34 protein-coding genes (2 of these 34 cut by a window edge) are annotated in these 57671 nt (G+C 73.9%); 21 read left to right on the top strand and 13 right to left on the bottom strand.

Features of this window, described 5'->3' with window-relative positions; all coding sequences use genetic code 11:
* The 5 genes in view from AB0M95_RS11000 to AB0M95_RS10980 are tightly spaced (at most 23 nt apart) and all read left to right on the top strand, a layout consistent with a single transcriptional unit that may run on beyond the window.
* Positions 1-201 carry the 3' portion of a hypothetical protein gene (locus AB0M95_RS11000; protein ID WP_363762058.1) on the top strand. 180 nt of this gene lie to the left of the window's left edge, so only the last 201 of its 381 coding nucleotides appear in the window; its start codon lies off the left edge, out of view; the stop codon is at positions 199-201.
* Positions 198-845, top strand: coding sequence for a TetR/AcrR family transcriptional regulator (locus AB0M95_RS10995; RefSeq protein ID WP_363762056.1), 648 nt, complete (start codon positions 198-200; stop codon positions 843-845). Before AB0M95_RS11000 ends, AB0M95_RS10995 begins: the two co-directional genes overlap by 4 nt.
* A complete protein-coding gene (locus AB0M95_RS10990) occupies positions 842-991 on the top strand; it encodes a hypothetical protein (protein WP_363762054.1) in 150 nt (49 codons plus the stop codon). Before AB0M95_RS10995 ends, AB0M95_RS10990 begins: the two co-directional genes overlap by 4 nt.
* The gene (locus AB0M95_RS10985; RefSeq protein ID WP_363762053.1) at positions 988-1929 is read left to right on the top strand and encodes an alpha/beta hydrolase; all 942 of its coding nucleotides are present in this window, start codon (positions 988-990) and stop codon (positions 1927-1929) included. The genes AB0M95_RS10990 and AB0M95_RS10985 overlap by 4 nt, the downstream gene beginning before the upstream one ends.
* Positions 1930-1952: 23 nt before the next feature.
* Positions 1953-2978 carry an alpha/beta hydrolase gene (locus AB0M95_RS10980; RefSeq protein WP_363762051.1) on the top strand — a complete coding sequence of 342 codons (1026 nt, stop codon included), beginning with the start codon at positions 1953-1955 and terminating at the stop codon, positions 2976-2978.
* Between the two features lie 80 nt (positions 2979-3058).
* Here AB0M95_RS10980 and AB0M95_RS10975 read toward each other — a convergent pair whose 3' ends face one another.
* Positions 3059-3853, bottom strand: a complete 795-nt coding sequence (locus AB0M95_RS10975; protein WP_363762214.1) for an SAM-dependent methyltransferase — start codon at positions 3851-3853, stop codon at positions 3059-3061.
* An 817-nt stretch (positions 3854-4670) separates the two neighbouring features.
* Here AB0M95_RS10975 and AB0M95_RS10970 point away from each other — a divergent pair.
* From AB0M95_RS10970 to AB0M95_RS10960, 3 genes are all read left to right on the top strand, one after another.
* The gene (locus AB0M95_RS10970) at positions 4671-5561 is read left to right on the top strand and encodes an SCO3242 family prenyltransferase (protein WP_363762049.1); all 891 of its coding nucleotides are present in this window, start codon (positions 4671-4673) and stop codon (positions 5559-5561) included.
* Between the two features lie 107 nt (positions 5562-5668).
* Positions 5669-6838 (top strand): metabolite traffic protein EboE, encoded by a 1170-nt coding sequence (gene eboE, locus AB0M95_RS10965; RefSeq protein WP_363762047.1) that lies wholly within the window; start codon positions 5669-5671, stop codon positions 6836-6838.
* Positions 6835-8220: a nucleotide pyrophosphatase/phosphodiesterase family protein gene (locus tag AB0M95_RS10960; protein WP_363762045.1), complete on the top strand. Its 1386-nt coding sequence runs from the start codon at positions 6835-6837 to the stop codon at positions 8218-8220. The genes eboE and AB0M95_RS10960 overlap by 4 nt, the downstream gene beginning before the upstream one ends.
* 176 nt (positions 8221-8396) lie before the next feature.
* Here the strand turns inward: AB0M95_RS10960 and AB0M95_RS10955 are convergent, their stop codons facing one another.
* Entirely contained in the window at positions 8397-9563 is a 1167-nt protein-coding gene (locus AB0M95_RS10955; protein ID WP_363762043.1) for a Gfo/Idh/MocA family oxidoreductase, read from the bottom strand.
* A gap of 166 nt (positions 9564-9729) precedes the next feature.
* Between AB0M95_RS10955 and AB0M95_RS10950 the strand changes: the two genes are divergently transcribed.
* The 6 genes from AB0M95_RS10950 to AB0M95_RS10925 all read left to right on the top strand — a co-directional run bounded on the left by AB0M95_RS10950 (position 9730) and on the right by AB0M95_RS10925 (position 18947).
* Complete coding sequence (locus AB0M95_RS10950) at positions 9730-10914, top strand: ROK family protein (protein ID WP_363762212.1); 1185 nt, start codon at positions 9730-9732, stop codon at positions 10912-10914.
* 161 nt (positions 10915-11075) lie between these two features.
* On the top strand, positions 11076-12500 hold the full coding sequence (locus tag AB0M95_RS10945) for a DNRLRE domain-containing protein (protein WP_363762041.1): 1425 nt from the start codon (positions 11076-11078) through the stop codon (positions 12498-12500).
* Between the two features lie 121 nt (positions 12501-12621).
* A complete protein-coding gene (locus AB0M95_RS10940) occupies positions 12622-13650 on the top strand; it encodes a hypothetical protein (RefSeq protein ID WP_363762039.1) in 1029 nt (342 codons plus the stop codon).
* Between the two features lie 118 nt (positions 13651-13768).
* On the top strand, positions 13769-15547 hold the full coding sequence (locus AB0M95_RS10935; RefSeq protein ID WP_363762037.1) for an ABC transporter ATP-binding protein: 1779 nt from the start codon (positions 13769-13771) through the stop codon (positions 15545-15547).
* The gene (locus AB0M95_RS10930; RefSeq protein ID WP_363762035.1) at positions 15544-17655 is read left to right on the top strand and encodes an ABC transporter ATP-binding protein; all 2112 of its coding nucleotides are present in this window, start codon (positions 15544-15546) and stop codon (positions 17653-17655) included. Before AB0M95_RS10935 ends, AB0M95_RS10930 begins: the two co-directional genes overlap by 4 nt.
* Before the next feature lie 218 nt (positions 17656-17873).
* Positions 17874-18947 (top strand): iron-siderophore ABC transporter substrate-binding protein, encoded by a 1074-nt coding sequence (locus AB0M95_RS10925; RefSeq protein ID WP_363762033.1) that lies wholly within the window; start codon positions 17874-17876, stop codon positions 18945-18947.
* Between the two features lie 133 nt (positions 18948-19080).
* Here the strand turns inward: AB0M95_RS10925 and AB0M95_RS10920 are convergent, their stop codons facing one another.
* Positions 19081-19290: an MbtH family protein gene (locus AB0M95_RS10920; RefSeq protein WP_363762031.1), complete on the bottom strand. Its 210-nt coding sequence runs from the start codon at positions 19288-19290 to the stop codon at positions 19081-19083.
* A gap of 189 nt (positions 19291-19479) precedes the next feature.
* On the bottom strand, positions 19480-40221 hold the full coding sequence (locus tag AB0M95_RS10915; RefSeq protein WP_363762029.1) for an amino acid adenylation domain-containing protein: 20742 nt from the start codon (positions 40219-40221) through the stop codon (positions 19480-19482).
* 162 nt (positions 40222-40383) lie between these two features.
* Between AB0M95_RS10915 and AB0M95_RS10910 the strand changes: the two genes are divergently transcribed.
* Genes AB0M95_RS10910 through AB0M95_RS10900 form a run of 3 tightly spaced genes read left to right on the top strand, consistent with a single transcriptional unit; the run spans position 40384 to position 43363 of the window.
* Positions 40384-41409: an iron chelate uptake ABC transporter family permease subunit gene (locus AB0M95_RS10910; RefSeq protein WP_363762027.1), complete on the top strand. Its 1026-nt coding sequence runs from the start codon at positions 40384-40386 to the stop codon at positions 41407-41409.
* A 3-nt stretch (positions 41410-41412) separates the two neighbouring features.
* Complete coding sequence (locus AB0M95_RS10905) at positions 41413-42543, top strand: iron chelate uptake ABC transporter family permease subunit (RefSeq protein WP_363762025.1); 1131 nt, start codon at positions 41413-41415, stop codon at positions 42541-42543.
* 1 nt (position 42544) lies between these two features.
* Positions 42545-43363, top strand: coding sequence for an ABC transporter ATP-binding protein (locus AB0M95_RS10900; protein WP_363762023.1), 819 nt, complete (start codon positions 42545-42547; stop codon positions 43361-43363).
* 115 nt (positions 43364-43478) lie between these two features.
* Here the strand turns inward: AB0M95_RS10900 and AB0M95_RS10895 are convergent, their stop codons facing one another.
* Positions 43479-44462 carry a methionyl-tRNA formyltransferase gene (locus AB0M95_RS10895; RefSeq protein WP_363762021.1) on the bottom strand — a complete coding sequence of 328 codons (984 nt, stop codon included), beginning with the start codon at positions 44460-44462 and terminating at the stop codon, positions 43479-43481.
* Between the two features lie 111 nt (positions 44463-44573).
* Between AB0M95_RS10895 and AB0M95_RS10890 the strand changes: the two genes are divergently transcribed.
* Both AB0M95_RS10890 and AB0M95_RS10885 read left to right on the top strand, forming a co-directional pair.
* Entirely contained in the window at positions 44574-45920 is a 1347-nt protein-coding gene (locus AB0M95_RS10890) for a SidA/IucD/PvdA family monooxygenase (RefSeq protein WP_363762019.1), read from the top strand.
* A gap of 112 nt (positions 45921-46032) precedes the next feature.
* Positions 46033-46947: a siderophore-interacting protein gene (locus AB0M95_RS10885; RefSeq protein WP_363762017.1), complete on the top strand. Its 915-nt coding sequence runs from the start codon at positions 46033-46035 to the stop codon at positions 46945-46947.
* 108 nt (positions 46948-47055) lie between these two features.
* Here AB0M95_RS10885 and AB0M95_RS10880 read toward each other — a convergent pair whose 3' ends face one another.
* Complete coding sequence (locus AB0M95_RS10880) at positions 47056-51021, bottom strand: SbcC/MukB-like Walker B domain-containing protein (RefSeq protein WP_363762015.1); 3966 nt, start codon at positions 51019-51021, stop codon at positions 47056-47058.
* Positions 51022-51148: 127 nt separating this feature from the next.
* Between AB0M95_RS10880 and AB0M95_RS10875 the strand changes: the two genes are divergently transcribed.
* A complete protein-coding gene (locus AB0M95_RS10875; protein ID WP_363762013.1) occupies positions 51149-51502 on the top strand; it encodes a hypothetical protein in 354 nt (117 codons plus the stop codon).
* Between the two features lie 43 nt (positions 51503-51545).
* On the opposite strand, the gene AB0M95_RS10870 is transcribed toward AB0M95_RS10875, so the two are convergent.
* The 7 genes from AB0M95_RS10870 to AB0M95_RS10840 all read right to left on the bottom strand — a co-directional run bounded on the left by AB0M95_RS10870 (position 51546) and on the right by AB0M95_RS10840 (position 57270).
* Entirely contained in the window at positions 51546-51851 is a 306-nt protein-coding gene (locus tag AB0M95_RS10870) for a MazG-like family protein (RefSeq protein WP_363762011.1), read from the bottom strand.
* A gap of 81 nt (positions 51852-51932) precedes the next feature.
* Positions 51933-52445, bottom strand: a complete 513-nt coding sequence (locus AB0M95_RS10865) for a hypothetical protein (RefSeq protein ID WP_363762009.1) — start codon at positions 52443-52445, stop codon at positions 51933-51935.
* Complete coding sequence (locus AB0M95_RS10860) at positions 52430-53377, bottom strand: nucleoside 2-deoxyribosyltransferase (protein ID WP_363762007.1); 948 nt, start codon at positions 53375-53377, stop codon at positions 52430-52432. Before AB0M95_RS10860 ends, AB0M95_RS10865 begins: the two co-directional genes overlap by 16 nt.
* Positions 53378-53401: 24 nt before the next feature.
* Positions 53402-54223 carry a carbohydrate kinase family protein gene (locus tag AB0M95_RS10855; protein WP_363762005.1) on the bottom strand — a complete coding sequence of 274 codons (822 nt, stop codon included), beginning with the start codon at positions 54221-54223 and terminating at the stop codon, positions 53402-53404.
* The gene (locus AB0M95_RS10850) at positions 54220-55065 is read right to left on the bottom strand and encodes a hypothetical protein (RefSeq protein ID WP_363762003.1); all 846 of its coding nucleotides are present in this window, start codon (positions 55063-55065) and stop codon (positions 54220-54222) included. The genes AB0M95_RS10855 and AB0M95_RS10850 overlap by 4 nt, the downstream gene beginning before the upstream one ends.
* Entirely contained in the window at positions 55062-55730 is a 669-nt protein-coding gene (locus tag AB0M95_RS10845; RefSeq protein ID WP_363762001.1) for a hypothetical protein, read from the bottom strand. Before AB0M95_RS10845 ends, AB0M95_RS10850 begins: the two co-directional genes overlap by 4 nt.
* Before the next feature lie 25 nt (positions 55731-55755).
* Positions 55756-57270: a radical SAM protein gene (locus AB0M95_RS10840; RefSeq protein ID WP_363761999.1), complete on the bottom strand. Its 1515-nt coding sequence runs from the start codon at positions 57268-57270 to the stop codon at positions 55756-55758.
* A 206-nt stretch (positions 57271-57476) separates the two neighbouring features.
* On the opposite strand from AB0M95_RS10840, the gene AB0M95_RS10835 reads away from it, so the two are divergent.
* Positions 57477-57671, top strand: the 5' end (the start) of a protein-coding gene (locus AB0M95_RS10835) for a hypothetical protein (RefSeq protein ID WP_363761997.1). 1191 nt of this gene lie beyond the right edge of the window; 195 of the gene's 1386 nt are visible here — the first part of the coding sequence; the start codon lies at positions 57477-57479; its stop codon lies off the right edge, out of view.

The following is a 57671-nucleotide window of genomic DNA, read 5'->3' as shown; positions in this document are numbered from 1 at the left end:
CCCGGGTGCGACACCGACGCCGGTGAGCTGCTGGGGCTGTGCCGCCGCGAGCTGGCGTCGTTCAAGGTGCCCGTCGCGGTCGAGTTCGTCGCCGAGCTCCCCCGCTCCGGCCTGGACAAGGTCCTGCGCCGCGAGCTGCGCCGGCGCGAACGCGACCGGCACCGTCCGCACTGCGAGAACTCAGAGGAAGGGGCACTGTGAGCGCCACCGGGCAGGGCGTGGGCAAGGCGTCCCGCACTCCGCGAGCCGAGCGGACCCGCGCGAGGCTGCTGGAGGCGGCCGAGCAGGTGTTCGCCCAGCTCGGGTACCACGACGCGTCCATCGTCAAGATCACGGAGGCGGCCGGGGTCGGGCAGGGCACCTTCTACCTGTACTTCTCCGGCAAGCTGCAGATCTTCGACGAGCTCGTCGACGACCTCAACCGCAGGGTGCGCCACGCCATGAGCGAGGCGTCCGCCACCGGACGCGACCGCATCGAGGCCGAGCGCCTGGGTTTCGAGGCGTTCTTCCGCTTCACCGCGGAGCATCCGGCGCTCTACCGCATCATCCGCCAGGCGGAGTTCGTGTCCCCGGCCGCGCTGCGCCGCCACTACACCCGGATCGTCGAGGGCTACGCGGAGGGACTGCGGCGCGCCGGCGCCGCCGGGGAGATCGCGGAGGGCATCGACCCCGTGGTGGCGGCGTGGGCACTGATGGGCGTCGGCGAGCTCGTCGGCATGCGCTGGGTGCTCTGGGACGACACCGCCGCCGTCCCGCCTCCCGTGTTCGACGAGGTCATGCGCTTCGTGCGACGCGCGCTCGGCGCCCTCGACGTACCCCGAGACGGGCAAGGAGAACCGGAATGACGACCACGAGCACGGGCCGGAAGGTGCTGGTCACCGGTGGCGGGGCGGGGATCGGCGCAGGGATCGGCGCAGGGATCGGCGCGGGGGTCGCCCGCGCGTTCGCCGCCGGGCGCCGCACCCTGGACGGCGGGTGGATCGCGCGATGAGCTACCGGACCACCGACGTCGAGGTCCGCGGCGGGCGACTCCGCGCCGGAGTCTGGGAGTCCGCCGATCTCCCCCCGGACGCCCCCGCCGAGCACACCGTGTACGCCCTGCACGGGGTCACGTCCTCGCACCTGGCCTGGGCGCTGGTCGCCGAACGGCTGGTGACGACGGTCCCGCGCACCCGGCTCGTGGCGCCCGACCTGCGCGGCCGGGGCCGCAGCGCCGGCCTGCCGGGACCGTGGGGCATGCGGCGGCACGCCGACGACCTGCACGCCCTGGTGGGGACGTTCGGCCGGGCCGACGTCACGGCCGGCCACTCGATGGGCGGCTTCGCCGTCATGGTCGCCGCGCACCGGCACCCGGGCACGCTCGGCGACCTGGTGCTCGTCGACGGAGGGGTGCCGTTGCCCCGCCCCGAGGGCGTGCCCATCGAGACCCTCCTGCGGGCGAGCCTGGGGCCCGCGGCCGAGCGGCTGGCCATGACCTTCGACGGCCACGACGCCTACCGTCGGTTCTGGCGGGCGCACCCCGCCCTCGCGGGCGCGTGGTCGCCGGCGGTCGAGGCCTACGTCGACTACGACCTGGCGCCGGGCCCGGACGGGTGGCACAGCTCGTCACGGTTCGACGCCGTGGCCGAGGACTCCGCGCAGCTCGGCGGCGGCGATGTGGAAGCGTCGTGGGACGCCACGACCGTCATGCCCACGTTCCTCCGCTCGCCACTCGGGCTGCTCGCCGAGCCCCCGGGCCTGTACCCGCCCGAGGCCCTGGACGGCTTCGCCGCCGCCCATCCGGGGTTCCGGTGGGACGACGTGGAGGGCACCAACCACTACACGGTGCTCCTCGGGCCGAGGGGCGCCGAGCGCGTGGCCGGCGCCATCGCCGGCCGCTTCGACGGCTCCGCCGTCCGACGCCGGCCCGACCGGCGAGACCCCGAATGATCCCTGTTCCTTGGAGCCCAGCGATGAGTCCCACCATCTCCGCCGAACGGGTCACCACCTCGCGGCTGACCCTCAACGTCCTGTCGGTGCCCGGGAGCTCGGGCGAACCCGTGCTGTTCGTGCACGGCAACGTCTCGTCGAGCGCGTTCTGGCGGTCGGCGATGGCTGCCACGGCCGGCGGGTTCCGGCCGTTCGCGGTCGACCTGCGCGGCTTCGGCGACTCCGACGCCCTGCCGGTCGACGCCTCCCGCGGCGTACGCGACTACTCCGACGACGTGCTGTCCCTCCTCGACGTGCTGGGCCCCGCCCATCTCGTCGGCTGGAGCCTCGGCGGCGGGGTGGTGCTCCAGGCGCTGCGTGACCGCGCCGCGGCCGTCAGGAGCGTCACGCTGGTCAACCCCGTGTCGCCGTACGGTTTCGGCGGCACGCAGGGGGCAGAGGGGGCGCTCACCCACCCGGACGGCACGGGCTCGGGTGGCGGGGCGGCCAACCCCGAGTTCGTGGCGGCGCTCCGGGCGGGCGACCGGTCCGCGGACTCGCCGGTGTCCCCTCGCACGGTGCTGCGGACGGCGTACGTCGTGCCGGGCACCGACTTCGGCGGCGAGGAGGACGCGTTCGTGGAGTCGATGCTGTCCACCCTCCTCGGCGAGGACAACTATCCCGGCGACTCGGTCCCCTCCGGGGCCTGGCCCGGCATCGCGCCGGGCGGGCGGGGAGTGCTCAATTCGCTGGCCCCGACGCACTTCCGCGTCGACGACCTGCACACGATCGACCCCAAGCCGCCGATCCTGTGGATCCGGGGCGCGGACGACGTGATCGTCTCCGACACCTCGTTCTTCGACCTCGCCCACCTGGGGGCGATCGGCGCGGTACCCGGCTGGGACGGCACGCCGGCCCAGCCCATGGTCACCCAGACCCGGGCTGTCCTGGAGCGCTACGGCCCCTACGAGGAGGTCGTGTTCGAGGGCTGCGGGCACAGCCCGCACATCGAGAAGCCGGCCGAGTTCGGCCGGGCCCTTCTGGCGCACCTCGGGAAGAGCCGCCTCTGAGCGCGCGGGGCCGGCCCGCGGGGGCGCGAACGCGGGCCGGTCAGCGCGGCACGCCGGCGGCTCCGGCATGCCGATGAGAATCAGGGCTTTCGGGCGACGCCGCCCCACGCGTCGACATCGACCACCGCGACGGAGGGATCGATCTCCGGCCGCCACTGGGCGATCGGCACCACGCCCGGCTCCAGCAGCTCCAGCCCGTCGAAGAAGCCGGCGAGCTCGGCCGGCGTCCGCAGGTGGTAGGGCACGGCGCCGGTGTCGTTGTACTGCTGGGTCGCCTCCAGGTTGGCCACGCTGGTGTCGGCGCTGTCGTTGAAGGCCAGGTGGCTGCCGGGCGGCAGCCCGTCCATCAGCCGCCGCACGAGGGCGTGCGCCTCGGCGGTGCCGGCGATGTGCCCGGTGATCTGCATCAGGATGAGGCCGACCGGCCGGTCGAGGTCCAGGGTGCGGGAGGCGGCCTTCAGGATCGCCTCCGGGTCGTGCAGGTCGGCGTCGATGAAGCTGGTGACGCCCTGCGGGGCGCTGGCGAGCAGCGCGTTGGCGTGCACCAGCACCAGCGGGTCGTTGTCGACGTACACCACCCGTGCGTCCGGGGCCACCCGCTGGGCGACCTCGTGGGTGTTGTCCACGGTGGGCAGGCCCGTCCCGACGTCCAGGAACTGGCGGATCCCGGCCTCACCGGCCAGATACCGCACGGCCCGGCTGAGGAAGTGCCGAGAGGCCTGGGCCAGCTCGGCGATGCCGGGGAAGACCTGCGCGAACTGGTCGCCCGCCTCCCGGTCGACGGGATAGTTGTCCCGGCCGCCCAGCCAGTAGTTCCAGATGCGGGCGGAGTGCGGCACCGAGGTGTCGATCTTCTGATGCTCCGGGGCGGGCATCGCGGCGTCGTCCGTCACGGAAGGTCACTCCTGGTCGGCTCGTCCTGGTTCACGAGCACCAACGTAGATCATGAAGGGATGTCGAGCCAGGCGATCGGAGCGTCTCACCATTTCGGACGCTAATTCCGGGTTCCGGCCGCCTCGCTCACGACATCAGGTCACGCCCGTAGGCCAGCAGCGTCTCTGATTGGCTTAGCGATCCTGTGCGTTACACAGAATCAAGGCACAACGAGCTGCCCGGTATTCACCGATCGTCTTCGTGCCCTGGTGCCGGCAACCGGAGCCGCCGGCCCGTCGAGCACGTCCCTCCGGACGCTGACCGGCCAAGCGTGCACAGCCTGGACCGGGGAGGGTGCCCGACGTCGCCTGGGCGCCGGGCGTGCGGGTAACAGTATGCCACGACCTAACTACGATTCGCTAATCGAATCGGAAAGCCTGGCAGCGGATCCCAGTCCAGCTCGGGCCGGCGCGTGAAGCCCTCGGCGAGGTACACCCGCCGCGCGGAGGTCATTGCGGGCTGATCATGGCGGCATTCAACCAGCCGCGATCGGGGCAAGGGCCGCGGGGTCCCGCGCCACGGGGACGCCGTCCCGCGCACCGACCGTATGGGCGCCACCCGGCGGAGACCGCGGGACGTTCCTCACCAGTAGGGACAGACACCACCACAGGGGTAGAGAGCCGGACACAGGCATTGACCATGGAGCAATACCGTCGTAACAATATGGACGTCTCGCGCTCAGCGGTGGTGGCACGTCGATGAGCCGAATGTTCCGCCCCTGACGCGTTCGGCGCGCGCGTCCCCACGAAGGGACCACCAGTGACCGACCGTGAACCCCGGGGCGGGTTACCCGACGCGCGGACCCTGGCCGAGCTGGTACGGGCCCCCGCCGCGCTGACCGTCCCCGGCGACGTGCTGGCGGGCGCGGCGGCGTCCGGCTGGCCGTACGGCGGCCGGTCCGCCGGGCTCGTGGCGAGCTCCGTCTGCCTGTACTGGGCGGGGATGGCCCTCAACGACTACGCCGACCGCGAGATCGACAAGGAGGAACGGCCCGGGCGGCCGATCCCCTCCGGGCGGGTGACCCCCGGGTTCGCGCTGGGCACGGCGGCGGGGCTGACCGCCGCGGGCGTCGCCGCCGCGGGCCTCGCGGGCGGACGCTCGGCGCTGAAGGTCGCGGTCCCGCTCGCCGGGGCCGTCTGGGCGTACGACATGGCACTGAAGAACACGCCCGCCGGGCCGGTCGCGATGGCCGCCGCGCGCACGCTGAACGTCCTGCTCGGCGCGGGCGGCAGGCGGGCCGCGCTGCCGCAGGCGCTGACGGTCGGCGCGCACACCCTGAGCCTCACCGTGCTGTCGCGCGGCGAGGTGCACGGCACCCGCAAGGAGGTGCCGCTGGCCGGGCTCGCCGGGACGGCCGCCATCGCCGGGGTGGCGGCGCTCGCCGGACGGCGAGGCGTGCCGGCGCCCGCGCGGGCCGCCGCCGCCGCGCTCGCCACCGTCTACGGCGCGGCGGTCGGCGGGCCGCAGTCGTCCGCCGTGCAGCAGCCGACGCCGGGGCGCGTGCGCAAGGCGGTCGGCGCCGGGATCCTCGGCCTGATCCCCTTGCAGGCGGCGCTCGTGGCCCGCAACGGCTCGATGGCCGCCGCCGCCGGCGTGCTCGCGGCGTTCCCGCTGGCCCGCCGGTTGTCCAGGAAGGTGTCACCGACGTAAGCCGTACCGGTCGCGGGACCCGCTTCCGGGCCCTCGCGGCCGGCACGCGCCTGGGCAGGCAAGTGAGTCCTCGCGGACGGCTCCGGACCCCGCGGGAAAGGTGAGAGATGCGGTTCCTGCACCGCGACGGCACGGTCGTGCACGTCGCCTACTGCACCAACGTCCATCCGGCCGAGGACCTGGACGGGGTGCTCGCCCAGCTCGCCCGCTTCGGCGAGCCCGTACGGGAACGGCTCGGCGCCGGCCGCCTCGGGCTGGGCTTATGGCTGGCCCGCGACGTCGCCTCCGCGCTCGCCTCCGATCCGGCCGCGGTGGACCGGCTGCGCGCCGAGCTGGACGCGCGCGGCCTGGAGGTGGTCACCCTCAACGCGTTCCCGTACAAGGGGTTCCACGACCCCGTCGTGAAGCGCGCGGTGTACTCCCCCGACTGGAGCGAGCGGCCCCGCCTGCGCTACACGCTGGACGTGGCCTCCGTGCTCGCCCGGCTGCTGCCCGGCGACGCCCGGCGCGGCAGCGTCTCGACCCTGCCGCTGGCCTGGCGCGACCCGTGGGACCACGACCGGGCGGAGGCCGCCCGCCGCCACCTCGCCGAACTGGCGGACGGGCTGGCGAAGCTGTCCGCCGAGACCGGCCGCGTCGTGCGGGTCGCGATGGAACCCGAGCCCGGCTGCGTCGTCGAGACCACCGGCCAGGCCGCCGCGCTGCTCGCCGCCGCCGACCACGAGTGGATCGGCGTCTGCCTGGACGTGTGCCACCTGGCGGTGGCGTTCGAGGACCCGCGCGAGGCCCTGGCCCGGCTCGGCGCGGCCGGCCTGCCGGTGGTGAAGACGCAGGCGTCGGCCGCGCTGCACGTGGACGACCCGGCGGACCCGGCGACCCGCGCGGAGCTGGCCCGCTTCGACGAGCGGCGCTTCCTGCACCAGACCCGCGAGAACGGCCCTGGCGGGGTGCTGGCCACCGACGACCTCGACGAGGCGCTGGCCGGCGGCCTGCCGGAGCACGGCCCGTGGCGGGTGCACTTCCACCTGCCGCTGCACGCCGCGCCGGAGCCCCCACTGGCGAGCACGTCCGCCGTCCTGGGGGACACGCTGGACGCGCTGCTGGGCGGACCGGCCGCGCTCACCGACCACGTCGAGGTCGAGACCTACACCTGGCAGGTGCTGCCCGAGGGCAGCCGCCCCACGGGCGACGACGGCCTCGTCCAGGGCCTCGCCGCGGAACTTGACTGGACACGGGCCCGCCTGCTGGCGCTCGGACTTGAGGAGATCAACGCATGACCAGGCAACTCGTCGTCCTCGACGTCGTCGGCGTCACGCCGCGGCTGCTGGCGGACATGCCCAACCTGCGGCGGCTGGCCGCCGAGGGATTCCAGGCGAACCTGCGGACGATCCTGCCCGCGGTCACCTGCTCGGTGCAGTCGACGCTGCTGACGGGCCTGATGCCGCGCGACCACGGCGTGGTCGGCAACGGCTGGTACTTCCGCGACCTCGGCGAGGTCTTCCTGTGGCGCCAGCACAACGCGCTGGTCCAGGGCGACAAGCTGTGGGACGCCGCCCGCGCCGCCGCCCCCGGCTGGAACGTCGCCAACGTGTGCTGGTGGTACGCGATGGGCGCGGCGACCGACGTGGTCGTCACGCCGCGGCCCGTCTACCACGCCGACGGGCGCAAGTCCCCCGACTGCTACACCCGCCCGCCGCGGCTGCACGACGAGCTCACCCGCGAGCTCGGGCCGTTCCCGCTGTTCACCTACTGGGGCCCGACGGCCGACATCACCTCCTCGCGGTGGATCGTCAACGCCGCGCGGCGCATCCTCGACCGCGAGAACCCCGACTGCCTCCTGGTCTACGTCCCGCACCTCGACTACGACCTCCAGCGGTTCGGCCCCGACTCGCCGCAGGCCGTCCAGGCCGCGCGGGACGTGGACGCCGAGCTCGGACCGCTGCTGGACGACGCCCGGGCGCGGGGCGCGGCGGTCGTGGCACTGTCGGAGTACGGCATCACGACGGCGCGCCGGCCCGTCGACGTCAACCGGGCGCTGCGCCGCGCCGGCCTGCTGGAGGTCTACGTCCAGGACGGGGGCGAGCTGCTCGACCCGTGGACCTCGCGCGCGTTCGCGGTGTCCGACCACCAGATCGCGCACGTCTACGTGCGCGACCCGGCCGACGTCAAGCGTGTCCGCGACATCTGCGCCGAACTGCCGGGCGTGGACGAGGTGCTGACGATGGAGGGGAAGATCCAGCACGGGCTGGACCACGAGCGGTCGGGAGAGCTGGTGCTGGTCGCCGAGCCGGACGCCTGGTTCACCTATTACTACTGGCTGGACGACGACCACGCCCCGGACTTCGCGCGCAACGTCGAGATCCACCGCAAGCCCGGCTACGACCCGGCCGAGCTGTTCATGGACCCGCAGGACCCGCTGGTCAAGGCCAGGGCCGCCACGGCGCTCGTCCGCAAGAAGCTCGGGATGCGCTACTCGATGCAGGTCGTCCCGCTGGACCCGTCCTGCGTGGGCGGCTCGCACGGGCGGCTGCCGGACGACCCGGCGGACGGACCGGTGCTGCTGTGCTCGGACCCCTCGCTCGGGCGCGACGAGATCGCGGCGACGGAGGTGAAGGACCTGCTGCTGCGCCTTGCCGGGCTTCCCGGCGCCTCGGCGTGAGCGGGGGCGGCGGCGCCTGAAAACGCGCCGCCGCCCGTAAGGCCCGGTCGGGTGGCACTCACCGGCTCTCCGTCTCGGCGCGACGGTGGGCCGGCGACCTGGCCGGGGCACTTGCGGGCGGCGGGCTCTCGGCCCCCCTGGGCGGGCCCGGTGATCAGCGGGTGATCACCGGGCGATCAGACGGCGGTCCAGCGGCTTTCCTCGGCGGCGCTGCGCTCGACGGCGGCCAGCACGCGCTGCACGTGCAGGCCGTCCTCGAAGGACGGCGCGGGGTCGGTCCCCTCGCCGATCGCCTCCAGGAAGTCGCGTACCTCGTGGACGAAGGTGTGCTCGTAGCCGAGGCCGTGCCCCGGCGGCCACCAGGCCCCGGCGTAGGGGTGGCCGGCCTCGGTGACGAGGATGCGCCGGAAGCCGGAGTCCTCGGCCGGGATCGTGTGGTCGTGGTACCACAGCTCGTTGAGCGACTCGAAGTCGAAGGCCAGGCTGCCGAGCGAGCCGCTGACCTCGACGCGCAGCGCGTTCTTGCGGCCGGCGGCGAAGCGGGTCGCCTCGAAGGACGCGATGGCGCCGCCGGAGAACCGCCCGAGGAACAGGGCCGCGTCGTCGACCGTGACCGGGCCCTTGCCGTCCGCGAGTCCCTGGCCGGTGAGACCGGCGGAGTCGCCGGCGTACGGGCGTTCCTTGACGAAGGTCTCGGTCAGGCCGGACACGCCGGTGAGCCTGTCACCGAGGATGAACTCGGCGGTGTCGATGACGTGCGCGCCGATGTCGCCGAGCGCGCCGGACCCGGCCTTGTCCTTCTGAAGCCGCCACACCAGGGGGAACTCGGGGTCGGCGAGCCAGTCCTGGAGGTAGACACCGCGCACCGAGCGGATCTCGCCGAGCCGCCCCTCGGCGACGTACCGGCGGGCGAGCGCGACGGCGGGCACGCGGCGGTAGTTGAACGCCACCATGCTGCGCACGCCCCTGGCCGCCGCCGCGCGCGCCGCCTCGGCCATCGCCTCGGCCTCGGCGACGGTGTTGGCCAGCGGCTTCTCGCACAGGACGTGCTTGCCCGCCTCCAGGGCTGCGAGGGCGATCTCGGCGTGGGAGTCGCCGGGCGTGCAGATGTCGACGATGTGGACGTCCTCGCGGGTGAGGAGGTCCTTCCAGTCGGTCTCGACCGACGCCCATCCGAGGGTGCGCGCGGCCTCGGCCGTGCGCTCCGGGGATCGTCCCGCGAGCGCGGTCATCGCGGGGGCCAGGGGGAGGTCGAAGAACGCGCCGACGCCGCGCCACGCCTGCGAGTGCACGCGTCCCATGAACGCGTACCCGACCATGCCGACGCCGATCGACCGCTTCACGATCGACCCGATCGCGCCCGGCTCATGTTCTTCATAATCCGGGATGTTATGGACGACTTATGCCGACCGTCAAGCAAAACTCATGGCATATCTAGCATAATGACTGTCGAAAACGTCAGAAGTGAACGCTTCTGCTGCGAGCAAAGGAGCCGCCGTGAGCAGCGGCATGCCGACCGAGCCGGACGGGCACCTCACAGCGGGCACGGGAGCGGGCACCCTGCTCGCGATCCTGCGGGACGGGCGCGCGCGCACCCGGGCCGAGCTCACCCAGCTCACCGGGCTGGCCAGGTCCACGGTGTCCCAGCGGCTCGACGCGCTGCTCGCGCAGCGGTGGATCGTGCCCGCGGACGACGCCGTGTCCTCCGGCGGGCGCCCGGCCGTGGCGTTCGCATTCAACCACGGCGGGCGCGTCGTGGCCGCGGCCGACCTCGGCGTCACGCACGCGCGGGTCGCCCTCACCGACCTGGCCGGGACCCTCCTCGCCGAACGCACCGCCGACGTGACCATCGCCCGCGGACCCGAGACGACGCTGGGGTGGGTCGTCGAGACCGTCGAAGCGCTCCTCGCCGAGATCGGGACGGAGCGGTCCCGGTTGTGCGGCGTGGGGATCGGCCTGCCCGGTCCCGTCGAGCACGCGACCGGACGCCCGGTGAACCCGCCCATCATGCCCGGGTGGCACGACTTCCCGGTGCCGGAGTGGCTGGAGGCGCGGCTCGCCACGCCCGTCCTGGTGGACAACGACGTGAACATCATGGCCCTCGGCGAGCACCGGGCGGCGCGGCCCGACGCCGAGCACCTCATCTTCGTGAAGATCGGCACCGGCATCGGCTGCGGCATCATCTCCGAGCGCCGCCTGCACCGCGGGGCCCAGGGCGCGGCGGGCGACATCGGCCACATCCGCGTCACCTCGGCGGGCGACGTCATCTGCCGGTGCGGCAACACCGGCTGCCTGGAGGCGGGCGCGGGCGGCGGCACGCTCGCGGCGCGGCTGCGCGAGGCCGGGCTGGAGGCGACCGGCAGCAGGGACGTCGTGCGGCTGGTCCGGGGAGGCAACCTGCTGGCCCTGCAGCTCATCCGGCAGTCCGGGCGGGACGTCGGCGACGTGCTGGCCGCGCTGGTGAACTTCTTCAACCCGGCGGCGATCGTCCTCGGCGGCGACCTGGCCGAGGCGGGCGAGCACGTCCTGGCCGGGGTCCGCGAGGTGGTCTACAGCCGGTCGCTGCCACTGGCCACCCAGCACCTGACGATCAGCATCAGCGACCTCGGCGACCGCGCGGGCGTGCTCGGCGCGGCCCTGATGGTCATCGACCACGTCCTGGCCCCGGCCGCCGTCGACCGCACGGTCACCTGACCCGTCCGACGCGCCCGGCAGTGCTTGACAAGCCGCGTGGAGGCGCGGTCATCCTGTCATTAACGTGCTGGACCCCCTGTGATTCACTCGTGCTCATCGGGCTGAGCAACGGACGATCTACCGTCCGGGGTGCCCCACCCCCCGTTGCACGAGGAGCACACATGTTCCGACGCAAGGCCTTCACGGCGGCGTCAGCGGCGGTCGCCGCAGGCGCGGCGCTGATCACCGCCGTGACCGTTTCGGGTGGCGTCGCCAACGCGGCGACCACCACCTTCACCCCCGTGGCCGACACCTACGTCGACAACAGCGCCACCGGCACCAACTACGGCACCTCCGCCCAGCTCGGCGTGGACAACTCGCCGGTCAAGCGGATGTTCCTGCGCTTCACCGTGTCCGGCGTGTCCGGCACGGTCACCGGCGCCAAGCTGCGCGTCCACACCGACGACGTGGCCGGCTCCGAGAGCCCGAGCGGCGGCACGTTCAAGCGGATGAGCAACAACACCTGGTCCGAGACCGGCACGACGTGGAACGCCCAGCCGTCCATCGACGGCGCCACGCTCGGCACGCTCGGCTCGGTGGCCCGCAACGCCTGGTACGAGATCGACGTGACGTCGTACGTGACCGGCAACGGCACCTACAGCATCGGCGTCACCTCCTCCAACAACGACGGCGCCGACTACGACTCGCGAGAGAGCGGGAGCGCCACGGCGCCGCAGCTCGTGGTGACCACCGACACCGTCCCCAGCCCGTCCCCGTCCCCGACCGTCACCACTCCCCCGCCCTCCGGTGACCCGGTGCTGGTCGGCGCGGGCGACATCGCCGACTCCGGGTCGGGCGACACCGCCACGGCGGCGCTGCTCGACAACATCCCCGGCACGGTGTTCACCCTCGGCGACAACGTCTACACCAACGGCACCGCCTCGGAGTTCAACACCTACTACGACCCGACGTGGGGCCGTCACAAGGCGCGGACGCGGCCGGTGGCGGGCAACCACGACTACAACACCTCGAACGCGAGCGGCTACTTCGGCTACTTCGGCTCGGCCGCCGGCCAGCAGGGCAAGGGCTACTACTCCTACGACGTCGGCTCGAACTGGCACGTCGTCGTGCTGAACTCCAACTGCTCGGCCATCGGCGGCTGCGGCGCCGGGTCCGCGCAGGAGCAGTGGCTGCGCTCGGACCTGGCCGCCAGCGGCCGGCCGTGCACCGTCGCGATGTGGCACCACCCGCGCTTCACCTCAGGCTCCAACCACGCGCCCGACACCTCGGTGGCGCCGCTCGTGCAGGCCCTGTACGACAACAACGCCGACCTGATCCTGACCGGCCACAACCACCAGTACGAGCGGTTCGCGCCGATCAACCCGTCCAACCAGCTCGACAGCACCCGCGGCATCCGCCACTTCGTGGTCGGGTCCGGCGGTGCGGGCCACTACAGCTTCGGCACGATCCTGCCCAACAGCGAGGTCCGCAACAGCGACACCTACGGCGTCCTCAAGCTGACGCTGCACGCGAACAGCTTCACCTGGCAGTTCGTGCCCCAGTCGGGCAAGACGTTCACCGACAGCGGCACCACCAACTGCCACTGACCGTGTACCTGACCGCTCTGGACAGGAGCGGTGCCGCCGGCGGCCCCATCAGGACCGCCGGCGGCCGTCTCGCCGTCGCGGCCACCACCGCGGTCGCCGTCCTGCTCATCCGGAGGTCACGATGACCCTCAGCCCGCGCACCCGTATCCTCGTGACCGCGCTGGCCGCGCTGCTGCTCGCCGGGGTCGCCATCGCCTACGCCGCGTCCGCGCGGTCGGCGAAGTCGGCCAGGGACCAGGCCGCGGCCGTGCCCTCCGCCCCGGTGGGGAGCGGGCCGCGCCTGCAGGTGCTGACCAACGGCCGCCTGTCGACCGTGTCCAGCGCCGACCCGGGCGGACCGCGCGAGGTCACCGCGCTGGAGTGCGACCGCGCCTACGCCGCCGCCGGCACCGTCGCGTGCCTGAAGCCGGCGGGCCCGCTCAGCGCGACCGCGCTGTCGGTCATGGACACGTCCCTGAAGGAGCGCGCGTCCATCCCGCTGCGGGGCTTCCCGAACCGGCTGCGCGTGTCGGCGTCGGGGCGGATGGTGGCCTGGACGCTGTTCATCGACGGCCATTCGTACGCGACGACCGGCTTCTCCACCCAGGCCGGGATCCTCGACACCCGCACGGGACGGCTCGTGAAGTCGCTGGAGGACTTCAGGATCACCCTGAACGGACGCCCGTACCGCAACCCGGACGCCAACTTCTGGGGCGTCACGTTCGCCGCCGACGACAACCGCTTCTACGCGACCCTCTCCACCGGCGGGCGCCGCCACCTCGTCGAGGGCGACTTCACGGCGCGCACCATGCGGACGCTGCGGGACAACGTCGAGTGCCCGTCCCTGTCCCCCGACGGCACCCGCATCGCCTACAAGTCGGCCGTCGGCGGCGACCCGAAGAAGGGCTGGCGCCTGTCCGTCCTCGACCTGGCGTCCGGGCGCGTCACGCCGCTCGCCGAGACCCGGAGCGTGGACGACCAGCCGGCGTGGCTGGACGACCGCACGATCGCCTACGCACTGCAGACCGGCGACGGCACCAACAACACCTGGTCGGTCCCCTCCGACGGCACGGGCGCCCCGCGCCTGCTGATCCCCGGCGCGAACTCCCCCTCGACCACCGGTGGCCCCGCGAGCTCGCCCTCGCCTTCCACGAGCCCCGCTAGCCGGTAACGCCCGGCGGAGCCGCTCCCCGAGGTCCCTGGATCGATGCCCCACCGGATCTCGTTCGGCAACGTCAACTTAGTGTAGCCTAACCTAAGTTTGAGCCGGGCGGTCGAAGGGGAGACGTGTGGGCACGTCAGGGCGGGTGGTTCTCGGCCGTGCGATCAAAGGACAGTGGCGGGACGTCGCCTTCGGCTCGGTGCTCGGCATGGTTCACCAGGCCGGAGAGGCGTTGGTCCCCGTCCTGATCGGCGTCGTGGTCGACCAGGCCATCGCCCGCGGCGACCTCGGCGCGCTGCTGCGCTGGCTCGCCGTCCTCGCCGTCGTCTACCTCGCCCTGTCGTTCGGCTTCCGCTTCGGCGCCCGCGCCGGGGAACGCGCCGCCGAGCGGGCAGCCCACGCGCTGCGCGTCGCGCTCGTCGGCCGCGTGCTCGACCCCGGCGGCGGCGCCGAGGACGGCCGCCCGCCCGGCGCGCTGACCTCCATCGCCACCGAGGACGCCCGCCGCGCCGGCGCCGTCGCCATGGCGCTGATGTTCGCCGTCTCGGCCCTCGCCGGGCTGCTGGTCGGCGCCGTGGCGCTGCTGCGCACCTCGGTGCCGCTCGGCCTGACCGTGCTGGCCGGCACGCCGCTGCTGCTCTGGCTCGGGCACCTGCTCAGCAAGCCGCTGGAGCGGCGCAGCGAGGCCGAGCAGGAGCGCGCCGCGCACGCCTCCGGCGTCGCCGCCGACCTGGTGGCCGGGCTACGGGTGCTCAAGGGGATCGGCGCCGAGGCCGCCGCGGTCGCCCGCTACCGGCGCACCAGCCGCGACTCGCTGGCGGCCACCCTGCGGGCGACACGCGCCGAGGCCCTCCAGAAGGGCGTGGTGCTCGCGCTCACCGGGATCTTCATCGGCGTCGTGGCCCTGGTGGGAGGACGCCTCGCCGCGCAGGGCGACATCAGCCTGGGGCAGCTCGTCTCGGCGGTCGGGCTCGCGTTGTTCCTGCTCGGGCCGCTGGAGACGTTCTCCTGGGTGAACGCCGAGTTCGCGCGGGGGCGCGCGTCGGCGGCGCGCGTCGCCGAGGTCCTCGCCGCTCCCCCGGCCGTCGCCCCCGGAGGCCGTCCGCCGGCCGTGCCGGTACGCGGCGCGGTGCGGCTGCGCGGCGTCGCCTGCGGCGGGTTGCGCGACCTCGACCTGGACATCCCCGCCGGGGAGACGCTCGGCGTCGCCGCCACCGACCCGGCCGACGCCGCCGCCCTGCTGGACTGCCTCGGCCGCCGGTCCGACCCCGAGGCCGGAACGGTCGAACTGGACGGCGTCCCCCTGCGCGACCTCTCCCCGGCCGGCCTGCGCACGGCGATCCTGGTCGCCGCCCACGACGCCGACCTGTTCGCCGGCATCCTCCGCGCCAACCTCACGGCCGCGCTCCACGCCGACCCCCTGGACGACGGCGGCGCCCCTGGGACGCGGAACGACGGCCTCGCACTTGAAGACGACGGATCCACACTGCAGGACGAGCCCCGGCCGCCGGAGCACGACACCCCGGCGATGGTGGCGGCCGCGGCCGACGAGGTCGCCCGCGCGCTGCCGGACGGCCTGGACTCGCTGATCAGCGAACATGGGCGGTCACTGTCGGGCGGGCAGCGCCAGCGGGTCGCCCTGGCCCGCGCCCTGGCCGCCGACCGGCCCGTCCTGGTCCTGCACGACCCGACCACGGCGGTCGACGCCGTCACCGAGGCCCGGATCGCGGCCGGGATCCGCGACCTGCGCCGGGGCCGCACGACGATCCTGGTGACCACCAGCCCCGCGCTGCTCGCCGTCGCCGACCGGGTCGTCCTCCTCGACGCCGGGCGCGTCACCGGCCCGTCCTCGCACACCGACCTGCTCCGGGACGACATCACCTACCGCACGGCGGTCCTGGCATGAACGACGGCACCACCCTTGGCACACCGGAGACTCCCGTGGCCCTCGAAGAGACCACCGCACCCGTGGCGCCCGTGAGGGCCGGGTCCAGGTCGGGTGGCGGCGCCGGGCGTGAGCTGTTGCCCACCGCGACACCCCGGCGGACACGGGCCGCCGTGCGCGAACTGCTGCGTCCCCATCGCGGGCTCGCGGCGGGCGGGTTCGCCGTCATGGTGGCGGCGACCGCGATCGGGCTGATGACGCAGCCGCTGCTCGGACGGGTCGTGGACCTGGTCGCCGACCGGCGCCCCGCCGCGCTGACCGTGCCCGTGGTGCTGCTGGTGGTCGTCGCGGTCACGCAGGGACTGGCCACGGCGCTCGGCCTCTCGCTGGTCTCCCGGCTCGGCGAGACGGTACTGGCCCGGCTGCGCGAACGGTTCGTCGACCGGGCTCTGCACCTCCCCCTGGAGCAGGTGGAACGGGCGGGCTCGGGCGACCTGACCGCGCGCGTCACCGCCGACGTCGCCCGGGTGGCCGAGGCGGTGCGCACCGCGCTGCCCGAACTGGCCCGCTCGCTGCTCGCCATCGTGCTGACCCTCGCCGCGATGGCCGTGCTCGACTGGCGGTTCCTGGTCGCCGCGCTGGTGGCCGTCCCCGTCCAGCTCCACACCGCGCGCTGGTACGTCCGCCGGGCCGTCCCGCTGTACGCCGAACAGCGCGTCGCCGCCGGGGACATGCAGCAGCAACTGCTCGACACCATCGGCGGCGCCGCCACCGTCCGGGCGTTCCGCCTGGAGCGGGACCACGCCGGGAAGACGGCCGAGCGGTCGAGGGCTGCGCTGGATCTCACCATGCGCGGCGTCGGCCTGGTGCTGCGCTTCTACAGCCGCCTGCACATCGCCGAGTACGCGGGTCTGGCCGCGGTGCTGCTCGCCGGGCTCCTGCTCGTGCGCGGCGGGTCGGCCTCCATCGGCACGGCGACCGCCGCCGCCCTCTACTTCCACAGTCTGTTCGGCCCGATCAACTCCGCCCTGGTCCTGATGGACGACGCCCAGGTCGCCGCCGCCGGCCTCGCCCGCCTCGTCGGCGTCACCGACCTGCCCGCCCCTGAGGCTCCGCGCCCGGCCACGCGCGCCGGACACACCACCGCTCCGCGCCCGGGACACCCCCCCGCACCCCACGCCCATGGCCCGGGCACGAACGGGTCGCACGCGAACGGAGCCGGCACGAGCGGGTCGCGCTCCGACGGGACGGGCTCCGACGGGACGGGCGCGGTCGTGACGGGCTCTGACAGGACGGGCGCGGTCGTGACGGTGGCCGGGCTCGGGCACGCGTACGAGCCGGGCAGGCCCGTGCTGCGGGACGTGGACCTCGCCCTCGCGGCGGGCGAGCACGTGGCACTGATCGGCGCGAGCGGGGCGGGCAAGACGACCCTCGCCAAGCTCGTCGCCGGCGTCCACACCCCCACCACCGGAACCGTCCGCGTGACCGTACCCTCCCGCCCCGGGACCGACGACGGCGGATCCGACCCGAGCAACCTGACGATCCAGACCAACCAGGCCTCCAGGATCGACCCGGATGTCATGCTGGTCACGCAGGAGACGCACGTCTTCGCCGGGCCCCTCGCCGACGACCTGCGGCTCGCCATGCCGGAGGCGACCGACGACGAACTGCGCGCGGCGCTCGACCGCGTCGGAGCGCTCGGCTGGGCCGAGACCCTGCCCGAGGGCCTGCTCACGGTCGTCGGCGAGGGCGGTCACCGCCTCACCGCCGCGCAGGTGCAGCAGCTCGCCCTGGCCCGGATGGTGCTGGCCGATCCCCCGGTCGCGGTGCTCGACGAGGCGACGGCCGAGGCCGGAAGCGCCGGCGCCCGTGTGCTGGAGCGGTCCGCCGAGCGGGCGATCGAGGGCCGTACCGCCCTGATCGTCGCCCATCGCCTCACCCAGGCCGCCACGGCGGACCGCGTCGTCGTCATGGACGGCGGCCGCGTCGTCGAGAGCGGCCGCCACGACGAGCTGCGCGCGGCCGGCGGGCCCTACGCCGTGCTGTGGGAGGCGTGGTCACAGGCCCGCCCCGTCCTTCCCCCGGACCAGGACCCGCACCCGCCGTCCGATCCATCCCTTCGCCGGTAAGCCGCACCCGCCGCACAACCTGTCCCTCAACCGATTAGCCGCACCGGCCGCACAATCTCCCTTCCACTCCATGAGCCACATGCGCCGCACAACTTATCCCTCGGCCGACGAGCCGCACCGGCCGCGCGACTTGCCGCCCAGCCCATGAGCCCGTACCCGCCGCACAGCTTCCCCCAGCCATGACCCGCACCAGCTGATCTGACACGAAGGAACCCCTGATGCTCCGCACCCTGAGAGGCGGCCGGACGGCCGCGGCTCTCGCGTCCGTCCTGCTCTTCGGCGCCGTCGCCGCCTGCGGCTCGAGCCCGGGTTCCGGTACCGCCGGGTCCACCGCCCCCGCCGCCACCGGCTCCGCGCCGGCGTCCGCCGCCTTCCCGGTGACCATCGAGCACAAATTCGGCAGTACGACCATCTCCGCCGCGCCCAAGCGGGTCGTCACGGTCGGCCTGACCGACCAGGACGCCGTGGTGGCGCTGGGCACGGTCCCGGTCGGCACCACCGAGTGGCTCGGCGGCTATCCGGGCGCGATCGGCCCGTGGGCGAGCACGAAGCTGAACGGCGCCACCGCCCCGACCGTGCTCAAGGACACCGGCACCGGCCCGCAGGTGGAGAAGATCGCCGCCCTCGCCCCGGACCTGATCCTCGCGGTGTACTCGGGGGTGACGAAGGAGCAGTACGAGACCCTGTCGAAGATCGCCCCGGTGGTGGCCCAGCCGAAGGAGTACAACGACTACGGGGTTCCGTGGCAGCGGCAGACCGAGGTCATCGGCCGGGCACTCGGGAAGGAGGCCGAGGCCGAGGCCCTGGTCAAGGGGGTCGAGGACCGCTTCGCCGCGGCGAAGGCCGAGCACCCGGAGTTCGTGGGAGCGACCGGCGTCATCGCCACCCCCTACGAAGGGGTATTCGTATTCGGCTCGCAGGACGGCCGCTCGCGCGTCCTCACCTCGCTCGGCTTCACGATCCCGGAGGGCCTGGACAAGGCGGTCGGGGACCGGTTCGGCGCGAACATCAGCAAGGAGCGGACCGACCTGCTCGACGCCAAGTCCATCGTGTGGATCGTCGGCGACCCGGCCACGGACCCGGCCAAGCTCCACCAGGACAAGCTGTACGCCGACCTCGACGTGGTCAAGCAGGGCCGCGAGGTGTTCGTGAAGGACAGCGGCGACTACGGCAACGCGCTGTCGTTCGTCTCGGTGCTGAGCCTGCCGTACACCCTGGACCGCCTCGTCCCGCAACTCGCCGCCGCCGTGGACGGCGACCCGGCCACCGAGGTCCCGCGACCGCAGTCCTGATCGACGTCCATGCCGTACGCACCCGCCCGGCGCGGCCAGGCGCGGACGACCTCTGGTGGCCGCCGGACCTTTGTCCTGGTCCGGCGGCCACGCCCGTGACGCTGTCTGTCTCGGGTGGTGACGAGCGGTTCTGTCAGCTTGCCTCGCGGTCGGCGAGGCTCTTCGGGCGCATGTCGGTCCAGTTGGTCTCGATGTGGTCCAGGCATTCCTGGCGGGGGCCGGGGCCGTGGACGAGCGTCCAGCCCACCGGGATCTCCCCGAACTCCGGCCACAGGCTGTGCTGGTTCTCGCCGTTGACGAGCACCGAGTACACGCCGTCGGCGTCCTCGAAGGGGTTGGTCACTTTCGTCTCCTCGTGTTGTGGCGTGCCGGGCTCATACTCGCGTGCCGGACTCGTTCTATGTGGTCTGGTCGGTCAGTGGTCGGGGGCGGTCGTGATCTCGTTGTTCGTGGCCTCGCTGTTCGTGACGCGGCCGTTCCGGCCCGGTTGTTCATGGTGCGACGGGCTTGTCCGTTCGTGGGGCGGGCGGACTCATTGTCCTGGGGGGACGGATCGGCGTCCGGAGCCGAGGGTCTCGGCGCGGCCGGCCAGGGCCCGGAGCACCCGGAACCAGGTGGCGGCCAGGTCCGCGACCGCGTCCTCGGACAGCAGTTCCCCGGCGAAGGACCACTGGGCCGTGAGCACGGGACCGCCGGGGCGGTCCTCGGTCAGGGCGTTGACCGTCAAGGGATGGGACAGCGGCATGCCGGGGTCGGCGTCCAGGTCCCCGGGCTCCTCCTCCGGCGCGTACGCCCAGTCGGCCGCCTCGAAGCCGCCGAAGCGTCCCAGGTAGTTGAACTCGATCGACGCCTCGCCGAGCCCGGCCAGCACGGGCCCGGTCACGGGGTTGAGGTGCCGGAGCAGGCCGTGGCCGATGCCCGCCATCGGCAGGGAGGCGAGCCGGGACTTGATCCGGTCCACGGCCGCGTCGAGGGCGGGCCCGCCGGCGAGCGCGTCGTCCAGGTCGACGGCGCCCGGGTCGAGCAGCACCGGGACGACGCTGGTGAACCAGCCGACCGTCCGTGACAGGTCCGCCTCCCCCGCGAGTCCTTCCTCGCGGCCGTGGCCCTCCAGGTCGACCAGCACGGCGTTCCCGCTCCCGCCGGGTGCCTCGGGCCGCCCGGCGGACGCGTCGTCCCTGGCGCTCGCGGGACCGCCGGGCGCGCGGCGGCGCCAGTCTGCCACGGCCAGGGCGAGCGCGGTGAGGAGCACGTCGTTGACCGTCGCGCCGAAGGCGGCGGGGACCCGGCCGAGCAGCGGCTCCGTGACGTCCTCCGGCAACGCGCGCGACAGGTACTTCGTGGTGGCCACCAGGTCGCGCTCCGGATCGAGGGGGCGGGCCAGCGGCAGCGGTGCGCCGCCCGCGAGCATGCCCGTCCACGCCGGCAGGCCGGCCTCCAGCGCCGGATCCGCCGCGCGCTCCTGGAGCAGCTCCGACCAGCGGCGGAAGGACGTCTCGACCGGCGGCAGCGCGGGCGTCCTGCCCGCCGCGACGTCCGTCCAGGCGGCGGCGAGGTCGGGCAGCAGGACGCGCCAGGACACCCCGTCGACGACCAGGTGGTTGATCATAAGCAGCAGGCGTCCCGGACGGTCGCGGCCGGCGTCGAACCACACCGCGCGCACCATGACGCCCGCCTCGGGGTCCAGGCACGACCGCACCCGGAGGGCCCGCTCGACGTAGAGCGCCCGGAGGGTCCGCTCGTCGCCGGACGCCTCGACCCGTTCGATCAGGGTCGCGGCGTCCACGGTCCCGGGCGCGGGCACCCGCAGCGCCCACCCTTCACCGGGCCCGGTCGTCGCCGAACCGCCGGAGTCCCGGACGAGGCGGGCGCGCAGCATGTCGTGCCGGTCGAGGACGGCCCGCAGCACGCGGCGCAGCCCGTCGAGGTCGAGGGAGGCGGGGGTCAGCACGAACGCCGCCTGGTGGAACCCCGCGATCGGCCCGCCGCGATCGAGCGTGGCCCGCATGATCGGGGTCAGGGGAACGGTGCCGGTGCCGTCGTCGTGCGTGCCTCCCTCCGAGCCGGGGCCGGTCATGACGGCGACGGCGGCCAGGGCCGCGACCGTGCGGTGCTGGAAGACCTGCCGGGGGCTGAACCGCACCCCCGCCGCGCGGGCCCGGGCTGCGAGCCGGATCGCCACGATGCTGTCTCCGCCTGAGGCGAAGAAGTCGTCGTCGGCGCCGACGCGCGGCGCGCCGAGCACCTCGGCGAAGACGGCCGCGAGGGCGTATTCGGCCTCGCCGGAGGGTTCGCGCCCGCCGTCGGTGCCGAAGTCGGGGGCGGGAAGCGCCCTGCGGTCGAGCTTGCCGTTGGGCAGCAGCGGCAGCGCGGCCAGGGCGACCACCGCCGCCGGGACCATGTAGTCCGGCAGCGCGGCGGCCACGAAGGCGCGCAGGTCCGCCGGGTCGGCGTCCAGGCCGGTGGCGGGGACGACGTAGGAGACGAGGCGGGTGACGCCGTTGTCCTCGCGCGCGGTGACGACGACGCGGGCGACCGACGGGTGCCCGTCCAGCACGGCCTCGATCTCGGCGGGCTCGACGCGGAACCCGCGGATCTTCACCTGATCGTCGGCGCGCCCGCCGTACTCCAGCCGCCCGTCGCGGGTCCAGCGGGCCAGGTCTCCGGTGCGGTACATGCGCGTGCCTGGCGGGCCGTACGGGTCGGCGGTGAACCTCTCGGCGGTCTGCCCGGGCCGGCCGAGGTACCCCCGGGCCAGGCCCGCGCCCGCCAGGTACAGCTCGCCCATGACGCCGGGGGGTACGGGCCGCAGCCGGGCGTCGAGCACGTAGGCGCGGGCACCGGCGACCGGGCGTCCGACCAGCGGACGCTCGCTGTCGCCGACGCGGGCGACCAGGGCGTCGACGGTGGCCTCGGTGGGGCCGTAGAGGTTGAACGCCTCGGTGGAGCGGAGCGCGGCCAGCCGCCTCCACAGCGATTCGGGCACCGCCTCACCGCCGACACCGACCACGGCAGGCAGGCCCCCGCCGTCCTCGAACAGGCCCGATTCGCACATCTGCGTGAGGAACGACGGCGTGACCTCGATGAAGTCGAGCCCGTCGCGCCGTATGGCCTCGGCGGCGAGTTCGGCGTCGCGGCGCGTCTCGTCGTCCAGGATGTGCAGGGCGTGCCCGTCCAGCAGCCAGAGCTGCGGCTGCCAGGAGGCGTCGAAGGAGAACGACCACGCGTGGCCGACGCGCAGCGCCCGGCGGCCGGTGGCGCGCTTGGCCGGGTCGTACAGCGTCGCGCGGTGGCTGCGGAAGAGGTTGACGAGGCCGCCGTGGCAGACCACGACGCCCTTGGGTCGGCCGGTGGAGCCGGAGGTGTAGATGACGTACGCCGGGTGCAGCGGGTCCGGCCCGGTGCGGAGGTCGCCCGCGGGCAGGGCGGCGAGCAGCGCGGCCGTCTCGCCGTCGTCCAACCTGATCGTGGGCACGCCCGCGTACGGCGGCCCGGCGGCGGCCTTCCCGGCGGTGACGGCGAGCACGGGACGGGCGTCGCCGAGCATGGCCAGCACCCGCTCGTCCGGCAGTTCCGTGTCCACGGGCAGGTACGCGGCCCCGGCCTTCATCACCGCGAGGATGGCGAGCACGAAGTCGGCCGAGCGGGGCAGCGCGAGGGCGACGACCCGCTCGGGTCCGGCGCCGTGGGCGGCCAGCAGGCGAGCGAGCCGGTTGGCGCGCTCGTTCAGCTCGGCGAACGTCCAGCGGACCGTCCCCGAGACGACGGCGACGGCGTCCGGGGTCGCCGCCGCCTGGGCCTCGAACAGGGCGGGCACCGTAGCGGGCCCGCCACCGCGGGCGGCGGTGTCGTCCCAGGTCGTGAGAGCGGTGTCGTTCCAGGTCGTGAGGATGGTGTCGCGCTCGGCGGCGCCGAGGACCTCGACCCGGCCGACGGGGAGCATGGGGTCGGCGGTCACCTGTTCGAGCACGCGGACCAGCCGCTCGGCGAGCCGTCCGGCGGTGTCGCGGTCGAACAGGTCGGTGCTGTACTCGATCCAGATCCGGACGCCCTCGTCGCTCTCGATGAAGTCGAAGCTCAGGTCGAACTTCGCCGACCGATGCCCGAACGGCTCCTCGCCGGCGGGCGCCAGGAGACCGGGCACCGCGGCGGAGGACGAGGGATCAGGGGACGGGGACCTGGGCGATGCCATGGACTCCGGGGACGGGGACGGCAGGGACAACGGGGACGTCGGGGACAAGGGAGACACGGTCAGGCCGGGGAAGGCGGGAGGCTCGTCCTGGCCGTTCAGGTAGGCGACCATCACCTGGAACAGGGGGTGCCTGGCCAGCGAGCGTGCGGGGTTCAGCACCTCGACCAGCCGCTCGAACGGCACCTCCTGGTGCTCGTAGGCGGCCAGATCGGTGTCCCGGACCCGGGCCAGCAACTCGGCGAAGGCCGGGTCGCCGGAGACGTCCGTACGCAGCACCAGCGTGTTGAGGAAGAACCCGACCAGGTCTTCGAGGCGTTCGTCGGCGCGGCCGGAGATGGGCGCGCCGAGCGGGATGTCGTCCCCCGCGCCGAGCCGGTGCAGCAGCGTGGCCACGGCCGCGTGGGCGACCATGAACATGCTCACGCCGTGCTCGCGGGCCAGGCGGCGCAGCCCGCGATCCAGGTCGGGGGCGAGGGTGAGGCCGACCGCGCCGCCGCGGTGGCTGCTCTCGGCCGGGCGCGGACGGTCGGCGGGGAGCGTCAGTTCCTCGGGCAGCCCGGCCAGGGCCCGCTCCCAGTACGCGACCTCGCGGGCGTGGCGGCTGCCCGGGTCGGCGGGGTCGCCGAGGCGCTCCCGCTGCCAGAGGGTGTAGTCGGCGTACTGGAGCGGCAGCGGCGCCCACTCCGGCGCGCGTCCGTCCAGGCGGGCCCGGTACGCGGCGGCGAGGTCGCGCCACAGGGGCGCGTCGGACCACTCGTCCCCGGCGATGTGGTGGAGGACGAGCATCAGCACATGCTCGTCCGGGCCGAGCCGGAACACCCGGGCGCGCAGCGGCGGTTCCCGGTCCAGCTCGAACCGGTACCCGGCGACCTCGGCCAGCCGCCCGGGCAGTTCCTCCTCCATGATGCTCTCGGGCGCGGCGGTGACGCCGAGACGTCCCTGACCGGCGGCCGGGGACACGGCCGCGCCGATCTGCTCGGGCGTGAGGATGAGCTGGTACGGGTCGCCGTCGCGCTCGGGGAAGACCGTGCGCAGGCTCTCGTGCCGGACGGCCAGGTCAAGGACGGCGGCCTCCAGGGCCGCCGTGTCCAGCGGGCCGGTCAGGCGCCAGGCCATGGGGATGTTGTAGGTGTCGCTCGGGCCCTCCAGCCGGTACAGCACCCACAACCGGCGCTGGGCGAACGACAGCGGAACCGGGACGGGCCGTTCCACGACGGCGGGCGCGGACGCGCCGCCGCCGCGTGCCTCCTCCAGCCTGCGGGCGAGCCGGGCGACGGTGGGCGCCTCGAACACCTCCCGCAGGGTGATCTCGGCGCCGAGTGCCGTGCGGATCCGGCTGACCAGCCGCATCGCCAGCAGCGAGTGGCCGCCGAGCGCGAAGAAGTCGTCCTCGACGCCGACGCGGTCGGTCTCGAGGACGGCCGCGAACAGCTCGGCCAGGATCTCCTCGCGCGCGTCGCGGGGCCGCCGTCCGGAGAGCGGAGCCGGGGAGTCCGCCGGGGCGGGCAGCGCCCGGCGGTCCAGCTTGCCGCCGGCCGACTTCGGCAGCGCGGGCAGCTCCACGTACGCCACCGGAACCATGTGCTCGGGCAGCGCCTCCGCGACGAACGCCCGCAACGCCCGGTGGTCCGGCACGCCCGCACCGGCGTCCCCGTGGACGAAGGCCCCCTCGGCAACGGCTCCGGCGGCGGCCGGACCCCGCGCACCCTCACCGGAGGGCGGGACCGGATCGAGGGCCGGGACCACGTACGCGACGAGGCGGTGGACGCCGGGGGTGTCCTCGCGGAGGCTGACGGCGGCCTGGGCGACGCCGGGGTGGGCGGCGAGGACCGTTTCGATCTCGCCGAGCTCGATGCGGAAGCCGCGCAGCTTGACCTGGTCGTCCGCGCGCCCGAGGAAGACGAGCGTCCCGTCCTCGCGGCGGCGCGCGAGATCACCGGTGCGGTACATGCGCGTGCCGGGCGGGCCGTACGGGTCGGCGGTGAACCGCTCGGCGGTCAGCCCGGGACGGCCCAGGTACCCCCGGGCCAGCCCCTCCCCTGCCAGGTACACCTCGCCGGGCACACCCGGAGGGACCGGCTGGAGCCGCGCGTCCAGCACGTGAGCGCGAATGTTGGCGACCGGCGCGGCCCACGAACCCCGGCGGCCCGCGTCACCGGACCCGCCGAGCCCTCGCGCCCCGTCGGTCCCCGTGTCGCCCGTGTCATCCGAGGTGCCCGTGTCATCCGAGGTGCCGTTGCCGCCCGCGTGCCGGCCGTAGGCGTCGACCGTGCACTCGGTGGGGCCGTACAGGTCGTGGACGAGGGTGCCGGGGAGTGCGGTCAGCCGGTCCCACAGGGCGGCGGGGGCGGCCTCGCCGCCGACCGTGATGACGCCGGGCACGTGCGTGCCGGGGGCGAGGAACCCGTGGTGGATCAGCTCCTGCACGTAGGTGGGGGTGAGGTCGAGGTAGTCCACCCGCGCGTCCTGCACGCGGCGCAGCAGGGCGGCCGGGTCGGTCATCGCGGTCTCGTCGAGAACGTGCAGCTCGTGCCCGGCCAGCAGCCACAGCAGCGGCTCCCACGAGCCATCGAAGCCGAAGGACGCGGCGTGCAGCGCGCGCAGCGCCTCACGCCCGGAAGCGCGTCGCGCGGGTTCGATGACGTCCTCGCGCTGGCCGGCGAACAGGTTGCTCAGGCCGCCGTGGGTCCCCACCACGCCCTTGGGCCTGCCGGTCGAGCCGGAGGTGTAGATGACGTACGCGGCGGCGGCCTCCGGCACCCGCTCACCGGGCAGGGTGGGCCGCTCGACCAAGGCCGGCCCTCCCCGGTCCGTCGCAGCGGAGCCGGCCTCTCCGGAGAGCACGGGCGCACCGTCCAGAATGGGCACACCGGGCAGAGCGAGGATGAGCGCGCCGGGTGGAGCGGGGGTGCCGTTCCAGGTGGGCGGGGCGTCGGGGGTGCCGAGGAGGAGGGTCGGGGTCGTGGCGGGCAGGGCCGGGGCGAGGGTGGGGGTGGTGAGGACGACGGCGGGCGCGGCGTCGTCCAGCATGTACGCGAGCCGCTCGGCCGGGTACCCCGGGTCCAGCGGCAGGTAGGCGGCGCCGGTGGCGAGCACGCCGAGGATCGCGGGCACCATCTCGGCCCGGGGAAGGGCCAGGCCGACGACGTCCCCCTCGCCTACCCCGCGCCACATCAGCAGCCCGGCGATGCCGTTCACCTTGGCGGACAGCTCGGCGAACGTCAGACCGCGTCCCCCGGCGACCAGCGCGACCCGCTCGCCGTGCGTCCGGACGGCGTCGGCGAAGATGGCGGGAACGGTACGCGGCTCGGCCGGGCGGGCCGTGTCGTTCCAGGCGCCAAGGGCGTCCCGGCGTTCGGCCTCGGTGAGGACGGGAACCGCGCCCACGGGCCGGTCCGGCCGGGCGGCGAGCAGGCCGCACACCGCGACGGTCCGCTCCAGCAGCGTGCGCGCGGTCGCCTCGTCCGCGAGGTCGGCGGCGTACTCCAGCAGGACGACGACACGGTCCTCGCCGGTGTGGTCGGCGAAGGTGAAGTCCAGGTCGAACTTGGCCGTCCCGATTCGGGCCGGCAGCCACGCGGTGGGCATGCCGAGCACGTCGGGGTCGCCGTCCGGGCGATGGTGGTAGCCGAGCATGACCTGGAAGAGCGGGTTACGGCCGGGTACGCGCGGCGGGTTGAGGGCCTCGACGATCCGCTCGAACGGCAGGTCCTGGTGCTCGAAGGCGGCGAGGTCGGCTTCCCGTACCCGGGCGAGCAGCTCGGTGAAGGTCGGGTCGCCGGACAGGTCGGCGCGCAGGACGAGCGTGTTGACGAAGAAGCCGACCAGGTCGTCCAGCGCGCTGTCGGTGCGCCCGGCGATCGGGGAGCCGAGCACGATGTCGGTGCCCGCGCCCATCCGGTGCAGCAGGACGGCGACGGCGGCCTGGAAGACCATGAACATGCTGGTCCCGGTCTCGGCGGACAGGGCGCGCAGCGCGCGGACGGTCTCGGCCGGCAGCTCGGCGCGCACGGTGCCGCCCCGGCCGGTGGGCTCGGCAAACCGGGGACGGTCGAGCGGCAGCGGCATCTCGTCCGGCAGGCCGTCCAGCGCCGCCGACCAGAATGCGAGTTGGTGCGCGCCCTCGGCTGCGGGGTCGGCCGGGTCGCCGAGCAGGCGGCGCTGCCAGAGGGTGTAGTCGGCGTACTGGACGGGCAGCGGCGCCCACTGCGGCACACGGCCCTCGCGGCGGGCGCGGTAAGCGGTGGCAAGGTCGGCGAGGAAGGGACGGTCGGACCACTCGTCGGTGGTGATGTGGTGCAGCACGATGGCCACGACGTGGTCGTCCGGCGCGATGCGGAACACCTCGGCGCGTACCGGCAGCCCGGCGGCGAGGTCGAACGGCCGTGCCACGGCGGCGGCGACCCGCTCGTCCAGCTCCTCCTCCGGGCAGTCGGCCACCGCGAACTCCGGCTCGGCCTCCCCGGCGGGGACGACGAGCTGGTACGGCTCGCCTTCGTACACGACCGCCTCGAAGCCCGCCTCCGCCTGCCGAGACGGGAAGAGAGTGAAGGACACCAAGGACACCGAGGGCGTCGCGGAGGGAGCGGTGGCCTGGGGGAAGCGGGTCCGGAGGGATTCATGGCGGTCTGTCACGTCGCGCAGGGCCTGACGGAGGGCGCCGGTGTCCAGGGCGCCGCGCAGCCGGAAGACCAGCGGGAAGTGGTAGGCGTCGCCGCCGCTCAGCCGATCGGCGAGCCACAGGCGGCGCTGCGCCGGGGACAGGGGGACGCGCTCGGGGCGGTCGGCCACGGGCTCGACGGCGGGACGGGCGGGCCGTCCCGTACCGGCGCGCGCGGCGAGCAGGGCCGGGGTCGGGGCCTCGAACAGGTCGCGGATGGCCAGTTCGGCGCCGAGCTCGGTGCGGGCGCGGCTGACGAGCCGGGTGGCGAGCAGCGAGTGGCCGCCGAGGTCGAAGAAGTCGTCGTCGGCCCCGGCCCGGGGCAGGCCGAGCAGCTCGGCGAACAGGCGGCAGAGCACCTCCTCCTCGGGGGTGCCCGGCGCGCGCCCGCCGGTGGCGGCCACCGGCTCGGCGTCGGGCAGGGCACGCACGTCCAGCTTGCCGTTGTCGTTCATCGGCAGCCGGTCCAGGACGACCAGCGCGGACGGCACCATATAGTCGGGCAGCCGCCTGCGCAGGTCCTCGCGCACGCGCCGGACGAGGTCGCCGGTACCGCGCGCCGCCGCCGGGGCGTTGGCGTACGGGGGTGTGCCGCCGCCGGGACGGTAGAGGCCGGCCGCCACCCGGAAGCCGCCGCGCAGGAAGACCGCGTCGAAGCGGCCCGGCTCGCCGGACGGCGTGGTGAGCAGCCGGTATCCGTGCGCGGCCGCCAGCGCGTGCAGCGCCTCGGGCTCCACTCCCCCGCTGATCGTCGCGCCCGGCTCGGACGCGGCCCGCGCGTCGGGCACCGCGGTGACCCGCAGCCACTGGGGCCGGTGCTCCCGCAGATGACGATCGAGCTCACGGACACCGGACTCCGCCGCCCCTGGGGCACCTCGCTCCCCAACTCCCGCGACGGCCATCTCGCCCGCGACGCCTGTGTCCGGCTCATGGGCTACGGCGACCGTGGGGGTCTCGGTGCGGGGTTCGGGCCATTCCAGGGCCGGGGCGTCGGCGAGGTGGACGTCCGGGGCGTCCTTGTAGAGGACGACGTCGTAGCGGTGGCGGGTGAGTTCGTCGTGGTGGTGGCCGCGCTTGGTGCGCAGGTCGGCGCCGTAGCCGAGGGTGGTGAAGAAGTCGGGGTGGACCAGGAGTTCCTTCTCCATGGCGAGGCTCCGGTCCACGGCGCGCCGCACGGTCTCGGGATCGGCGTCGTCTCCCGCGCGGGTGAGGTGGACGGCGGTGTGGAAGGCGCGGGCGGTCCTCAGGTCGCGGACGTCGCCGATGAACAGGGCGCCGCCGGGGGCCAGCAGGCGCATGGCCCCGTGGACGACCTCGGCGAGGTGGCCGGCGCTCGGGAAGTACTGGACGACCGAGTTGACGACGATCGTGTCGAAGTACCCCTCGGGGAGCCCCGCGGTGTCGTGGGCGGCCTGGCAGCGCAGCTCGACCTTGGCGGCCAGCTCAGGGTCGCGCGCCAGGTCCCGGCCGAGCTTGCCGATCACGGGGGCGGCGAAGTCGGTCGCCCAGTACGCCTCCGCGCCGGGGGCGAGGCGCGACAGCAGCAGCCCGGAGCCGGCGCCGATCTCCAGGACGCGGCGCGGGCGCAGCTCGCGGACGCGCTCGACGGTCCGCTCGCGCCACTCGCGCATGTTGTCCAGCGGGATGGGCCGCCCATCGTAGCTGCTGTCCCAGCCCGCGAAGTCCTCGGTGAAGACGGCGGTGCCGATGCGTGCGTACTCGTCGGAGTAGATGTCCTGCCATTCCCCGATCTGGTCTTGCTCGGCGGATCGCCGCTCCTCGCCGGTCGGCTCGGCGGGGACCACGTAGCCGACGAGGCGGCGCGTCCCGGGAGCCGACGGGTCGTCGCGGGCGATCACGGCGGCCGCCGAGACCTCCGGGTGGCGGAGCAGCGCGGTCTCGACCTCGCCGGGCTCGACCCGGTGCCCGCGGATCTTGACCTGGTCGTCCGTGCGGCCGAGGAAGTCCAGGTTGCCGTCGGCGCGGCGGCGTACCAGGTCGCCCGTGCGGTACATGCGCTCGCCGGGCTCGCCGAAGGGGTCGGCGACGAACCGCTCGGCGGTGAGGCCGGGCCGGTCGAGGTAGCCCCGGGCGAGGCCGACGCCCGCGATGTACAGCTCGCCGGGGACGCCGGACGGCACCGGCCGCAGCCACGGGTCCAGGACGCGCGCGCGGGTGGCGCGGATGGGACGGCCGACGGTGGGCGTGGCGCTGTCGCCGGTACCCCCGCCGAGGGTGTTGATCGTGTACTCGGTGGGCCCGTACAGGTTGTAGCCGTAGGTGCCCTCGGTGTCGCGCAGCCGGCTCCACACCGTCTCGGGCACCGCCTCCCCGCCGAGCAGCACGAGCGGCGGGCGGTGCCCGTCGAGCAGACCCTCCTCGATCAACAGGTGGGCGTAGGTGGGGGTGACGTTGACGACGTCGACGCGGTGGGCCTCGCAGTAGGCGGCCAGCGCCCGCGCGTCGCGCCGCAGTTCCTCGTCGCAGACGTGCACCTCGTGGCCCTCGACCAGCCAGAGCAGTTCTTCCCAGGACATGTCGAAGGCGAAGGAAACCGTGTGCGCGATGCGCAGCCGGCGTCCCCCGGCGGAGGCGACGGCCGGGGCGAAGATCTCCGTGCGGTGGTTGAGCTGCATGTTGGTCAGGCCCCGGTACGGGGTGACGACGCCCTTCGGCCGGCCGGTGGACCCGGAGGTGTAGATGACGTACGCCGGGTGGTCCAGGCTGAAGGCCGGACGATCCGCCTCGGTGACCGGCCCGGCGGGCAGCGCGGCGAGCGCGCCGGCCACCGCCGGGTCGTCGAGCACGACGCGCGGGCCGCCGGGGGCATCGCCGCCCAGCCGCGCCGAGACGGCCGAGGTGCACAGCGTCAGCGCGGGACGGGCGTCGGCGAGCGTCGCCGCGAGCCGGTCGGCCGGATGGTCCAGCTCCAGGGGCAGGTAGGCGGCGCCGGTCCGCAGGACGGCGAACAGCGCGGCCACCATGTCGATCGAGCGCGGCAGGGCGAGCGCGACGACCTTCTCCGGGGCGGCGCCGCGCGCGATCAGCAGCCGCGCGAGCCGGTTGACGCGGGCGTCCAGCTCCGCGTAGGTGACGGTCAGGTCGCCGAAGACCAGGGCTGTCGCCTCGGGAGTGCGCGCGGCCTGCGCGGCGAGCAGGCCGGCGATGGTCTCGTCGGGGACGGGCACCCGGCTCGCGGCGTCCTCGCGCGCCAGCGCGGCGCGTTCGGCGGGCAGCAGCGGGTCGAGGCGGCCGACGGGCGCGGCGAGGTCGTCCGCGAGCCGTCCGAGCAGCGCCGTGAAGCGGTCCAGCAGGGTGCGCGCCTTGGGGGCCCCGACGACGTCGGGCCGGTGGGCGAGCGTGACCCGCACCCGCCTGCCGGGGGTGACGATGAGGGTGACGGGGTAGTGCGTCGCATCCACGTTGGCCACGGCGGTGACACCGTGACGGCCGGACAGCTCGGCGAGGCGGTCGTCGGTGTCGCCGTCGCGCAGCACGAACAGGGTGTCGAACAGCCGCCGGTGCCCGCTCTCGGCCTGCAGCACGCCGAGGCCGACGTACTCGTACGGCATCAGGTCCAGGCGCTCGCGCTGGACGCGGCGCAGCAGGGCGAGCACCGGCTCGGCGGGGTCGAAGGCGATGCGGGCGGGGACGGTGTTGAGGAACATGCCGATCACGTTCTCGACGTCCGGCACCTCGCTCGGCCGTCCGGCGACCGTCGTGCCGAAGACGACGTCGGCGCGGCCGGTGGCGGTGGCCAGCGTGAGCCCCCAGGCGGCGGTGAGCAGCGAGTTGAGGGTCAGGCCGTTGCCGCGGGCGATGTCGCGCAGCAGCTCGCCGAGTCCGGCGGGCAGCTCGGCGTCCAGGTTCTCCGGGATGACGGGGTCCAGGTCCTGGGCGACGCTCCCGGCGATCAGCGTGGGCTCGTCCAGGCCCGCGAGCGCGTCACGCCAGGCGCGCGTCGCCGTCCCGGCGTCCTGGGACTCCAGCCAGGTCAGGTAGTCGCGGTACGAACCGGGACGTGGCAGCCCGCGCTCGTCGCCGCCCGACGCGTACAGGGCGAACAGCTGCCCGAGGAACACCCAGGCGGACCAGCCGTCCCACAGCAGCAGGTGACGGCCGATGACGAGCCGGTCGCCCCGGCCTTCGCCGAGCCGGATCAGCAGCATCCGGAACAGCGGCGGGCTGGACAGGTCGAACCCGCGGGTCCGCTCCTCGTCCATCAGCGCGCGCAGCCGCGCGTCCCGCTCGCCCTCGGGGAGGCCCGACAGGTCGGCGACCTCCAGCGGGACCTCGAGCGCGGCGGCGATGAACTGCACCGGACGGCTCAGGCCCTCGCTGGTGAAGCCCGCGCGCAGGCTCGGGTTGCGGGCCAGCAGCACCCGGGCGGCCGTACGCAGCCGGTCCGCGTCGAGCCCGGCGGCGACGTCGAAGGACTCGTGGACGGTGTAGACGTCCAGGACTCCCTCGTCGTAGGTCGAGTGGAAGAACAATCCCTCCTGGAGCGGCGCCAGCGGCCAGACGTCCTCCACCTGACCGCCGAGCCGGTGGACGCGGGCGGTCTCCTCCTCGGTCAGCCGCAGGGCCGGCTCCGCGGCGGACGCCGAGGTCCCCGTGGCGGGTGTCCTCGTGCCCGGCCCGGCCGCGGCGGCCAGCGCGGCGGGGGTGCGGTGCTCGAAGACGTCACGCGGGTCCAGGTCCAGGCCCGCGCGGCGGGCGCGGCTGGACACGCCGATCGAGCTGATGCTGTCGCCGCCGAGCATGAAGAAGTCGTCGTCGGGACCGGCGCCGTCCACCCGCAGCACCGCGGCGAAGATCTCGGTGAGGACGCGCTCGCGCTCGTCGCGCGGCGCCCGGGCCTCCGCCCGCACCACCTCGGGCGCGGGCAGCGCGTCCCGGTCCAGCTTGCCGCTCGGCGTCAGCGGCAGCGCGTCCAGCACGACGTACGCCCCGGGCACCATGGCGGCGGGCAGCGCGCCCGCGAGCGCCACCCGCGCGGCGTCCGTGTCGAAGGCCGCCCGGGAGGCGTCCGGGAGGGCGGGGACGATGTAGGCGGCGAGCGTCGTCCCGCGGACGGCGACCGCCGCCTGGGCGACGCCGGGCAGCGCGGTCAGGGCCGCCTCGACCTCGCCGGGCTCGATGCGGTTGCCGCGCAGCTTGACCTGCCGGTCGGTGCGGCCGAGGTATTCGACGGCGCCGTCCTCGCCGAGACGGACCAGGTCGCCGGTGCGGTACATGCGCGCGCCGGGCTCGCCGTACGGGTCGGCCACGAACCGCTCGGCGGTCAGGGCCGGTCGCTCGTGGTAGCCCCGGGCGAGCTGGACGCCGGTCAGGTACAGCTCGCCGGGCACGCCGGGCGGCACGGGACGCAGAGAGGCGTCCAGGATCCGCAGGCCGGTGTTCCAGACCGGGCGGCCGATGGGCACGGTGACGCCGGACGCGGCCGTCCGCGGGCCGGTGTCCCGTACCGGACGGCCGGAGGGAACGGTCGTGTGGGACGGGCCGTCGCCGGGGCGGGACGCGTCGTCGCAGGGGTCGTAGGTGACGTCGCACGGGTGGTAGGTGACGTCGACCGCCGCCTCGGTGGGACCGTACAGGTTGTGCAGGGGCACACCGGTGAGCCGGCGCCAGCGCGCGGCCGCGGCGGCGGGCAGGGCCTCACCGCTGCTGAAGACGCGGCACAGGGACGCCGCCCACGACGGGTCGGCGGTGATCTCCCCCGCCGCCAGGAAGGCTTCGAGCATCGACGGCACGAAGTGCATGGTCGTGACGCGCTCCCGGCGGATCAGATCGGCCAGGTAGGCGGGGTTCCGGTGCCCGTCCGGGCGCGCGAGCACGACGGCGGCCCCCTCGCACAGCGCCCAGAAGAACTCCCAGACGCTCACGTCGAAGCTGGACGGCGTCTTCTGCAGCACGCGGTCGTCGGCGCGCAGCCCGTACTCGCCCTGCATCCAGGCCAGCCGGTTGACGATGGCCCGGTGGGTGACGACGACACCCTTCGGGCGGCCGGTGGAGCCGGAGGTGTAGATGAGGTACGCGGCGTCGTCCGGGCCGGCGTCCCCGGCCCGCGGCGGCGCGTCCTCGCAAACCTCGGTACGACCGCCGGGGACGACGAGGGTGAGGGCGCCGGTCTCGGGCAGCCGCGGCGCGGCGGCGGCAGTCGTGACGACCGTGCTCGCGCCGGAGTCGGTCAGCATGTAGACGATGCGGTCGGCGGGGTAGTCCAGGTCAACCGGCAGGTAGGCGGCGCCCGTCTTCAACACGCCGAGCAGGGCGACCATCAGCTCCGCAGAGCGCGGCACGGCGACGGCGACGATCCGCCCGGCGCCGGACGCGCGCAGGCGGGCGGCGAGGATCTCGGCGCGGGCGTCCAGCTCCCGGAAGGTCAGGGTCTCGCCCTCGTAGACGACGGCCGTCGCGTCCGGGGTCCTGGCCGCCTGGGCCTCGAAGGCGGCGGTCAGCGTCGTCCCGGGGACCTCGACGGCCTCCCCGGCCAGGACGGAGGCCGTCACGTCCTCGCCTGACGGCGGGTCGAGGCGCGCGGCCGTGCCTCCCGGGGTCTCGGCGATGGCCTGGAGGACGCGGGTGAGCCGGTCCGCGATCCCCTGGACCGTCCGCCGGTCGAGCTTCTCGGCGTGGTGCTTGAGGCGCAGGTCCAGGCGGCGGCCGGGCTTGACGATCAGGGCGAGCGGATAGTGGACGGCGTCGTTGAACTCGTGGCCGGCGATCCGCACCGTGCCGGTGGCGTCGGTGAGGCCGGCGGCGGACGGGTAGTTCTCCACGACGACGAGGGTGTCGAACAGCTCTCCGCCGCCGGCGAAACCGGCGACGCGCTGGATCTCGGCGAGCCCGAGGTGCTGGTGGTCCAGCAGCCGGGTCTGCTCGTCCTGGAAGCGCTCCAGCAGCCCGGCGAGGGTGTCGGCGGGGCGCCACCGCACGCGCGTGGGCAGGGTGTTGATGAACAGGCCGACCATGGACTCGATGCCGTCCACCTCGGCGTCGCGGCCGGAGACCGTGGTGCCGAAGACGACGTCCTCGCGGCCGGTCAGGCGCCCGAGCAGCAGGCCCCACGCGGTCTGGACGACCGCGCCAAGCGTAACTCCGCGCTCACGCGCCACGACGGCCAGGCGCGCGGTGAGGCGCTCGGACAATTCGACCCGCACCTGCGCCGGCCGTATCGGCACACCCACACCGCTCGCCGCACGACCCGCCGCCGCATCCGCCGCCACGCCCTCGGTCGCGGTGTGACCGGTCGTCGTGGTGACCAGCCGGGAGGGCTCATCGAGTCCCGCCAGCGCCGCCCGCCACGCAGCGCGGGCGGCGCTCCTGTCCGCTCTCACCAAGCGGCGCAGGTACTCGCGGTACGAAGCCGGCGCGGCCGGTACGGCGGAGCCACGCCCCGCGCGCACGTTTTCGCCCGCACCGCCGGAGGCGCCCTCGACGCCTCCGCTATTCGAAACGTTCGCCCCGCTCGCGAAGTTCGTAATGGTCTTATGCTCTTCGCCGAATTCCGCGCGCTCGTGGTGTGTGGAGGGCCGGTCCGTCCGCTCGTGGTCAGTGGGGCGAGGGTCCGCGTACTCGTGGTCGGCCGGGTCGTAGAAGGCCATCAGCTCGCGGTGCAGGATCGGGAGGGACCAGCCGTCCGCGACGATGTGGTGGAACGTGAGCAGCAGGCGGGCGCGGCCAGGGGCGAGTCTGATCAGCGCGCAGCGCAGCAGCGGCGGGTGCGTGAGGTCGAACCGGCGGGCGCGCTCCTCGGCGGCGACAGCCTCGGCCATGGCGTCCCGGTCGTCCTGGTCGGCGGCGCCCCGTGTGGACAGGTCCACGTAACGCCACGGTAGGTCCAGACGCGCGGCGATGAGCTGCACGGGCCGGTCGTCCGGCGTTCTGCGGAAGAAGGCGCGCAGCGGGGCGTGCCGGTCCAGCAGGCGTTGCGCGGCGCGGCGCAGCGCGTCCCCGTCTACCGGGCCCTCCAGGTCGAGGGCCTGCTGGACGACGTACGCGTCTCCGGCCGGGCCGTCCACCAGGGAGTGGAAGAAGAACCCCTCCTGCAGCGGGCCGAGCGGCAGCACCTCCTCTACGGGAATCGGGTCCTCGCCCAGGATTTCCGCCGGTTCGGCCTCGGTGAGCCGCACCAGCGGGGCGTCGGCGTACTCGTCCTCGGCTGGGGCTCCGCCGGGGTTCTGGCCGTCCGGAATGTGCCCATCGCCGACCGTGCGCGTGCCGTCAGCGGGGACGGATCGGCCGCGCTCCCGGGCGACCGGGGCGAGGGCGGCGACCGTGCGGTGGCGGAAGACGTCGCGGGCGGTCAGCCGCAGGCCGGACTCGCGGGCGCGGACGAGCAGCCGGATGGCGACGATGCTGTCGCCGCCGAAGGCGAAGAAGTCGTCGTCCACGGTGACGGACGGCACGCCCAGCACCTCGGCGTACAGCGCGCAGAGCAGTTTCTCGCGGGCGTCGCGCGGCGCACGGCCGGAGCTGAGGGCGGCGGGGTCGGGTACGGGCAGCGCGGCGCCGTCCAGCTTGCCGCTCGGGGTCACCGGCAGCCGGTCTAGGGGGACGAACGCGGACGGAACCATGTACTCAGGGAGGTATTCGGCCGCGTACGCGCGCAGCCCCTTCATCAGGACGGCCACGTCGCGGAACGGCGCGGGCCGGTTGGCGTGCGGGAACGCGCCAGCGGTCCGGTAGGTCGCGACGTTCTGCGACGCACCACCCCCCGGCGTCCCGGCCATGAGCCCATCACGCCCCGCCGTCCCGGCAGAGTCGGCATCGCGCCCGCCGTCCCCCGGCGTTCCGGCGAATACCGCGTCGACCCCGCCGTCCTCAGATGTCCGCGTGAAGACCCCGTCGCGCCCACCGTTCCCGGGTGCGCTCGTGGAGACCGCGTCGCGGCCGCCATTCTGGGACGAGGGGGTGAAGATCGCATCCAGGGCGCCGTCGTCGGCGTGGCCGTTCCAGGTGACGGCCACGTGGTAGCCGTGCTGGGCGGCCAGCTCGTGCAGGGCCTCGGGGTCCGCGCCCGCGTCCGGGACGGCCGGGCCGCCCTCCTCCTCGACCGCGTACAGCGAAGCGAGGTCGTCGATGAGCCGGGAGTTCGGGATGCCGGTCACCCGGAGCCCGCCGTGACAGCCCGCCAGCCGCGCGCCCAGCCGCTCTAGCCCGCCGGCCTCGGCCCAGCCGACCTCCTCGAACCGCCCGGCGACGGCCCCGGGCCCGCCGTCCGGTGTGGTGGCGCGCCGGCGGAGGACGACGTCGTAGCGGTAGCGGGTCAGCTCGTTGTGGAAGACGCCGCGCTTGACGCGGATGTCGGCGTCGAAGCCGGGGAGCGCCGCGAAGTAGTCGGGGTCGAGGAGCAGCTCGCCCTCCCAGGCCACCGACCGGTCGACGGCCGCGCGCAGGGCCTGCTTCTCCTCGGCGGGGGCGCCGTGCCCGAGTTCCACGCCGCCGCGCGTAGTCCCGACGGCGCGGCGCGGAGCCCCGACGGCGGCGCGCGAAGTTTCGACGGCGGCGCGTAGGCAGCGCAGCAGACGCAGGTTGCGCACGTCGCCGACGAAGATCGTGCCGCCGGGGGCAAGCAGCGCCTGGGCCCGGCGCAGGACGCCGGTCAGGTAGTCGGCTCCCGGGAAGTACTGGGCCACGGAGTTGAGGACGATGGTGTCGAAGTAGCCCACCGGCAGCCCGGTGAGGTCGTGGGCGGGCAGGGCACGCAGCTCGACCCGGCCGGCCGGCTCGGGCACCGCGCGGACCTGGGCGCGCAGCGCGGCGACGGCCTCGTGCGAGAGGTCGGTGCCCCAGTACTCCTCGCAGCCGGGGGCGACGCGCGACAGGATGAGCCCGCTGCCGACGCCGATCTCCAGCACCCGGCGCGGCCCGAGCTCCTGGATCGCGGCGACGGTCGCGTCCCGCCACTCGCGCATCTGCTCGACGGGGATGGGCAGCCCGTCGTACATGCTGTTCCAGCCCGCGAAGTTCTCCTGGAAGCCGTCGGAGCCCGCCGCCGCGTACAGCAGCTCGTGCAGGTCCTTCCAGTCCTCCACCCGTCCGGCGTCGCCGGGCCCGGCCTCGGGTGACAGGGAGGGGACGACGTACGCGGCGAGCCGCCGGTCGCCGGGCCGGTCCTCGCGGACCACGACCGCAACCTGGTCGACGGCGGGGTGCCCGCGCAGGACGGACTCGATCTCGCCGGGCTCGATGCGGAAGCCGCGGATCTTCACCTGCGCGTCGGCGCGCCCGAGGAAGTCCAGCCGCCCGTCGGGCCTCCACCGGACCAGGTCGCCCGTGCGGTAGAGCCGCTCCCCGGGCGCGCCGAACGGGTCGGCGACGAATCGCTCCGCGGTCAGCCCGGGCCGTCCGAGGTAGCCGCGCGCGAGCCCCGCCCCGCCGAGGTACAGCTCGCCGGTGACGCCGGCGGGGACGGGACGCAGGCGGGCGTCCAGCACGTACGCCCGCGTGCCGGGGTCGGGGACGCCGATGGGGACGTGCGACCCGGGCGGGGTCGCCGGGTCGCACAGGCCGAGGGTGGAGTTGGTGGTCGCCTCCGTCGGCCCGTACGCGTTGAACATCCGCCTGCCGCGCGCGTAGCGGGCGACCAGCTCGGGCGAGACGCGCTCGGTTCCGGCGAGCAGGGTGGCGGGCGGCAGCTCGACGTCCTCGGGCATGGCCGCGAGCAGCGCCGGGGGCAGGATCATGAAGGTGACGCCGTTGGCGTGGGCGTAGTCGGCCAGCGGCGCGCCGGGCACGCGCAGCTCGGACGGGACGACGACGAGGCGTCCGCCGGAGAGCAGGCCGAGGCACAGGTCCCAGAAGGCGACGTCGAAGCTCGGCGAGGCGAACTGCAGGACGCGGCTGTCCGGCCCGACGCCGAAGCGCTCGCGCTGCGTGGCCACGAGCTTGGCGACGCCGGCGTGGGACAGCACGACGCCCTTCGGGCGGCCGGTCGAGCCGGAGGTGTAGATGACGTACGCGGCGTTCAGCGCCGACAGCGGGCCCCGGTCGGCCTCGCCCAGGTCGTGGCGGGGGCGTCCGGCCAGCTCGCGGACGGTGGCGGGGGCGTCCAGGACCACGACCTCCATGCCCTCGGGGAGGTCCTGGAAGTCGGCGGCCGGCTCGGCGGTGGTGACCAGGCAGGCGGGAGCGGCGTCCTCCAGCATGTACGCGACGCGCTCGGCCGGGTAGTCGGTGTCGATCGGCAGGTAGGCGGCGCCCGACTTCAGGACGGCGACCTCGGCGACGATGAGCTCGGCCGAGCGGGGCAGGGCGAGAGCGACGACGCGCTCGGGCCCGGCGCCGCGCGCGACGAGGGCGTGGGCGAGCCGGTTGGCGCGTTCGTCCAGCTCCGCGTAGGTCAGGCGGGTGTCCTCGAAGACCAGGGCGACGGAGCCGGGGCGCAGGCGCACCTGCTCGGCGAACATCTCCGGCCAGGTCAGCGGCGGGACGTCGTGGGCGGTGTCGTTCCACTCGGCGAGAATGCGGTGGCGCTCGTCCGCGCCGAGAAATTCCAGGTCGCCGACGGGGGTGTCCGGCCGGGCCAGGCCGCCGGCGAGCAGGGCGTCGTAGTGGGCGAGCATCCGGTCGGCGGTCGCGGCCTCGAACAGGTCCGGGCGGTAGCTCAGCCGCGCCTCGCCGCCGGCGACCGCGAACACCGCGTCCAGCCCCGGGACGTTCTCCCAGGCCGACGAGCCGAGCCGAGCGTCGGCCCTGCCCTCCCCGGGACCGGTGCCCGCATCGCTCTCGGAACCGCCGTCTCCCCCGGCCTCCGAACGCGAAGAACCCCCCACCCCGGCCTCGGGAGCGGCACCTCCCACGGCGGTCCATGAGCCGGAACGCCTTTCCCCGCCATTGGCGGGACGGGCGCCACCGTCAACCTCGATGGGGTTCTGACCAGCGCGCTCGTCCAGCGGAGCGGCCGATCCGCGGTCGTGTGATGTGCCGTCCGCAGAGCCGGTGTCAGCGCCGAAGGCGGTGTTGAAGAAGAGGCCGCCGCCGCGCATGGCGTCCGGGCGGAGCGCGGCGGCGAGGGTCGTGAGGGGGACGCCGTGGGCGTGGGCCTCGGCGCGGGCGGCGTCCACGCGGCGCACCAGGTCGGCGAACGTCGTGGCCCCGGTGAGGGTGACGCGCAGGGGCAGCCCGTCGTACCCGACCGTGATGTCGCCGGAGCCTCCGTACCGGTGCAGCAACGCGACGTACGCGGCGAGCGGCGCCAGGTCACCGAACGCGGTCGTGGCGTCCGGCTCAGTGGCAGGGGCGGGGCCAGGGACGGGGGTGGTCGCGGGGGGCGGGGCGGGGAGCGTGCGGGTGCGGGTCACGCGGGGACCGGTGGGCGACGGCGGGTACGGGAAGTCGAGCGGCAGGGCCGTTTCCTGCGGGAGCGGGGACAGTCGCCGGTTCCAGTACGCCGTCGCTTCTTCAATGCCGGACACAGGTGACGAACCCTCCCACGGTTGGACGAAACCGGCCGGAGTCCGACCGCGATCGGCGCCCATACTAAGGTAAGGTTTACCTAAGTCACAGACCCCGAGGCGTGATTTCAGGGCCGAAATAAGGTTCGCCTAACCTAAGGAAGTCGCAGTGGAGACAGTTCGGTGACCCGCGCCGGAGGGCTTCGGCCCGCGCTCCTCCTGGCGTCGCTCGGCGCCGTCCTGCTCGTCCTCTGCCTGCTCTCGGTCGCCCTCGGCGCGCGGAACGTGCCCCTCGACCAGGTGCTGGGCGCCCTGGCCGGGCGCCCAGGGAACCGGCTGGCCGAGAACATCGTCTGGACGGTCCGCGTGCCCCGCACGGCGCTCGGCCTCGCCTCCGGCGCCGCCCTCGGGCTCGCGGGCGCGCTCATGCAGGCCCTGACCCGCAACCCGCTGGCCGACCCCGGCGTGCTCGGCGTCAGCGCCGGAGCCGCCTTCGCCATCGTGTTCGCGGTCGCGGTGCTCGGGCTCGGCTCTCTGTACGGATACGTCTGGTTCGCGTTCGCCGGCGCGCTCGTCGCCGGCGTCCTGGTGTTCTCGCTCGGCAGGCTGGGCCGCTCGGGGCTGACGCCGGTCAAGCTCGCGCTCGCCGGCATCGCGGTGACCTCGCTGCTCACCTCGCTGACCGGCGCCATCGTCCTGACCGACCCGGACGCGCTCAACCGCTACCGCTTCTGGAACGCCGGCTCGCTGGCCGACCAGACCGGCGCCACGGTGCTGCGCGTGCTCCCGTTCCTCGCCGCGGGCGCGCTGCTGGCGCTGGCGTGCGCGCCCGCGCTGAACAGCCTCGCCCTCGGCGACGACGTGGCGGCCTCGCTCGGACGGCGGCTCGGGCTGGTGCGCATGCAGGGCGTCGCCGCGGTCACGCTACTGACCGGCGCCACGGTCGCGGTCATCGGCCCGGTCGTCTTCCTCGGCCTGGTGATCCCGCACGCCGCGCGGGTGCTCGCCGAGCGCGCGGGCATCGGGCCGGACCACCGCTGGCTGCTGCCGCTGTCGGCGCTGCTCGCGCCGTGCCTGCTGCTCGCCGCGGACATCGTGGGACGGGTCGTCGTCCGTCCCGTCGAACTCCAGGCCGGGGTGCTCATCGCGTTCATCGGCGGGCCGTTCTTCATCGCCATGGTGCGCCGTCGCCGGCTCGCGGAGGTGTGAGCCGTGGTCCGCACCTCGGGCGCCGGGAAGCTCCGCGCCTCCGGCACCGCCGGGCCCCGTACCGGCGGAAGGCCGCGCACCGGCCGGACCGTTCTCGCGCCGCGCCGCTTGCGGCTCGCCGTCCCGCCCGTCTCCGGCGTCCTGCGTCCCCGCCTGGTCGTGGTGTGCGCGGCGCTGCTGGCCGCCACCTTCCTGGTGTTCTGCTGGGGCGTCTCGATCGGCGAGGTCCCGATCGGCCTGGTGGACGTGATGAAGGCCCTGGCGGGCCAGGGTGACCCCGGGACGCTGCTGGTGGTCAGAGAGCTGCGGCTGCCGCGCGCGGCGGTCGGCCTGCTGGCGGGCGCCGCGTTCGCCGTCTCCGGCGCGCTGTTCCAGACGATGACGCGCAACCCGCTGGCCAGCCCCGACATGATCGGCCTCACCGCGGGCGCGGGGACGGCGGTCGTCGCGGGCATCGTGCTGGGCTGGGACGCCGGGCCGGGCGTCCAGGCCCTCGGGCTGCTCGGCGCGCTGGCCACGGCCCTGCTGGTGTACGCGCTGGCGTGGCGGCGCGGCACGACCGGCTACCGCATCGTCCTGGTCGGCATCGGCCTGTCGTGGATCTGCTCGAGCGCGACCGACTTCCTGCTGGCCCGGGGCGGCCGCTTCCAGGCGCAGGCCGCGCTCGGCTGGCTGGTGGGCAACCTCAACGGCCGGTCGGCCGGGGACGCGGTGCCACTCGCCGTCGCCGTGGCCGTGCTGCTGCCCGTGGCACTGGTGCTCGGCCGCCTGCTGCGCACGTTGCAACTCGGGGACGACGTCGCCGCCGCGCTCGGCACCCGCGTGCAACCGGTCCGGCTCGCGCTGACGCTGACCGGCGTCGGGCTGGTGGCGTTCGCCACCGCGGCGGCGGGGCCGATCGCGTTCGTGGCGCTCGCCGCGCCGCAGATCGCCCAGCGGCTGGCCGGGGACGCCCACCCTCCCCTGGTGGCGTCGGCGCTGACCGGGGCCCTGGTGGTCCTGGCCGGCGACCTGGCCGCCCGCACGCTCATCTCCGGCACCGAACTCCCGGTCGGTGTCGTCACGGGCGTCCTCGGGGCGCCCGTCCTGCTCTGGCTGCTCATCCGCGCCAACCGCGCGGGCTCAGGAGGCTAGCATGCCGACCCCCCATCCGGACCTCAGGGCGAGCGGCCTGCGCCTGGCGTACCGCGACCGCCCGGTCGTCGAGGACCTGGACGTGACGATCCCGCCGGGGCGTGTCACCGCGATCGTCGGCGCGAACGCCTGCGGCAAGTCGACGCTGCTGCGCGCGCTGGCCCGGCTGCTGACGCCCGTCCAGGGGAAGGTGCTGCTGGACGGGCGGGCGCTGCGGTCGATCCCACCGCGGGAGCTGGCCCGGCGCCTCGGCATCCTGCCGCAGAGCCCGGTCGCCCCGGAGGGCCTGACCGTCGCCGACCTGGTCGGCCGGGGCCGGTCGCCGCACCAGACGTGGTGGCGGCAGTGGTCGGCGGCCGACGAGCGTGCCGTCTGTGACGCGCTGGCCGCGACCGGCATGACGGCGCTGGCGGAGCGGCCGGTGGACGAGCTGTCCGGCGGGCAGCGCCAGCGCGCGTGGATCGCCATGGCCGTCGCCCAGGGCACGGGGGTGCTGCTGCTCGACGAGCCGACGACGTACCTGGACCTCGCCCACCAGATCGACGTGCTGGACCTGATCACCGACCTCAACCGGCGCGAGGGGCGGACGATCGTGATGGTGCTGCACGACCTCAACCAGGCCTGCCGGTACGCCGACCACGTGATCGCGATGAAGTCCGGCCGGATCGTCGCCGAGGGCGCGCCGGCGGACGTCATCACCGAGCAGGCCGTGGAGGACGTCTTCGGGCTGCGCTGCCGGGTCACGACGGACCCGGTCAGCGGCACGCCCATGGTCATCCCGAAGGGCCGTCACCACGACGGCGACTCGGTGACGGCCTGACCGGCGGGCCTCGGACCGCGGGCGGTGGTACGGGCGGGCCCGCGAGCGCGGGCCTCCCTCGGCTCAGGAGACCGGTTCAGGACAGCGGCTCAGGACACCGGCTCAGGACACCGGCTCAGGACACCGGTTCGGAGACCGCCGGGGCGAGGGCCTGCGGCTGCGCGGTGAGGTAGCCGCCCATGACGCGGAAGTACTCCAGCGCGGGATACTCGGCGCCGTCGTCGGTGCGCACCCGCCGGACGAGCAGCCCCGGCCGCCGTCCCGTGCGCGCGTCGGCCCCGGCCACGATGACCACGCCGTCGTCCTCGCGGATGAACACGCGCCCGGGGGTGCCGCCGTAACGGGCCCGGGAGACGGCGGCGGACACGATGCGGATCCGCTCGCCGCCGTAGTAGGTGAACGCGTTGGGATACGGGTCCGACTGGGCGCGCACGAGCCGCTCCAGGTGCTCTGACGGCCAGGTCCAGTCGATGCGGCTGTCCTCGATGGACCGCTTGTGGAAGAAGCTCGCCCGGTCGCGGTCCTGCGGCGTCCACCGCGCCCTGCCGGTGGCGATGAGGTCGAGCGACTCGCGCACGACCGGGCCGATCAGGTCGACCGTCCGGTGGAACAGGTCGGTGGCGGTGTCGCCGGGCCGCACGGGCACGGCGCGCTGGAGCACGATGTCCCCGGCGTCCAGGCCGGCGTCCATGCGGTGCGCGGTGACGCCGACCTCCGTCTCGCCGTTGATGAGCGCCCAGATGATCGGCGAGAAGCCCGCGTACGCGGGCAGCAGCGAGTCGTGGATGTTGAGCGTGCCGTGCGGGGGCAGGTCGAAGATGTCCGGTGGCAGCCAGGTGCGCCAGTTGTTGGCGACGATGATGTCGGGGGCGGCGCCCCTGAGCGCCTGGAGCAGTTCGGCGTCGCCGGGGCGGCGGCGCAGCAGGACGGGGACGTCGTGCTTGGCGGCGAGCTCGGCCACCGAGTCGTCCCAGATCCGCTCGTAGACGTGGTCGCTCTTGGGGTGGGTGACGACGAGGGCGACCTCGTGGCCGGAGTCCAGCAGCGCCTGCAAGGTGCGATGCCCCCAGGTCTGGTAGCCGAACATGACGACCCGCATTGACGATCCCCTCTCACCATATGAGGAACTAAGGTTAGCCTTACCTCATGATTGCAAGGTAAGGCTAACCTTATCTACCATGTGGCAGGCGAAAAAGGAGGAGATGCCGCGGTGAACGCACTGCACAGTGGGCCGGACATCGTCTATGACATCCTGGGCGTCGGTTTCGGGCCGTCGAACCTGGCGCTGGCCATAGCCGTCGAGGAGCACAACGCCACGGCCGCCGTCGCGGACCGTCTGGTGGCCGGGTTCCTGGAGAGGCAGCCGCGCTTCGGCTGGCACCGCGGCATGCTCATCGACGACGCGACGATGCAGGTCTCCTTCCTGAAGGACCTCGTCACCATGCGCGACCCGTCGAGCGACTTCAGCTTCCTGTGCTACCTGCGCGCGTGCGGCAGGCTCGTCGACTTCCTCAACCAGAAGACGTTGTTCCCCCTGCGCGTGGAGTTCCACGACTACTTCGAGTGGGCCGCCGCCCGGGTCGCCCACCTGGTCGACTACGACGCCGAGGTGCTCGCCGTCGAACCGGTGACGGCCGAGAACGGCGAGGTGCGCTGGTTCGACGTGCGCAGCGCGGTCCCCGGCGACCCGTCCCGGACGGTCGTGCGCCGCGCCCGCAACGTCTGCCTGGCGGTCGGCATGGAGCCCCACCTGCCGCCCGGCACCGTCCTGTCCGACCGCGTCTTCCACAACAGCGAGCTGCTCCCGCGCGTCGCCGAGCTGGCCGCCGCGGGCACCCCCGTACGACGCGCGCTGGTGCTCGGCGCCGGGCAGAGCGCCGCCGAGGCCGTCGACTACCTGCACCGCACGTTCACCGGCGCCGAGGTCTGCGCGGTGTTCGCCAAGTACGGCTACACCCCGGCCGACGACAGCCCCTTCGCCAACCGCATCTTCGACCCCGAGGCGGTCGACGTCTACTTCAACTCCCCGCCCTCGGTGAAGCGCTCCCTGTTCGACTACCACCGCGGCACCAACTACTCGGTCGTCGACATGGACCTCATCGAGGCGCTGTACGCCACGAGCTACCGCGAGAAGGTGCGAGGTGAGGAGCGGCTGCGCATGCTGAACGTCTCCCGCATCCGCGACGTGCGCACGCTGGACGACGGCCTGGAGATCGCCGTCGAGTACCTGCCCACCGGCGAGCACGAGGTGGTCACCGCGGACCTGCTCGTCCACGCCACCGGCTACCGCTCCCCCGACATCGCCTCCCTGCTCGGCGAGACGGCCAAGCTGTGCCTGCGCGACGAGGAGGACGGCGTCCGCGTCGGGCGCGACCACCGGGTCGAGCTGTGCCCCCCGGTCACCGCGGGCATCTACCTCCAGGGCGGCACCGAGCACACGCACGGCATCACGTCCACGCTGCTGTCCACCACGGCGATCCGCGCGGGCGAGATCCGCGACTCCCTGCTCGTCCGCCGCGCGACGCCCACCGTCCCCCTCAGCGCCCCCTCCCGCTGACCGTCCCCGTCCCTCCTCCGTCCTCTCACGCCGGGGACGCGACTCCCGCCGGGATGCGACCGTCCGCCCGTCCAGGCATCCCGCGCGTCCCCGACACCCGGAAAGGCCGCCCGTGACCGATCTCGCCCGCCCGCCGCGACCCGGCCGCCACGTACCCGAGGGCGAGCGACACCGGCCGAGGCCGCGCGTCCGGCCGTTCCCGAAGGCCACCGGCCTGCTGGAGGTCGTCTCCGCCACGCCGCTCTCCCCACTCATGCGCCGCCTCGTCCTCCGCCTGGACTGCGACGTCCCCCTGCCCGTCGAGGAGCCCGCCGAGATCATCACCCTGATCTGGCCCGCGTCCGGCGCGGCCGGGATCGTCCTGCCCGAGCGGGGACGCTGGCGCTTCCCCGAGGGGACGCCCGGGCAGCACTGGGCCAACTACACCGTGCGCCTCTACGACCGGGACGCCGGACTGGTCACGATCGACTTCTTCGACCACGGCGACGAGGACCACGGCGCCGTGGCCGAGGCCGACGGGAGCCAGAGCACCATGGCGGAGGCCGACGAGGGCCGCGGCTCATCGTGGGCGCGCACCGCGGCACCCGGCGACCGCGTCGGGTTCGCGGGCACCCGTGTCCACTGGGTGACCGACCCCACGGCGTCCTGGACGCTGCTCGTGGGCGACGAGACCGCGCTGCCGTCCATCGCCGCCATCGCCGAGACGCTCCCCGCCGGGCACCGGCACATCGCCGTGGCCGAGGTGCGCGACGCCACCGAGCGGGCGGCCCTGGACGCGGCGCATCCCGAGGTGCACTGGGTACACCGCGGCGACCGCGCGCCAGGAGAGAGCCGCGCGCTGACGGACGTCGTACGAGGCCTGGACCTGCCGCCCGGCCGGGGTCAGGTATGGGCCGGCGGCGAGTCCCTGATGATCCAGCGCCTGCGCCGCCACCTCACCTGCGACCGGGGACTTTCCCGCGACCAGGTGTGCGCCATGGGCTACTGGAGCCACCCAAGGCCCCGGCTCACGACCGCGCGAGCATAGGAGCGGTGACCGGCCCCTCTCGGGCACCAGGCCGCCCTCACCCGTGACCGCCCAGCCGATCCCCGCCGGTCGTCCCAGTCAGTTCTCGTCACTCCCCGTCAGTCCCCGTCAGTCCTCGCCCGGGCCGGCGTCCCGGGTCATGAGGCCGGCTTCGAGGAGGCCGGCCTCCAGGGGGCCGCGTCTGGTCGGGGCGAAGCCCAGGAGTTCCTTGGCCAGTTCCTCGTTGCCGGAGAAGCCGGCCGCCGAGTCCACCAGCTCGCAGCCGTCCCACAGGACGAGCATCGCCGACACCGTGTGCGACGCCTTGTCGCTGTGCATGTCGTAGTGCGCCGCCGCGGGCACCGTCTCGTACCGCGCCCACAGGTCGTGGCCGGTCATGAAGACGTCCAGGTCGTAGCGGACGGTGAGCCCCAGCAGGTCTGGCTTGTAGACGTCGTCGATGCCGGCGAACGCCTCGTCCAGCGCGATCATGCGGGGACAGCCGCCGGACGCCGACGAGTACAGGGCGTTCGCCGCGGCGAACAGCGGCAGGTGGATCGCGGCCGATTTCTCGCCGCCCGACATCTGGGAGTGGCGCTTCTTGCTCAGCCGCACCTCGTCCTCACCGGGCACCTTGAGCCGCAGCTCGAACGAGCGCCAGGCCCGGTAGTCCAGGACGGCGAACAGGACCTCCTTGTACGTAGCCCGGGGATGGCCCGCCCGGTACTCGCGGATCATCTGCCGGATCAGGCGGCGCAGCTCGGCGAGCCGGTCGGCGCCGGGCCCGTCCTGCTCCAGCAGCGCCGAGACCTCCCACTGCAGGTCGGTGATCTTGTCGGAGGCCACCCAGCGGATGCCGACCGTCGTACCCGTCGACATCGGCCGGGACCGGGTATCGGCGTCCATGCCCTTGACCAGCTCCCTGGCCACGGAGACGCGGTCGGAGATCTGCCGGGCCAGCCCGGCGAGCAGCTCGTCCTCCAGGACCGTGCGCTCGCGTTCCTCCAGCAGGACGCCCTGCTCGCGGGCGCGCTCGGCGACGCGGCGCGCGAACTCGGCGACCGCGTGGCGGCCGTCGGCGTCGTGCACCCGCACGACCACCACGGACTCGCCCTGCTCCCAGTCCAGCCGGTAGTCCTCCTCGCAGGCGGTCAGCGCGTCGTCGAACTCCTTCAGTGCCTCGGACATGCGGTCGCGCGCGGTCTTGCGCGCGGCCTCCCCCGCCTGGCGGCCCACGGTGGCGGCCTCGCACAGCGCCAGCAGCTCCACGGCGCCGTCCGGGAGGACCGACCGGACGGCCTCGGCGGGCTCGCACCCGGAGAGCCGCTCGACGATCTCGGTCACGGCCCGCTCCGGCTCCTCCCAGCGGGACCGGTCCGGCCAGGACGGCCCGGCGTCCACCCCGAGCACCCCGCAGGAGGCGTTCCACGGCGGTGGTGTAGTCCGCGACCGCGCGGGCGACCGCCTCGACCTCCTCCTCGCCGGACGGCATGCCCCGCTCGGCGGCGGCCTGCCGGAGCCTGCGCCGCTCGGCGTCCACCTCGGCCGTCGCGGCGTCGAGCGCGGTCGCGGCCTCGGCGTGCTGCGCGCGGGCGGCGGCCAGCAGCGTCGACCGCTCCGCGAGCGCCGCCACGGCGGCGGGGACCTCCTTGCCCAGGCGGCGCAGCTCGGACCTGGCCCGGCCGAGGTCGTCCAGCCGTTCCCGGAGCGTCTCGCGCTCGGCCTCGGCCGCCGCCCGGTCGCGTTCCCCGGACTCCAGCAGCCGCCTGTACTCGGCGATCCTCGCCTTCCGCCGGGCCGCGCGGTTGGTCGCGCCGATGTACTCGGCGGCGGGTTTGGGCCCCGCCCCCACCTGGACGCCGAGGCTGTAGTGGCCGCGCGTGCTGATCGCGGGCGCGGGGGTGGTGAGGGTGAGCTCGCCGGCCAGCGCGATCGAGCCGAGCACCGCGGACACGACCGCGACGGGTACGAGGTCCTGCTCCTCGGGCACGAGGATGCTCGCCAGCGTCCGCCCGGCGGGTAAGGCGGGGGATCGCGATCCGTTCGCGGAGGCCACGGCCGAGAGCGTCCCCTCCTCGCCCGAGCCGGGATGTGGGAGCAGGTAGGCGTCCGGTTCCACCTGCTCCAGGGCCTGGGCGGTGTGCCGGGGGTCGGGGTGGATCCACGCGGTGAGCAGGCCCGCCGCGTCCAGGGCGCCCTCCACGGCCGCCGCCTCGCCGGCGGAGACGTCGGCGGCGAAGCGGACGAGCCGCCACAGCGGCGCGCCCGGCCGCGCGTCCCGGTCGGCGTGACGGCCGGCGGCGAGCGGCGGTCGCACTCGGCCGCGACCTCGTCCCGCAGGGTGGTGAGACGGCGGGTCTCGGCGGCGACGCGCTCCAGCCGGGCCTCCACCGCCGCCACGCCCGCGGCGAGCGTCGTGCGCCGGGCCTCGGTCAGGTCGCCGAAGACCTCGGCGAGGCTCGGGGCTCCCGCCTCGCCCGCGCGGGCCAGCGCGGCGGCGAGGGCCTCGGCGGCGGCGGCGCCGACGGTGCCGGCATCGGGGGCGGCGTGCTCCGCCGACCACCTGGCGGCCCAGGCGCGCAGTTCGTCCTCAGCACGGACGCGCGCCCGTCCGACGCCCTCCTCGGCGTCATCGCAGGCCCGCTCGGCGTCGTCGGTCTTCTGGCGCGAGCGGCGCGCGGCCTCGTCGGCGCGTGCCCGTTCCCGCTCGGCCTCGCGGGCCTTCCCCAGGCGCAGCCGGACGTCCTCGACGTCCTGCAGCCGGGCGGCGGCCTGCGCCCTGACCTCCTGGAGGGCTGCGGCCCCGTCCACGGATCCGCCCGCACCGTCGGCGTCCTCGACGAGCGGGGTGGCGTCCGGGGTGATCCCGGCGAGCTCGGCCGCCTCGGTCTTGGCGGTGGCCAGCCGGAGCGCCGCCTCACGGGTGCTCCCGAGCCGCCGCTCGACGTCCTCCGCCTCACCGCGGAGCTGGGCGATGTGCTCGGCGGCGCGGGCGTTCGCCTCCCGGGCCCGCGCGATCTCCTGGGCGCCCTGGGCGACGAGGCGGCGCGTGCTCTCCAGCTCGCCCTGCGCGGTGTACGCCTCGTGCCGCTTCAGGCCCTCCAGTGTGCCTTCCAGCGTGTTCCGCTCGGCGGCCGCGGCCCCGGCGGCCTCCTCGGCCTCGCGCTGGGCGGCCTCCGCGCGCCGCGCCTCGGCGCTCGCCTCGCTCACCGCCGCCGCGTGCCGCACGGCCTGCTCGGTGCGGACCCGGACGCGGTCGAGGTGGGCGCGCGCCGCGACCCGCAGGTAACCGCCGTAGCGCTCCAGGAACGCCCGGGCGGCGCCGTCGGCCGCCGCGAGGTCGTCCATCAGGCGCTGCACGGCGGCGAGGTTCTCGAAGTCGCGCGAGGCCTGCTCGACGAGCTCGTCGGAGACGGGGCTCAGCCCGGCGGTGAGGGTGTCGGACACCTTCGCCGGGTCGAGGTCCTTGGCCAGCAGGGGACGGCGCAGCGCGAGCAGCAGGTCGAGGAGCTGGGTGTAGCGTTCCCGGCCGAGGCCGAACAGGGCGGCGTCCACGGCCTCCCGGTAGTCGGTGGGGTTGTTGTGCCAGGCCCCCGGCCCGAGCACGGCCTTGAGCTGGCGCTCGGTCAGCGGGCGGGAGTCGCCGGTCAGCAGCCCGAAGTCGACGCCGAGCCGCTTGTCCGTCACGAAGTAGGCCCGTTTGACCTCGGGGCGGTCCTTGTGGGCGTGCAGGGCGATGACGAGCGTGACGGTCCGCGCGCCGTCGGCGAACTCCATCCACACGAAGCCGTGCTCGGACTCCTGCCCGCGGTACAGCAGGTTGGACTTCATGGTGCGGTTCTCGCCGCTGAACGGATCCAGGCGGCGGGCGTCGACCACGCCGTCCAGGACGAACGGGAACAGCACCTCCAGCGCCTTGGTCTTGCCCGAGCCGTTGTGCCCGCGCAGCACCAGCCGCCCGTCCGCGAACACGAACTCCTCGTCCGTGTAGTCCCAGATGTTGATCAGCCCGGCCCGCGACGGCTTGAACCGGCGGCCCACCTCCACGACCTGACCTGCGGGACCGGGGACGCGGGAGTCGGACCTGAGCTGCACGTCGAACACATTAGCGTCTGGCGACGTCCCGGCGCGCCGGACACGAACCCGCCGGAACGGCGACCGGCGGCGACGGACGACTATCTGGTTCGTCCGCGTCGCCGCTGCGAGCAGATCGGAGCCCCCGGTGACCATCGCCGTACTGGAAGCGCTGACCTTCGGGCTGGCGCATGGTGGCGGCGGCGGACAAGGCGGGGGAACGCCGGTGCCTGCTCGCCGGCGACCGCGGCATCTACCGGTACGAGCTCGGACGGCTCGCGCCGGCGTCGTCGACCGCTTCCGCACGGCGGCCGCGCGCCCGGTCGTCGCCGACGTGCCGGACTGGCAGATGGCCGCGGAACGGTGCCAGCCGCGTGGCCTGCCCGGTGCGGACGACGGCATGGCCCTGGCCGACCTGCTGGACAAGGTGCCGCCCGACCTCCGCCAGGCGTCGTCCTCACCCAGCTCGCGGGCCTGCCCTACGCCGAGGCCGCCGACCTGATCGGATGCCCGATCGGCACCGTCGCCAGGAGCCGGCCTCTCGCCTACTCGTCGCTGGTTCGGATCTGCGCTCCGTGATCGTTGCGCTCGTACGTGCGCCGAGTGTTCTTCTCGATCTTTCGGGCGACCTCGGAGTCAAGGTCCACGCCGTTCATCTCCGCTAAGGCGGTGAGGTAGAGGAACACGTCGGCCAGTTCCTCCCCGAAATCGGGAAGGCCCTTGCGCCAGGCCGTGAAGGCTTCCCCAACCTCGGCGGTCAAAAGGCCGAACTCCAGAGCTACGTCTGTCTGGTTGAACCCCTTGAGGGTCTTGTTCTCCCAGGCGAGCTTCTGGGCGTCTGCGATTTCCACGACTCCTCCGGCGGCGGTTCAGCGGGTGCCATCGCAGCCTAGCGGGAGTAGCGGTTTCAGCATGTCGGCCCTCGGCCGGGGTCACCCGGCCGAGGGCGGTTCGAGGGCTGTGGTGTCGAGAGTGAGCACCCTTGTGTAGTCCGCGAGCGTGGAGAAGACTCGCTGGTAGCCGGTGGTCAGGGCGGACACCTCCTCCAGACTCACGGCTTCGCCGTCGCGATGGAGGAGGCGCCGGCGGATGACGGCCGAGGGTGCGGTCAGGTGGACGAGAAGGCCGGAGCGGGCGATCACGGTCTCCGCCAGGTCGATTGCCTGGCTCCAGGTGATGCGTGACCTGCCGCGGTAGAGCGGGCCGTACACCAGTTCACTGATGAAGCACCGATCGAAGAGGATGCGGCCGGCACCGCCGAGGATGGCCCGGTACCGGCTGGCCAAATCCAGGTGATCGGGCGTCTTTGGGGAGTGCACGACCTCAAAACCGTGCCGCCTCGATAAGCGCTCGGCCAGCGCGCTCTTGCCGACTCCGTCGGGGCCTTCGAGGACGAGTGTGTCGCAGGTGCTGGCGATCTCGTCGAGGTTCATACCGTCAGCCATGTCTGCACCGCCTTGGTGTCGGTGAGGAGAGCGTCGGCGGCGTACTGGATCATGAGGTTGCGCCAGTTGGGCTCCCGGCCGGATGCATGGGTGTACGTCGGGCGTGGGTGGAACGCGGCGATCCGCACGCCGGAAGCCAGGGCGACGCCGATCAGCAGTGCGGTTCCCGGGGGAGTCTCTGGGCCGGACACGTCGGCCAGGAGCCTGGCCGCCGCACACACCGCGGTCAGATCCGCCAGGGCTCCCGCGACTGGGTCGGCGGCTGTGAAGCGCTGGGGCACGATCACCCCGTGGCCGACATCCACGCAGGCTTCGGCCAGATGGTCGGGGCCCCACGCTGCATAGGGCGATCCCTCGACATAAACGACTCCGGGCTCGGTATCGCACACCGGCCGTGGCCCAGGGACCGGCAGATTCAGCAGTACCTCGACGGCGGCGTCAAGCGCGGCGTCGACCTGGGACAGGTTCCGGAATCGGAACTCCGCGTACCGAGTGAGGCCCTGGCGGTCGGGCAACGGCCACGGGCCGAGGCTGGGAACACGCACGACCCGGTGGGCCACAGCCTGGATCAGTGGATCGGGGAAGTCGAGCAGGGTGTCCCACTCGGTCAGCGAATAGGTCTGGAAGTCGGTGGTGACCACGACGACCGGGACGCCGCTGGCGGCGGCATATCCGATCTCCATACACACACCGTCGTCGAGGCTCGGTCCGTGCAGGAGCGCGACCATCGCGTCGAGTCGGCCGAGGCGTTCCCGGTCCAGCTCGAAAAGGCGGCGGCCCTTGACCTCCGCGACGAGGTCCTCCTCGTCCGTGTCGCAGAAGGGGAGGAAGATGCGGTCGGCGCCGATCTTCCGTGCCAGCCGTTCGGCGAGATCGGCCGCGAGGGCGCGGTCGTGCGGGGCAAAGAGCCGATGGGCTATGTAGATGGACACCGGAGGAGCCCCCCAACTAGGTGGTCAGGCGCGGCGTTGCGCCGGGATCGGAAGAGACGGGGCCATCACGTACCGGGCTGCTGCTGCCACAGCCTCCGCGAGCGCGTGAGCGGGAGTGGCGCCTTGCAACCGATAGGCGAGAAAGGTCCCCGCCAGGGTGTCACCGGCCCCCGACACCTCGCGAGGCAGACGATGAGGCGGAGGAACCGCCGCGGCGGTCTGCCGTCCGAAGGCCCACACTGCCGCCCCGCGAGGGCCGTCGGTCACGACGATCTCGCGCAGCTCGGCGGTGTCGACGATCGACTGCAGGAGTAGATACTCGGCCGCGTTGACGAACACGGTGGTCGCCTTCGTGAGCCACGGAGCGGAAGCCCGGATCATCGCCTCCGCGCTCGGGAGGAAGAAGTCCATGCTGAAGTCCGCCCCGCTGTGCACGAGCCGGTCGAGGACGGCTGCCGTGTCCAGAGGACGCCGGCAGCAGACGTGGTACTGGCCGCTCGGATGCTTGTCCACGTGTGCGAGCGCGTGGGTCGTCAGCCTGTCGGCGACGCCGTAGTCCGGGCGGACAGCTACCAGCTCACCCTGCCGGTCGTACTCCAGCTCGAAGCGGGCGGACGGGCCGTCGGCCTTGCTGTGTGCCGACCAGTCGATCTGGTTGAGCCCCGATGCCTGCGGCAGGTGGTCCAGGTCGCTGCCGAGCACGCAGACCGGCGCTACGGGTCGGCCGGCCTTGGCCGCCGCCAACGCCACGAGTAGCGCGGCGCCGCCGAGCCGTGTACCTCCTCGGTGGTCCGGATAGCGGGTAACGTCCCGGCTGACGTTGCCGATCACATCGAGGCGCTTCACGTTCTCCTCCCGGCGGCCCGCGTTCGGCGGCTGCGGTGGGTGCAGTCGACGGCCTTGGTGCAGAGCGGCCGGTTGCGGCAGAGCCGCGGAGACGGGCCGTTGAGGTACAGGCGCTTGAAGTAGATCAGGACGAGGTGCACCCACCAGGTGGGTGCCGCGTCGTTCGGAATGGCCACCTTGTGCTCGTGCTCAGCGACCAGAGACCGGATGTCGGTTGCGCGAGCGTGAACGGCGGCCTCCAGGACGTGGCGCATGCGTTCATGGGCCACCGCTCCTGATGGGAGGGCTATGCCCAGCGCGGGGGCTAGTTCGGTGACCATGCCGGAGTCCACCGGGATGATTCCGCAGTGGTAGCCGCGGGCGGTGACCAGCGCGCACTGGGCCACCTTGTACGAGGCTCCACGGACGCGCCCGGCGAAGTCGCGGATCAGCTCGTCGCTACTCGCTGACGGCGACGTGGGGTCGATGCCCTCCTTGTCCCAGCTCCGGAGCAGCTCGGCGAGGGAGCGCAGGTAGTCGATCCTGGTCTTGGGCAAGCCGAGGGGGCGCACCAGCTTGGCGAGTTCGGCGTCCGTCTCGGCGAGCAGCTTGTCGAAGCCTTGTGCCTCCGCCGACCGGATCACCTGCGCGTAGGTCTCGACCATCCGATAGGAGACCCGGGTGGACCAGCCTGCGGCGAGCATGCGAACCCGCGGGTCGGTGATCGACGTCGGCCACCACCGGTTCTCGTCGTGGTTGGCCTCGACCTCGGTCTGGACGTCCGGTAGGCCTGCGGCGCGGGCGACGAGCCGGTGCACCCGGCCGATCTCCAGGGCCGTCACCGTCGTGCGATCGGAGGTCATGGTTTGGCTCCCGCACAGACGCGGGCGGCCAGGAGCGCCATGGCGAGGTTGGAGGAGAAAACGGGCTTCCGAAGGTGGTGCTCCAGCTCGGTGACCACTGGGAGGGTGTGCCAGCCGGTGCAGGACAGCACCACCGCCTCGGCGTCCTTGACCGCTTGCACCGGGAGCTGGTCCACCAGCGACAGGATCCGGTCGGGCGTGACCTGCGGGTACCCGTCGCCCAGTCCAAGGCTCGCGTGAGCCAGGACTTCGACGCCGGCCTCGGCCAGCGCGGCAGCCTCCGTTTCGGTGACCGCTGCGGGATACGGGGTGACGAGCACCACCCGCGCCAGACCCTGGGCGCCCAGCGCGTCGAGCAGCGCGTCGAACGCCGTGAACACGCCGGTGGGCAAGGACGGCCCGCCAGTGAAGCCTGCCGACGTGCAGGCCAGGAGCACCGTGTCCAGCGCGAGGTGGGACAGCGAGTCCAAAGCCTGCGCTGACGCTTCGCGTAGGCCGTGCCAGAAGGACTCATCGACCGCGGTCGTCCTGGACGCGGGCACCAGGCGGGCGTGGTGGAAGACCGTCCTCCGCAGGCCCAGGCGCGGCAGCTCGGTCTCGACCGCCACGTTCGCCCAGGGCAGCAGCAGCCCGACCCGGGTGGTCCGTACGGCTGCCTCATCCATGGCTGCTAGGGCCGCGAGCGATCCGTCAGGCAGCCGCTGCAATGCGCTCTCCGTAGATGAGCCGGGGCGCGTGGCCGGTGACCACGAGATCGGCGCTGGTCCCGAGCGGCACAGCCGCTCCGCGCTCGACGACCTGGATGGAGTAGGAGCCGAGCCGACGCCACCACGTCCCGCCCTGCCCGATGAAGTACGCGTGCAGGCCAGGCAGCCGCAGGCCGGTGGGGTAGACCCGTTCCTTCATCGGCTGGTCCCAGGTGAAGTCGATGTCCGCCTTCCACGAGTCGAAGTGCTCGGACGACGGCAGAGGCTCCGGCTCGCCGAGAGCGGCCAACGGAGTTCCCGGGAACGCCCTCGCGGGGCGCACGTTTGTGCGGTGGCACAGCATGCCGGAGTCGAGAATCTCGGCCAGCCATCGCAGGTTCGCCGCGTGGGTCCGGTGGGTCTCCCCGGGAAGACCGTAGATCAGGTTCAGACCCGGCAGGAGCATCGGCAGGCCGCCCGGACCGCGAGCAGCGCCCGCTTCGTTCACGTGCTCGACAGCCCGCATGAGGATCTCGGGTGTGCAGGTGAGGTTGTTGCGGTCGATGACGACAGGGTCGAAGCTCTCGATCCCCATCGGCGCGCAGTTGCCCTCGGTGCAGTAGTCCGCGACCAGTTTGGCGATACGCAGCCCTACGGGCGAGGCGACGGCGAGAGGGTCCGCATTGTCGATGTGCAGCACTTCGAGGTCGGGGCAGTGCTCGCGGATGCCGCCCAGCAGGGCCCGGATCGCCTCCTCGTCGCGATTGCGGTAGGAGAAGAAGCAGGTCTGCTGGCCGAGGCGGAAGTTGCGGACCCCGGCAGCATAGAGCTGGGCCGCCTCGGAAACGACGTCGTCCACGTCGCGGAAGGCGACGATCGGGGACTTGGCCGGCTCGTTGCAGAAGTCGCAGAACTTCCGGCGCGTGCAACCGCGGTACAGCTCCAGCTCGGCGATCGGCCGCCAGGGCATCTGCTCGACCAAGCCGGTGAACGAATCACGGTCGCGCCGAATCTGGTCGTAGTTCGCAGGCCGGCGACTGCCCAGGAGGAGGTCCCCGGACGTGACCGTGTGGGTGTGGACGGCGTCGAACAATCCGGCGTACTCCGCAGGCGCCTTCAAGGCGTACGTGGACAACGGGCCGAGCAGGTACCGGCGCCCGCGCACGCAGGCGAGCGCGCGAGCGATCTCCTCCAACGACCCGTTGACCGCGTGGAGATGGACCGAGGGAACCGCGTCTCCGGCGACCACGACCACGATCTCGGCGTCTCGAAGAAGCTGAATCGCGTTGTCTCGGTTGACGGTTGTCGAGTAGGTGAGCGGGTCGCTCTCCGGAGGCTCCACGGTGGGCCGGCCCCCGGCCAGACACCACCGGACGTCGTCGATCGTCACGTACCGGATGGCCGCCCCAGGGCGGGCCTGCTGGAGCGCCGACCAGGCGTGTCGGACGTAGGTGGACAGGTAGGGCGCTACGCCGAGGCCACTGGGCTCGACGGTGTAGCAGTCCAAGATCACCAGCATGGTTCTCCCTCCGCAGCCGTGGGCCTCGGTGGCGGTCCAGCAGACCACCGCTGGAAGGTCGACAGCCCACGGCCCTCCCAGTCTCGGTGCTGTCGCGCCTCCGGAGGAGGGGGCGCGGGGGTTGTTCGGTTGTACGGGGGTTGTTCTTCCGTATCCGTGTGTCGAAAGGCTGGGACGCAGGGTGATCGGCAAGGCATCATTCACGCATGGGTGGTGCGAAGGGGGCCGGCGAGGGTAACGCCGCGCTGGCCGCTCTTGTCAATGAAGCTGGCTGCTCGCACGCGGCGTTGGCGCGCAAAGTCAACCAACTCGGTCTGGCGCAAGGCGACGTGACGCGCTACGACAAGGCGTCGGTGACCCGTTGGCTGCAGGGAATGACGCCCAAGGGGCGGTCGCCGCAG

Origin of the sequence: Sphaerisporangium sp. NPDC051017, assembly GCF_040683095.1 — a bacterium.
In the GTDB taxonomy this organism is placed as follows: domain Bacteria; phylum Actinomycetota; class Actinomycetes; order Streptosporangiales; family Streptosporangiaceae; genus Sphaerisporangium.
The sequence above is the reverse complement of the archived record's forward strand: the minus strand, read 5'-3'. Positions and strand labels throughout refer to the sequence as shown.

Coding starts and splice junctions, on each gene's coding strand:
- AB0M95_RS10990 (WP_363762054.1), top strand. CDS start 842: ATGACGACCACGAGCACGGGCCGGAAGGTGCTGGTCACCGGTGGCGGG.
- AB0M95_RS10985 (WP_363762053.1), top strand. CDS start 988: ATGAGCTACCGGACCACCGACGTCGAGGTCCGCGGCGGGCGACTCCGC.
- AB0M95_RS10980 (WP_363762051.1), top strand. CDS start 1,953: ATGAGTCCCACCATCTCCGCCGAACGGGTCACCACCTCGCGGCTGACC.
- AB0M95_RS10975 (WP_363762214.1), bottom strand. CDS start 3,853: ATGCCCGCCCCGGAGCATCAGAAGATCGACACCTCGGTGCCGCACTCC.
- eboE (WP_363762047.1), top strand. CDS start 5,669: ATGCGGTTCCTGCACCGCGACGGCACGGTCGTGCACGTCGCCTACTGC.
- AB0M95_RS10960 (WP_363762045.1), top strand. CDS start 6,835: ATGACCAGGCAACTCGTCGTCCTCGACGTCGTCGGCGTCACGCCGCGG.
- AB0M95_RS10950 (WP_363762212.1), top strand. CDS start 9,730: ATGCCGACCGAGCCGGACGGGCACCTCACAGCGGGCACGGGAGCGGGC.
- AB0M95_RS10945 (WP_363762041.1), top strand. CDS start 11,076: ATGTTCCGACGCAAGGCCTTCACGGCGGCGTCAGCGGCGGTCGCCGCA.
- AB0M95_RS10940 (WP_363762039.1), top strand. CDS start 12,622: ATGACCCTCAGCCCGCGCACCCGTATCCTCGTGACCGCGCTGGCCGCG.
- AB0M95_RS10930 (WP_363762035.1), top strand. CDS start 15,544: ATGAACGACGGCACCACCCTTGGCACACCGGAGACTCCCGTGGCCCTC.
- AB0M95_RS10925 (WP_363762033.1), top strand. CDS start 17,874: ATGCTCCGCACCCTGAGAGGCGGCCGGACGGCCGCGGCTCTCGCGTCC.
- AB0M95_RS10900 (WP_363762023.1), top strand. CDS start 42,545: ATGCCGACCCCCCATCCGGACCTCAGGGCGAGCGGCCTGCGCCTGGCG.
- AB0M95_RS10895 (WP_363762021.1), bottom strand. CDS start 44,462: ATGCGGGTCGTCATGTTCGGCTACCAGACCTGGGGGCATCGCACCTTG.
- AB0M95_RS10865 (WP_363762009.1), bottom strand. CDS start 52,445: ATGGCTGACGGTATGAACCTCGACGAGATCGCCAGCACCTGCGACACA.
- AB0M95_RS10850 (WP_363762003.1), bottom strand. CDS start 55,065: ATGACCTCCGATCGCACGACGGTGACGGCCCTGGAGATCGGCCGGGTG.
- AB0M95_RS10845 (WP_363762001.1), bottom strand. CDS start 55,730: ATGGATGAGGCAGCCGTACGGACCACCCGGGTCGGGCTGCTGCTGCCC.
- AB0M95_RS10840 (WP_363761999.1), bottom strand. CDS start 57,270: ATGCTGGTGATCTTGGACTGCTACACCGTCGAGCCCAGTGGCCTCGGC.